The following is a 55968-nucleotide window of genomic DNA, read 5'->3' on the forward strand; positions in this document are numbered from 1 at the left end:
TGCGCAGCCCTGCCAACAGCTGAATACGCCTCGCAAGAAAGTCTGTGGCACGGCGACCAGTCTGCAAAACCAGCCGATTGCATTCGACTTGCGAGCGGCGAGCACCTGCGCGTTACAACAGACAGCGAGTTGATTGTTCACGGGCAGACGGCCGAGCTGCACATTGATGCGCAGCACATCCAGATTCTGGGTCGTTTAGATCAGCAGTCCTTGAAATCCGGCTGGCGCTTGTCGATAAAGGCGTTCATGCCCTCCTTCTGATCGTGACTGGCGAAGGCTGCGTGAAACACCCGGCGCTCGAACCGGATGCCTTCGGCCAGACTGACCTCGAACGCGCGGTTGACGCTCTCCTTGACCATCATCGCCACCGGCAGGGACTTGCCGGCGATTACCGCCGCTACCGCGAGGGCTTCCGGCAGCAACTGCTCAAGTGGCACTACCCGAGCAACCAGTCCGGCACGCTCGGCTTCGTGAGCATCGATCAGGCGACCGGTCAGGCACATTTCCATGGCTTTGGCCTTGCCGACGGCGCGAGTCAGACGCTGCGTCCCGCCCATGCCGGGCAACACACCGAGATTGATCTCCGGCTGCCCGAATCTGGCGTTTTCAGCCGCCAGAATGAAATCGCACATCAACGCTAGTTCACAGCCTCCACCCAAGGCAAAACCGGCCACTGCCGCCACGATGGGTTTGCGCCGCGCGGCCACCCGATCACTTTCACGAAACAGATCGTCCAGGTAGATTTGCGGGTAGGACAGGTCGACCATTTCCTTGATATCGGCACCGGCAGCAAAGGCTTTTTCCGAGCCGGTCAGCACGATGCAGCCGATGGCACTGTCTGCTTCGAACTGGTCGAGTGCATGGTTCAGCTCGTCAATCAATTGAGCATTCAATGCATTCAGTGCCTTGGGACGGCTCAGCGTGATAACGCCAACCATACCTATAATCTCACTTAGAATTGTCTCGTAAGGCATTGAAAAATATCCTTTTTTATTAATAACCGCGCATGGTCGTGAAATCTAGAATCTACATTCACAAAAAATCTTAAGCCTTTGAATAAATTATCTAATCAATGATTTCAATGGCGACAGCGGTGGCCTCTCCGCCACCGATACAAATCGCCGCCATCCCGCGCTTGAGCTGCCTGCGCTGCAAAGCCGCCAACAGCGTCACGATGATCCGCGCGCCCGAAGCGCCTATCGGGTGACCCAGCGCGCACGCCCCACCGTTGACGTTGACTTTCTCGTGCGCAAGGCCCAGTTCACTCATCGCTACCAGCGGCACGACTGCAAACGCTTCGTTGATCTCGAACAGATCGACGTCGTCCAGCGCCCAGCCTGTCTTGCTCTGCAGACGCTGAATGGCGCCTATCGGTGCGGTTGGAAACAGACCCGGCTGGTCGGCAAATGCCGCATGTGCGTAAAACACCGCCAAGGGCCGCAACCCTCGCCGCTGCGCCTCGGACTGACGCATCAACAGCAGTGCTGCGGCGCCATCGGAAATTGAGCTGGAGTTGGCTGCCGTGACCGTACCGCCCTCGCGAAAGGCGGGTTTGAGCGTCGGGATCTTGTCCAGACGCGCCTTGGGCGGTTGTTCATCGTGAATGATCTGCCTGGACTCTTTGCCCACGGTGACCTGCACCGGAACGATTTCGGCGTCGAAATGACCCTCGGTGATGGCCTCCTGCGCGCGGGCCAGTGACGCCAGAGCGAACGTATCCTGCGTCTCGCGACTGAAACCGTTCAACCCGGCGCAGTCTTCGGCGAAGGTGCCCATCAACCGACCCGGCTCATAGGCATCCTCAAGGCCGTCAAGAAACATATGGTCCAGCACCTTGCCATGCCCCATGCGGTAACCATTGCGCGCACGGTCCAGCAGGTAAGGTGCATTGGACATGCTCTCCATGCCCCCAGCCACTACCACCGCCGTGCTGTCTGCCATCAACAGGTCATGGGCCATAATTGCGGTCTGCATACCAGAACCGCACATCTTGTTGACCGTGCTGCACAGCGTCGCATTGCCTAGCCCGGCCCCCAGTGCAGCTTGTCGGGCGGGCGCTTGACCGAGGCCCGCCGGCAGCACACAACCAAACAGCACATGCTGCACGTCTGCACTTTCAATGCCTGCCCGCTCGACGGCTGCGCGGATGGCGATCGAACCCAGTTCTGTGGCACTGAGGCTCTGCAGATCACCCTGAAAACCGCCCATGGGCGTGCGTGCAGCGCTGACAATGACCACTGGGTCTTGATGAAGGGGTGTCCTTTCGGTGGACATGATTATCTCCAGTCTTGTTTTTATAGGAACGGTCGAATCATCAACCTGCTGTCTTGCGGACGCAATGGTTGAGACAGGCAGATTAGCGGGTATCCCGGCATTGCGCCCGACAGGACGAATCTCTCACGGCAGACGAGGTCTGAAGATGACTGAACCCGACGCTGGAGCACACGAATGTCGCTACGCCCGATCCGCGCCCTGCTCTCAGGCCTGCTTATCCTTGGCCTGAGCGCGTGTGCACTCATCCCCCATCGAGACCCGCTGACGATCAATGTCGTCGGTATCGAACCCGTCCCCGGGCAAGGACTTGAACTGCGCATGGCGGTCACATTGCGGGTGCAGAACCCGAACGAAACCGAGATCAACTACAACGGTGTGGCGCTGGATCTGGACGTGAACGGCAAGCTGCTGGCTTCGGGTGTGAGCAACCAGAAAGGCACCGTAGGACGCTTCTCCGAGGCGGTGCTGGTGGTGCCGGTCAGCGTGTCGGCGTTCGCCGCCTTGCGCCAGGCGCTGGGACTGTCCCAAAGCCAGCGCCTGGACAACCTGCCCTATACACTTCGCGGCAAGCTGGCTGGCGGCCTGTTCGGTACGATGCGCTTCAGTGACAGCGGCACGCTGGATTTGCGCCAGGCAGAGGGAGATCCTTGGTAACAAGTCATTACGGGTAGTCATGCCTGTCAGGGTTTGGCAGGGTAACGGGGCGATACAGGTGGCATGCTTTCTGCTGGCTGACTGCAGCGCATGCTCTGCGCCTCCCCACCCTCAAGGAAGATTTGCCAATGCCCCCGCAGAACCCGTCAGCACGTTTCTTTCCGAATTTTCTGGCCCTTGTGACGCTGATGCTCAGCCTGTGCATGGCACCGGCATGGGCTGCAGAAAAAAGCGCCAAGCGCGGCATTGCCTACGACGTCGCCCTGCCCGCCGACCTGAGTGCGTTATCGTCAGGCGTGAGCTGGTGGTACAACTGGAGCCCCAGACCCCATGACCGTCTGGCGTCATACGATTATGCGTCGATGTACGGTGTGGATTTCATTCCGATGGTGTGGAACGGCAACGTTGACGACGGTCAGTTGAAGCAATACCTGCTGGCTCACTCAGCCATTCGCTATTTGCTGGTGATCAATGAGCCGAATCTGCTCGACCAGGCCAACATGACGCCCGAAGCGGCGGCCAGCTTCTGGCCAAGGCTGGAACAGATCGCCGCCCAGACCGGCGTAAAACTGGTGGGGCCAGCGATGAACTGGGGAACCATGCCGGGCTACGGCGACCCGGTGGTATGGCTCGATGCCTTCTACACAGCCTATCGATCGATGAATCAGAATCGCGACCCGCGCATCGATTACCTGGCTTTTCACTGGTACGACTATGGTTTGCCGGGAATGCTCGATCGGCTGTCGAAGTACGGAAAACCCTTCTGGGTCACCGAGTTCGCCAATTGGCACGCCCTGGATGACGGAATGCAGATTGATACGGTCGAAAAGCAGAAGCAGCAGATGGCCGAGATGGTCGCCACGCTTGAGCAGCGCCCGGACGTGTTCAGGTACGCCTGGTTCACTGGCCGGATGAACCCGGACCCGCACTTTTCCAGCTTGCTGGACGCTGAGGGCAAGCTGACCGAACTGGGTCAGTACTACCTCTCGCTGCCGTATAGCGAGTGACACTGCACTGAGTGACCACAGGGTCTTCACAGCTGGCAAGCGAGGCTGCGCCGATCTCGGTCAGGCCGCTGATGATGTGCTGGGTATAAGGAAATGACTGATCGGGCTCCAGGACTCTTGCCGAGATCAGAAGCCCCTCCCTGACCAGCGTGTCGACCGCTCCCACACAAACGTGGATGGTCGGGGCACGAGCGTACGCGCGCACCAGCTCCCGGTAAATTTGACCAAACGTAAGCTTTTGGGGTTTGTTCGAGCACGATCGCTTGACGATGCTCAAGATCGCGAGGTCAACGCGTGGACATTCGTAACTCACCGCATTTGCCTTTAACGTAATGAAGCCTGACGCGCAAAACAGTCGACACCCGATACCGCTCTTCCCGACCTGCACAACACACGCTTAACCTTAAATAAAGCTGTTCACAAAGCGTCATTTTTTTGCGCACTTCGCAGACCACTATATTTATTGAAGCGCATTAAAAAAATAACCATTGAGCCCATCAATAGTTTATAGGAACGACCTGAATAGACTATAAGTCGCTTATGTTTAACGCACGTAAAAGCGTTAGATTGCAAAGCTTATCAGATCGCTAAACCTAACTACAGTTAGGTTTATTAAAAAGCAATTAAAACCTAAAAATCAGCATTTTTATAACAATTAAAACCAATTTAAACGACGAAATGGCCATTTATAACTATAAAAATCCTCAACCCAATTGCTTTTCTTCAAGAAAACCCTCATGAAGGCCAACTGATATCATTTAATAAAAACAAGGTTAGTAATACTTTATCCACCGGTGAACTTTTTACTGTCTCGCTGGACTTATTGTTCAGCCAAGCGATGTGTCATTGCGACAGCCGTCTGTTTTTCTCCTGCAAACCATTAATCGAGATGCAATCGATGACTAGAACCATGCTGTCTGTTTTCAGTGCAGTACTTTTGTGCGCGCACAGTGTCTGCGCACTGTCAGCGGACTCAACTTCCAACGCAAATACCGCTGTGTCCGATCAACAGATCCGGACGCAGGTGGAAGCCAAGCGCGACCAGTTATCAGGCGCCGACAAGATCAACCCGGCTCAACAACAGAGTTCGTCGTCCCTGCTCGAAGCGCCGGTGGACACCGACGACGCCCCTGCCCAGGCACAACGACCATGAATAACCTCAATCAACCGATCACATCGACCGGAAGGACACTTGCCTTGTCAGCCTTCAAACAGACGCTGGGCCTGAGCCTGCTGACGTTCAGCGTCATGCAGGCCAACCTTGCGCTCGCCGCCGTGACCCCGGCGACCGGTAATGCAGTCGAAGCGCGCGTCAGCTCGATTCTCGACAACATGAGCCAGTCGGAAAAGATCAACTTTACCCGCGTCGATGACGGCCACATGGTCCCTTCCCTGCTCAAGTGGGGCATCAAGGGCACAGTGGCGTATGACTCGTCCATGGGCGTGCACGTCAACAATGCCACGTTCGGCGCTCAGTACCCTTCGCAGTCCGCGTTGGCAGCGACCTGGAGCATCAACCGGGCCAAGGAATTCGGCCTGGCCATCGCTTATGAGACACGCATTTCCGGCGGCCAGCAGATGCTGTCGCCAGGCGTCAACCTGTACCGCACGCCCTACAACGGTCGTTCGGCAGAATATGTCAGCGGTGAGGACCCGTTCCTCGGCGCGGTACTGGCACCGGCCATTGTCAACGGCATTCAGGCCCAAGGTATTCAGGCCAGCGGCAAGCACTACCTGGCCAACGAGCAGGAAGCCAATCGTCAGGCGGTCGACATCAAGGTCGATGAGCGCACCCTGCGTGAACTGTACCTGCCGGGCTTCGAATCGATGGTGAAGAACGCCAATGTCGCCTCGATCATGTGCGGCTTCAACAAGGTCAATGGCGACTATGCCTGTGAAAACCATCACTTGATCACTGAAGTGCTCAAAGGTGAATGGGGCTATCAGGGCATGGTCATCAGTGACTTCAACGCCATTCACGATGCGTTCAAGGGCGCATGGGCCGGTACTGACATCGACATGCCATCCGGCCTGCAGTTTACCGAAGCCAAACTGCTGCCTTACCTGTGGAGCGGGCAACTGACCCAGAACGTGATCGACGACAAGGTCAAACGTAACCTGCGCGCCATCGTCAGCTACGACCTCCAGGAAAACCTCAACACCGCCAAGACCCTGGAGCATCCCGAGTACGGCATGCGTGCTGCGCTGAATACCGCGCGCGAATCCATCGTACTGCTGCGCAACGAAAACACCGCTGCGGGCAAACCGCTGCTGCCGCTGGCGCGCTCGGCGAAAATCGCCGTGATCGGCAACTGGGCGCACGATGTCCCGGCATCCCCTTTCGGCACCGCTAACTCGCCGCCCAACAGCTATGTAACCGAGCTGAGCGGCCTGCAGCAACTGGCGTCCAGCAGCTCCGATGTCACCTACCTCTCGGAAATGAGCCTGAATCCGGCCAGTTCCGTGTGGTATCAGCCGGCAACCGGCGACAACGGAATCAGCAACGCCGGGGTAAAAGCCGAGTACTTCTCCAATACCAGTTTTTCCGGCGACCCGGTGCTGACGCGCGTGGAACCAGGCTTGAACCTGAACTGGACCACCGGCAGCAACGTCACCAACGCTGGCAGTACTGCGGTGTCTGGCTTCAGCCCGTCACCCGGCGCATTCTCGGCGCGGTTCACCACCACCATCAAACCAACCGTCTCGGGCGCTCAGGTGTTCAAGGTGCGGGCAGACGGCCCGTACAAGCTGTGGGTCAACGATGAACTCGTGTTGCGGAGCGACGGCGTGCCTTACTCCGGTGACGTAGTGAACGCGCTGACAACGTCGGGGAAAACCGCAGCATTGTCGGCTGGCAAGACCTACAGTGTGAAGCTGGAATACCAGCGCGTACAAGGCAACTTCATCCCTGTACTGGGTAGCCTGACAGGCGTGCAGATGAGCTGGGCGTCGTTGCGTCCGCCAAAAGACCTGTCGAAATACGATGCAGTCGTGGTCGCTACAGGGAACACGTCCGAGAACGAAGGCGAAGGCTCTGACCACGGCTTCGATCTGCCCGATCAACAGGCTGAACTGATCAGCTTCGTCGCCAAGGCCAACCCCAACACCATCGTCGTCATGCATGGCGGCGGCGTGGCCAACATGCAGCCATGGGCGAACAAGGTCGGCGCCACGCTGCAAGCCTGGTTCCCGGGCCAGCAAGGCGGTCAGGCGCTGGCCGAGATCCTCTATGGCAAGGTCAACCCGTCGGGCAAACTGCCGGTGACGATCGACAAGAAAATCGAGGATAACCCAAGCTATGCCTCCTATCCGGACCCAACTGCCTATCGCGGCAGCAATCCGCTGACCGAAATGACCTACAGCGAAGGCCTGTACATGGGTTATCGCGGCTATGACAAGAAACACGCCAAGCCGCTCTACCCGTTCGGTTATGGCCTGTCCTACACCACGTTCAGCTACAGCGACCTGAAACTGTCGACCAACGTGCTGATGCCGGGCTCGACAATCGACGTTAAATTCACCGTAACCAATACGGGTGACAAGGCAGGCTTCGAAGTGGCACAGCTGTACGTACAGCCGGTCAAACCTGCGGTGGACCGTCCGGAGAAAGAGCTCAAGGGCTTCACCAAGGTGTACCTGCAACCCGGCGAGAGCAAGACTGTCAGCGTACCGATAGACTCCCGCTCCCTGGCCTATTACGTCGACAAGACGGCAAGCTGGGACGTGGACGCCGGGAAGTTCAAGATTCTCGTCGGTGCAGACTCGGAGAACCTGACCCTCAACAGGACGCTGATCACCCTGTACCCGGAAAAACTGACCACGCGTGACAGCAACCCGCTGCCACTGCCACTGCGCAAGGCAGTCCAGGTCAGCGCGGCACAGACCTACTGATGCACCCCGTCAAGGCTCATGGATGAGCCTTGATGTCCCTTCCCAATCGCTGCACGTAGATATCGAAAACCGCCATGACATCCACGTCCTGAGGGCTTCGCAGCCACTGAATCTGCAAGCCGTCCATGACCGAGAAGATCTCCTGGGCCAGGGCTTTGACATTGATGTCGCCGCGCACTTCCCCCGCCTCTATCAATGCCTGCAAATGGCCGCGTGCATGCTCATGAGTCAGCTGGAATCGCTCGCGGTGCCATGTCCATGCGGGATGCGACTTCGACAGGCTCTCTGTATTCATCAGCAGTGCTGCCTGACACTCGTCAGCATTCTCGATACTGAAGCTCATGCTCAACTTAAGAAATTTCAGAAACCCTTCAAGCGTCGGTTCGGTCACCAGATCCTGAAAGCGTGACGTAACCCGCTGATCCCTGCGCTCCAGCAACGCAGCGAGCAAGGCTTCCTTGTTGGGGAAATGGTGCAGCAAGCCGACGGTGGTGATGCCGGCAAGCAATGCCACCTCGCGCATTGATGCACTCGAATAGCCGTCCCTGGCGAAAACAACCGTGGCGGCATCCAGCAAGGCCTTTCTGCGCATGTCACCCTTGGGCGCACGACGGCGCTTGGGCGCAGCTGTTTCTTCGGATTCATTCCCTGATTCTTCGATAACCATAAAAACCTGATAACGCCTTGATTCAATGTACCCCGATGCTGGAAACCGGGGCCCTGCTGGTAAAAAACCGCTTCGCTGTCAGTGAAGCTGTGGCGATGGAGATCAGCGCAATGATCGCATTACCGGTAAACATGCCAGGCAACGCACCACTGCTGCCAAACCAGTGAATACCGGCGAATACGAAGGGCACTGTACCCGCTGTTGCCCTGAGCCAGGCAAACACCGCCACCCACCATGACTTGTTCATGGTCATGAATACGGCGATGGCGACGAAATCCAGACCAATCAAAACCCAGAGACCGCCGCCCCACAAGCAAAAGGCCATGAACACAGCGCGGGCCTCTGCTCCCAACTGGTAGAGATCGGCAATCATGCCGCTACACAGCACCAGCATCAACCAGACTGCCAGCCCGTAACAGACCACCAGCCGCCGGGTAAAGATGACCGCAGAACGCACGCGATCATCGCGGTTCGCACCAATATTCTGGCCAAGCACCGGGGCCAGCGCGCCGGGCAAGGCGAAAAAAGCGCAATACGAAAATTGCAGGACACGATCCAGCACTGCCATGGCGGCCAGGGCGGAGGTGCCGAATGCCGAAAGCGAGGCGACAAGATAAGCCAAACCGACCGGTGTCGCCAGATTCGCCGCCATGGCAGGAAGCGCAAGCCTGAAGGTACGCACGGCATGCAGGTGCAGCAATTTCAGATTGCGCGTGAAGACCATCCCTATGCGGCTGCGCACCCAATACAGCCCAATGGAAGCGGACACCGCTGCCGATATGGCAAAGGCGATGCCTGCGCCGTTCAGCCCCAGGTCCAGCACAAAGATGAACAGCGGGTCCGCGACCGCCAGCGTGGCAGCCGCTGAGAGCACCACTGCCAGCGCCCGGCGGTTATCACCGGTGGTTCTGAGCATCTGCGCCGACATCTGCATCACGGCCTGTAGTACGGTAAAAGGCAGTGTCACCCAGATGAAACTGCGCGCCGCCTCGTAAGTGGCCGCCTCGGCCCCCAGCCAGTGGATAATCGGCACCACCAGCGCCAACTGCGTGACAGACGCCAGAGCGGCGACCGTGACCACCATCAGCATGAGGCTGCCGGTCAGGCGAGGGATGGACTTCACCGCGCGATGGCCGATGCGCTCCGACAATACCGAAGTCGCAGCGATGATCACGCCGGTCACCAGCGCGCTGTTGAAAAAAATCAGCACCTTGGCGATGCCGACCGCAGCCAGAAGCACAGGGTCATGCAGCATCGAGACATAGACCAGCGTCAGTATGTCGACGAGAAAAATCGCAAACATGCTCAAGGCGCTGGTACTGGCGGTGACGACGATGTGGCGCGCTACGCTGCCCTGGGTGAATCTTGCGCTGGCTTGGGCCATCAATGTTCTCAAAAAGCCTGGTCAGCCCGGCATGCAAGGCATTCCCATGCAGGTGCATGAGGAACGGAAGTTTGTAACCGTCATGCCAACGCTGGCACGAGCAACGATCAGCGCCAAATGCGAGGGTCGCTGTCGCGGACTACTTGCTCGCCGCCACCAGACGATTCACTTCACTGCGAACCATGTTGGCGTATTCCGGCGGGCTCATCGTGTCCAGTTCGGAACGTACCCATTCGGACCACTTGCCCTTGCGCTTGGCGCGCTCGCCCATCAAGCGTGCAGCTTCACTCTTGGCCTTGCCCAGATTGCTCTGCCAGAGGTCGAACAAACGGGATTTCTCGTCTTCAAGAGCGGTACGTTCGGGGAGCGGCCGATTGGCCAGATTGAAACTCATTACAGTCACCTACGGCTAAAAACGGCTGCATCTTACACCCGTAAGGGGCATTGCCTGCAGAGTCTTGCGTCGGGTCATTCAAGCAATTGCAACTTTTCAGGATGCGCGAGACTCCATTGATCACTGTTGCCATCACTTGAAAGGAAGATACCCATGGCTCGTAAGACCCCTGCTCAACAAGCTGCCGATCAAATCAAGGATCAGGCATTCAGTGACCTGCAGGCACTGATTGAAGAATCCGACAAACTGCTCAAGGAAAGCGCTGCGCTGGTTGGCGAAGAAGCAGAAACGCTGCGTGCACAACTGAGCCTCAAGCTGAAGCAGGCACTGGACTCGATGGCCAGCGTGCGCGACCGCACCAAACCAGTCGTTGAAGCGACCGAAACCTACATTGGTGGTCACCCGTGGCAAACCGTGGCTATTTCTGCAGGCTTCGGCCTGGTAGTCGGCCTGCTGCTGGGTCGTCGTTGATCGACAGCCGCTGATAAGAAGCATCGCGGGCCTGGATATGGGCCCGCAATGCCCGATGCTGTTGTAACGATGGTGTAGGTCTGATGAATTACCTTAAGCGGGCGTGCTGTACCACCGACGGCTCGGCAAACCGGTGGGATTTGCTCACCTTGGCCTGCAGCAACACGCGCTGTTCCTCGGCCTGGGCCTGGCTTTCATACGGTCCGATCAATAATTGCTGTTTACCGTCGATATCCACGATGACCGGGGCGTAGCTGCGTTCCAGCAGCCAGGCACTGGTATCGCTCACCGCTTCGCGCGAATTCATCTGAATGAACCACTGTGGCGTGGAGACCGGAGCAGTAACCGCCGCATCCTGGGCTTTTTCCCTGGCGGGCGCACGCGAGCTGCCTGCATCGCATCCGGCCAGAGCCAGTACCAATATCATCATTACCGTCTTGCGCACGTAGTTCTGCTCCTCGTCTGAAGTGGCGCGAGTCTAACATTCCCGCAACGTCCGTTGATGGACTGTGTCGAGGTGTCGCACGCCTGGGCAAAGTGCTTTGGGCACTGGCCATCCGCTGCTCTCGCAACAATCAGTTATATTTTTTGCGATCATTGGTCATGTAATCAGATATTTCTTTGCATATAAACGCAACATGAAGTGTCAAATGCCTGCGACCATGTTGACCGATGGCTTGCCGCCGTTGGTGCATTAGAACAGGAGTTCATCATGTGCGACGACCGTAACCCCCTGCATTGCTTCATTCCGCCTTATATGCTCGAGCGTATGGCGCAGTCCCCCAAGACTCTGGTCAGCGCCCGGGCCATTGCCAACCTGACGAGCAGCTCGGCGTTCCTGGCATCACGACTTTCAGCCCGAACCATGCCCTCCATGCACGCGATCAAATCGCCTGACGGTCGAAAGCACCGCGTGATTCACGATGCCAAGGGAACCGACGATCTTCCCGGCGCTGTGGCTCGCGAGGAAGGCCAGGCCCCGACTGGCGACAAGGCAACCGATGAAGCCTACGACGGCTCCGGCGATGTCTACGATTTCTACGCGGAACTGTTCGAGCGCAATTCGCTGGACGACAGTGGCATGTCACTGGTATCTACGGTGCACGTCGCCGAGGTGGACTTTAATGGCGACCATGTACCGCTGAGCAACGCCTACTGGAATGGCAGCCAGATGGCCTATGGCGACGGTGATGATCTGGTCTTCAAGCGCTTCACCGGCAGCCTGGAAGTAATAGGCCATGAACTGACACACGGGGTGCAGAGTTTCACCTCGAACCTGGACTACCGCGGACAGTCCGGAGCCCTCAACGAGCATTTCGCCGATGTCTTCGGCATGCTGGTGCGCCAATGGAAACAGGGCACCAGCGCCGCCGAGTCGGACTGGGTAGTCGGCAAGGAATTGCTGGTGCCCGCGCCTACACGGCGGGGCATTCGCGACATGGAAAAACCGGGCACCGCCTATTCCAACGATCCAGACCTGGGCGATGACCCGCAACCGGCAACGATGGCCGACCTGTACACTGGCGCCAAGGATCGCGGCGGCGTACACATCAATTCGGGCATCCCCAATCGGGCGTTCGTGCTGGTTGCCAAGGCGCTGGGCGGAAATGCCTGGGAAGTGGCGGGCAGAATCTGGTATGAAACGATGCTGGAGCTGGCGTCTGACAGTCAGTTTGTGGACTGCGCCAGAGCCAGCATAAAAATTGCCTCGGACTCACGCTTCGGCCCAAAAGCCAAAAAAGCCGTACAAGCGGCCTGGAAGGAAGTCGGGGTCAAGGTTTAGCCGAAGTGCAACCACCATAAAGGTGCTTGAAATGAAGGTCTGTCTAGTGCAATCCGGCGGCTTTGCGGGTGCCGTCAAACGCTGTGAAGTCGATACGTCCACCCTTGAGCAGCCAGAAGCCGAGCAACTGCAGCGGCTGGTAAGTGACAGCGGGCTGAATCAGTCCAGCAGCGCGTTCAATGATCAGGCGCGGGATCTGAATCAGTACGAGATCACCATTGAGGATGAGGCCAGAGAAATCTGCCTCACGTTCGACGAACACAACGTGCCAGCGTCCGCCCGCCAGTTGCTCGGGTTCCTCAAGCAACGCATGACGCCCGGCAAGCTCTAGGACAGGCCTGCCCGAAAAAAAAATCCGGCGGCCGATGCCTTGCAGATGACTGTCAAAGGCATCGGTTGCCGACATATTCGCCAGCCTTATTCCTGCATGTGCTCCCGCATGGAATAATGGCGCAATGACATGTGAACCACCCACCGCCGCTGCGGTCAATGACGTGTACCGATTCGTTGGCGTGGACTGTACAAAAAAAAACGCTTCACACTGCCATTAACGAGGTATCTTTTCGTGCTTCGCGTTCTCACCCCTTACCTCTGCAGCAATGGCGTCGATGAGCACTGTGCATCCTACTGAACACTCTTCTGGCCTGATCATTTGCGAGCATTGCGACTCGCTATACGAAGCGCAACCGCTGAAGCCCGGTGAAGCAGCATTCTGCCTGCGTTGCGAGGCACTGCTCGGTCGCGGCCACCGCATGAACATCGAGCAGTTACTGGCACTGACCGTCGCTGCGGCCATGCTTTTTGTGTTCGCCAACCTGTTTCCCGTGATCAGCATCAGCATGAAGGGCCTGACCAACGAGGTCACGCTCTGGCAATCGGTTGAAGCCCTTGCTCAAGGGCGGATCACAATCATTGCGCTGGTCGCCGGCCTTTCGATTATCTTTGCGCCGCTTTTACAGATCGCCCTGCTGTTCTGGGTGCTGGTACACGCGCATAAAGGCGTCATCGCCCCCGGTTTCAAGGCCTGCATGCGCGCCCTGGAACACCTGCGGCCGTGGAGCATGCTCGAAGTGTGCATGCTCGGTATTCTGGTGGCGATAATCAAGCTGTCCGGCATGCTCGACGTGCATCCCGGCGTCGGGCTGTGGGCCATGGCAATGCTGATGGTGCTGATCCTGCTGATCGCCAACAAGGACATCCGCAGGTTATGGGATGAACTGGGAGTGCCGCCGCAATGAACGGTATTCCCTTCGCCCATGAACACAAGCTCTGCCTGTGCCATACCTGCGGCTACGCCTGCCAGGAGGACGCTACGCGCTGCCCGCGCTGCGACTCACCGGTACACAGACGCAAGCCCAACAGTATCAGCCGCACCTGGGCCTATCTGATTGCCGCACTGATCTTCTATATACCGGCCAATGTGCTGCCGGTGATGTACACCAATCTGCTGGGCAACCGCAGTGAAAGCACCATCATGAGCGGCGTACTGGAGTTCTTTGAAAGCGGCTCCTGGGACATTGCCATCCTGATCTTTGTCGCCAGCGTTCTGGTGCCCTGTATCAAATTTCTGGTGCTGGGCATGCTGCTGATCACGTGTCAGCGCCGCAGCACCTGGGCGATGCGCGAGCGCGCACGTCTTTACCGTTTCATCGAGCTGATCGGCTACTGGTCGATGCTCGATGTGCTGGTTGTGGCCCTTGTGGCGTCTCTGGTTCAGTTTCGCGAGCTCAGCACCATCGAGCCGCGGATCGGTATTCTGTTTTTTGGCTTGGTAGTGGTGATGACGATGTTCGCCGCCATGAGTTTCGATCCCCGGCTTATCTGGGACGCAGAGGTTGAAGATGTCTGACAATACCCTCCCCCCGTCTGCTTCAGTGCCACGCCCTGAAGTCAAACGTCGTCGCCTGCGCGTCTCGCTGATCTGGCTGGTGCCGATCATTGCCGCGATCATTGGTGTATCCATGGCCTTGCATGACTGGATGAACATCGGCCCTAAGATCACCGTGAGCTTCATGACCGCAGAGGGCCTTGAGGCCAACAAGACCCAGGTCAAATACAAAAACGTGATCATCGGCATGGTCACCGATATCACCCTCAGTGAAGACCGTACTCATGTACTGGCCAGCATCGACCTGAACACCAGCGCGGCGCCGTTCACGAGAATCGACAGCCAGTTCTGGGTGGTGCGACCACGCATCGGCGCGCATGGCGTCTCGGGCGTCGACACGTTGCTGTCAGGCGCTTTCATTGGTGCCGACGCGGGCAGCTCCGAAGAGACCAAAACCAGCTTTACCGGCCTGGAAACACCGCCACCGGTCACTTTTGGTGAAAAAGGCAAGCGTTTCAAACTGCATACCGATGACCTGGGCTCTCTGGACATTGGCTCACCGATCTACTATCGACGCATTCAGGTCGGTCAGGTGGTTGGCTACGAGCTGTCCAAGGATGGTCGCGGGGTCGACATTCAGATCTTCATCAACGCACCGAATGATCAGTACATCACCACCGACACACGCTTCTGGAACGCCAGCGGGGTCGACATCACGGTTGGCGCGTCGGGAGTGAAGGTCAATACCCAGTCGCTGACCTCGATCATCTCCGGCGGCATTGCCTTCCGCGAGCCCAACTGGAGCCCGGACTCGAAACTCGCCGACGAGAACGCCGAGTTCAAGATATTCGATGATCAGGCCACCGCACTGGCTCCGCCCGATGGCGAACCGCGTTACATCCGCATGCGCTTCAATCAGTCGCTTCGCGGGTTGACGGTCAACGCCGCGGTTGACTTCCTGGGCGTCAATATCGGCAAGGTGGTGTCGGTCGATCTGGATTACGACCCGGCGACCAAGACCTTCCCCGGTATCGTGGGTGCAGTGATTTATCCCAAGCGCCTGGGTGCGGCCGAGTCGAAACTGCAGGAACTCGGCGGCAAGGGTGATGAAGAAGAACAATCCGCCAGAGTGCTGGGAGCGTTCGTCGCCAACGGCCTTCGCGCTCAGGTGCGCAACGGCAACCTGTTGACTGGCCAGTTGTACATTGCCATGGAGTTCGATCCAAAGGCACCGAAAGTGGCATTCAATGCCAAGGCCCGTCCGCTGGAAATTCCGACCGTACCGGGCAGCTTCGACAAGTTGCAGGAGCAATTGCAGGCGTTCGTCGAGAAGCTCAGCAAACTGCCGATCGACGACCTGGCGAAGAACCTGAATGGCAGCCTCAGCGAACTGCAGAAAACCCTCAAACAGGTGAACAGCAGCGTGCTGCCGCAGATGCGTGGCACCTTGCAGCAGGCTGAAAAAACGCTGGGCACCGCCAACGATTCATTCGCTGAAGACTCGCCTGCGCGTCAACAGCTGGGCCAGGCGCTGGATGAAGTGCAGCGCACCGCTCGTTCGGTACGGGTGCTGACCGACTTCCTCAGCCGCCATCCAGAATCGCTGATTCGCGGTCGCACGGGCGATGCAGCCCCACGCTCGTTCAACGCCCCGTCCTCTTCCCGAGCCATTGATCTGGAGCCAAAACAATGACCTTGCGCCTGAAACTGGCGGTACTTGCCGCGGCCCTGGGCCTGGGTGCCTGCACATCGACGCAGACCCACTATTACACCCTGATTGCGCCCATGGGCGCGGCCAGCAGCGTAGCGGCCAGACCCATGCCGTTCCAGTTCGAGATGCTGCCGGTATTGATGCCGGTTCAGGTTGACCAGCCACCGCTGGTGGTTCGCCAGGGCAACGGCAGCCTCGCGATTCTGGACACCGAACGCTGGGGCTCGCCGCTGGGCGACGAGTTTCATGATGCGCTGACCCCGCAACTTGAACGTCATTTCGGCAGTCGAGACATGGCTGGCCTGCCGAAAAACAGCGATCAACCGGTGCTTTCGATCCGTACAGATGTACGCCGCTTCGAGTCGATGCCTGGCAATTATGCGTTGATCGATGTTGTCTGGACGCTCGGGCTTCGCGATGCAGGCGCCACCGCTGGCAGCAAGCGGCAGAGTCTGACCTGCAGCAGCGTGATTCGCGAACAGGCCGGAGAAGGCATGGAAAATCTCATCATCGCCCACCAGAAAGCCGTGTCCCGGTTAGCTGACAAGATCGCTGCCACTGCCGCGGGCTGGACCGCACAGCCCGCCTCTCGCTGCCTGTAAGCCTATCGGGAGGTCCATTAAAGACCTCCCGGTTTCAGGCAACATCGCTGCAGAAAGCCTTGCAAAACCGCCGCTTAAAAGCGTTCAAGTCCGTACAAAAATGTATCACCCTGTTTAATTCCTACGTACACTCCGAAGTCTGTCTGGCACGTTAGTACCTGATCGGCCCGAATGCTCGGTTTCCGGGTCTGTTGGAATGCCTTATCGGTCAATGCCAGTAACGCTTGTTAACCCTGATGTGTGGCAACAAGCCTTTGGCTTGCAGCGGACAGTCTATCGAGGACAAACGGATGACAGGGATCGGACCACGGCTGAAAAAGGAACGCCTGCGCCTCAAACTTTCGCAAAGCGCACTGGGTGCGATAGGCGGCGTGGAGACCAACGCTCAGGGCAACTACGAAAACGGTATTCGCTCTCCCCGGGCAGACTACCTTTCAAGCATCTCGAATGCGGGCGTGGATGTAGCCTACGTAGTGACCGGCCTTAGTTCACCCGCCGTCACGGCTCCGAACAGCCTGGCCTGCGCGCCGCTCAACCGTGTTGTTGCGCGTTTGCACGGCAACCTGCACGAAGTGACTCAGAACCTGTACCACGTGACCCGTTTGATTGAATCAAACGCAGGCGACAGCAACGTGGACAGCGATCAGCTGGAAAATATCAAGAACGACGCGGAAGCCATTACCGTCGCGACCGTTCGGCTGATCTACATGACGTCGAAATTGAAATGAAATAGAACATGTAGTGTGCCGCCACGGCGGCTCATTGCCCCGGAAACGCCTTGACCCTGAGCTTTTCCATCACCAACGCTATGAATGCCGACACCGCAGGCGGCAGATATTGCCGACTGGGATAAAGCACGTGCAGACCATGACTGGTACGCTGGTACTGGGTCAGTACCGGGACCAATCGCCCATCACGCAGATCCGAGCGGATGAGCGTCGCGGGCAACAGCGCAATGCCGAGCCCCGCCAGGGTCGCTTTACGCAATGCCTGCGCGGTGTTGGCATTGAATCGGCTGGCAATCTGCACCTCATGCATCTTCGCGTCCGGCCCGAGCAAGCGCCAGACAGTGCTCCCGCCGGGATGCGCCGTGCTGACGCAGTAATGTCCGTGCAGGCTCCGCAGGGAATCAGGCATGCCGTGAGCAGCGATATAAGCCGGGCTGGCGACCATAGTGTCATGCCCCTCTTCGATCAATTGACGCCCTACGTAGCCCGAATCCTGCAAGGGGCCGCCGCGAAACGCGATGTCCAGCCGGTCAGCGATCAGGTCGGCGCGCTCATCGCTGAGCACGAACTCCACCTGAACCCGTGGGTATTCGGCAAGAAAATCAGCCACCCACTCCATTGAAAAGAAATCGAAGAAATCCGCCATCGCGGCGATGCGCAGCCGGCCGCCAGGCTCTTCACGGCCTGAAACAAGTTGCTCTGCGGCATCCATCAAACCATCGACAGCGCCCACACAGCGTTCGTGGAAGTCCTCCCCTGCCTGGGTGAGGACCAGCTTGCGTGTCGACCGCTGCAATAATCGAGTGCCCAGTTGTATTTCCAACTGCTGAACCCTGCGGCTGACTGTATTGGAAGGCATGCCCAGGTGCCTTGCCGCCTGCGCAAAGCTGCCGCTGCGCACGACCTGCACAAACAGGGCAACATCGTTGAGGTCAAGCGCCACGGGGTAGATTCCTTCTATTTATGGATGAGTTCAAACCAACTATACCGGCTAATCAAGCAATCCACAGAGGCTTATTCTTTGCGCTCAGGCATCAAGGCCCAGAGGACAACGCTATGAACACCATCGTCACCATTCAGCCACGCGCCATTACCCATCGCACCAGCGGCAAAAGCCGAGGGCCTATCACTCGCCTGATGAGCCCGGGCGATTTGGGTCAGTTATTGAAGCCTTTCGTATTTCTTGATCAATTCGGCTTCAAACCCGAGCCGGGGAAAAAAGGTTTCGGCATGCACCCACACTCAGGAATTGCAACGCTGACCTATATGATCGAAGGCGAACTGGCCTACGAAGACACCACCGGTAAATCAGGCATATTGCCCAATGGCGGTGTGGAATGGATGAGCGCAGGCAATGGCGTGTGGCATGACGCCCAGCCGGTAAGCGATGCGCCGATTACAGGCTTTCAGCTATGGATAGCCCTGCCTGCAGCGCAAGAGAATGGCCATGCAAACAGCGTTTATCTGGCGGCGTCCCAGGTTGCGCAGCAAGGCCCGGCACAGGTGCTGCTGGGGCGTTACGGTGCCGCACAAAGCAGCATACCTGCACCACAGGGCATGAATTATCTGGCCGTAAAGCTGAAAGACGGCGAGCACTGGCGCTACACACCGCCCGCAGGTCATAGCGTCGCCTGGCTGGCGATCAACGCCGGACACCTTGATGCAGGTGGCCCGATCAGCGCTGGCGAACTGGCGATTTTCGAGGAATCGGATCGCCCTATCGACTTCGTTGCAAAAGGCGATACCCATTTCGTGCTGGGGTCGGCAGTCAAGCACCCGCATGATCTGGTCACCGGCTACTATTCGGTGCACACCAGTAAAGCCGCGCTCATTCAGGGTGAGCTGGAGATAGAGCGAATCGGCGCATTGCTGCGCGAACAAGACAGGCTCTGACAGCACGGCATTGCGCTACGCCACGCTATCAAGCTCGGCAAGCAGCTCAGGCGCGATGACCAGTTCACTGGCATTAAGGTTTTCGCGCAAATGAGCCAGCGAGGACGTACCGGGAATCAGCAGAATATTCGCTGCGCGCTGCAGCAACCACGCCAGGGCGACACACAGTGGCGAAGCATTCAGGCGACCAGCCACTCGGGTCAGGGTTTGCGATTGCAGGGGTGAAAATCCGCCCATCGGGAAGAACGGTACATAGGCAATGCCCTGCTCGCCCAGCTCTGCAATCAGCGCTTCGTCAGTACGGTGGGAAAGGTTGTAATGATTCTGTACACAAACAATGTCAGCGATTTCCTGCGCCTGCCTGACTTGTTTTGCAGTGACGTTACTCACCCCAAGGTGACGGATCAAACCCTGGCGCTGCAAGTCGGCCAGCACGGTCAAGGGTTCTTCGATGGATCCTTCTGCCGGCGAGTGCTGGTCTCCCCATGCCCGAAAGTTGACGACATCAAGCACATCGAGGCCGAGGTTGTTCAGATTGTCATGCACCGCCCCGGTCAATTGCGCCGGGCTGAACGCAGGATTCCATGAAGCATCCGGGCCACGTACCGCGCCAACCTTGGTGACGATCAGCAGGTCCTGTGCATAAGGATGCAGTGCCTCACGAATCAGCGTGTTGGTGACATGCGGGCCGTAGAAGTCTGCCGTATCGATATGGTTAACCCCTAGCGCGAGGGCTTCACGCAATACCGCAACGGCTGCCTGGGGATCTTTCGCAGGGCCGAACACGCCAGGACCTGCCAGTTGCATCGCCCCATAGCCCATGCGATTGACGCGATGGCTGCCCAACAGAAATGTACCCGCCTTGCTTGCATGGCTCATTGTGTGCCCCTTGATCCCGATATGTGTACCTCACTATAGGCATTGAGCACTGCGCTGATAATCAGGTGTAATCGGCACAACCTGTACGGCTCACAGAACACTGAAGAGGATGTAATGGGGAAGGAAGAATGACTACCGATATTCAGGACCTGCTGGCATTCGTCGCAGTGGTCAATGCCGGAGGGTTTCGCGAGGCAGCGCGGACCAGCGGCAAATCCGCCTCGAGTCTGAGCGACGCCATACGCCGCATGGAGGCGCGGCTTGGGGTAAGGCTACTCAACCGCACCACCCGTAGCGTGGCCCCGACCGAGGCTGGCGCCAAACTGATGGAGCGCATCGTGCCCGCGCTTGGCGCGGTGGAGTCGGCCCTGGATGTGGTCAACGATTTTCGTGATCGCCCGTCAGGAACGCTGAGATTGAACGTCCCCGTCAGCGCCGCCAGGCTGGTGCTGCCGTCGATCATCACGCCATTCCTGCAAACCTACCCTGACATTCGCCTGGAGGTGGTCACCGAAGAAAGCTTTGTCGATATGCTCGCCGCCGGCTGTGATGCGGGCATCCGCTACGATGAACGTCTGGAGCAGGACATGATTGCCGTCCCCATCGGCCCCAGGTTCCAGCGCTTTGCCACGGCCGCGTCACCCGCGTACCTGAACGCCAGAGGACGTCCTGTGCACCCGAAAGACTTGCTGGAACACGCCTGCCTGCGAGGCAAATTCCCCAGCGGGGTAATACCCCTGTGGGAATACGAGCGCGGTGATGAAACCGTCAAGGTCGACCCGGCAGGCCCGTTGACCGTCAGAATAGGCGGAGCCTTTGATCTGACGGTGCAGGCCGCCATCGACGGGCTGGGTGTTGTCCACCTGTTCGAGGACTGGTTACGGCCTCATCTGGACAGCGGCGCACTGGAACCGATACTTGAGCCCTGGTGGCAGCGCTTCACCGGGCCGTATCTGTACTATCCAGGACGCCGCTACCTACCCTCGCCACTCAGGGCCTTCATCGACTTTATCAATGCCCGCGACATCAGCCCATAGCCGCAATCGGGCCCACGCCATGACGCGCCGGTGCTGCCATTGCGAACAACTCATCAACGCGTCTGGCCTCCTCCGCACTCGGCTTGATCGCAATGGCGCACGCGACAAAAATGCCCGCATTGAAGATCAGGCCGATGATGCCGCTGGTCAACGACCCCAGTGCCGGAATGTCATCGGGGTAGATGGTGGTCAGCACAATCGCGATCACAATACCCACCAGCATGCCGGCAATCGCGCCTTGCTTGTTGCCACGACGACTGAAGACCCCGAAGAACAGCGGCACGGCCAGCTGGATGATGCCTTGATAGGAAATCTGCGCCAGCAGTTGCAGGCGCGCGTAATCGAAGGTCAGGTACGCCAGCAGCGACGCCGCCGCGATGAAAACCACCATGCCCACTTTGGCGAGAATAGTCTTCTCGCGATCACTGCGCGGCTTGCTCCAGGTCGCCAGGTCGTTGGCAAACTGTGTACCGCACACCTGAACGCAGCCGTCGACATGGCCGATGCTGGCCGCCAGGACAATCATGATTGCCAGCCCCAGCAACCACGGCCCGCCGATATCGAACATTGACAGGAACCAGCCATGCTGCGGATGCGCGGCCACGTTGGGGTCCTGACTGATTGCCGCGGCGAACAGCATCAGAATGCCGTAGAAGCCACCCACCAGCATGATGGTCAGGAGTGTGCCCTTCTTTACCGAACGCACACCGCTGGCGGTATAGATACGCTGAAAGCTCATGGGCCAGCACATCGAGCCGATCACCCCGGTAAAGATCAGGCTGAACATGTACATCGGGCCATACGTGCTGCCTGCGCCGCCCGGAATCACCAGCATGCTGGCGGGCAGTTGCGACAGGTTGGCGAACGACGCCTGAGCACCGAACAGCAGGAAAATGCACAGCGCGGCACACAGCACGTAGGCAATCAGCCCCTGATACATGTCGGTCATGATCAGGCCGCGCATGCCCATGCTCACCGTCCAGTACTGCCGAATCAGGATCACCACCACCCCGACCAGCAGGCAAGTGGTCACGCCCCAACGGCCAAAGCTGGCGAACTGAAAAAGCGTCGCGAGGGCCTGAATGCCCATCACCACCCAGGGGAATACCGAGATGATGCCAATGATCGAAGCAATGCGTTTGACCACCGGGCTATTGAAGCGCATGCCCAGCAGATCCGGCTGGGTGGTCAGGTTGAAACGCTTGCCCCAGGTCCAGGCACGATTGGCCATCAGGTACATGGCGGTCACGCCGAGCGTGGCGTAGACCATGCCGTAAAAGCCCAGCGCGCCACCGACAGACAGTGCAAAGAATGCGGTAAAGGTTGCACCCGGCCACCACGAGTTGGTGTAGCACATGGCGATGAACCAGGGTCCGTAGGAGCGACCGCCCACCGCGTAGTCGGAAAAGCTCTCGCTCTTGCGATTGGTCGCGTACAACACGGCAATCATGCCCGCCAGGAACACGCCGATCAGGCCGAAGGTGATGTAAAGGTCCGAAACCTTAGTCGTGCTGATCATTGTCCGTCCCCCTCTTGTGGAATTTCACCCAGCAGAGACTCGACCACGTACAGCATCCACAGGCCCAGTCCCATGAGCACGGCGATCAGAATCCAGTAGAAGATCGGCAGTGGCACACCGAGCACCAGCGCGGTGCTGCCACTGACCTTGAGGTAGAACGGTGGAAACAGCGCCATCATCAACAGCGCGAAGAAGTACAGGGCAAACACCAGCTTTTTCAGGCGGCCGGGATTTTCAGAAGACGGAACGTTACTCATGGTAGTGCTCCTTGAATTTCAGGATCTGGCTATGGATAAGTGATCGGATAAAACTCAAGCAGGAAAAGGAACACGCGGTCACCCGCTACTTTTTTATTATTGGAGTGCTTGTTACAGGTATGCCCGGAGAGGACGGGTCATGCCTGTCGCAACCAGGTTTCCCATTGCGAATCATTGATGATGCTGCGCGCGCGCATGTGCTTCCAGGTGCCGTACTTGTAGAAGTCGAAGTCCAGTTGCGACACGGCGTGCTGGACCATTGCCCAGGTTGACCATTTGATATCTGCCAACGCCTTGTTCAGCTTGATCCGCGCTACGGTTTGCGCGCTGACCTGACCGAAGTAGTCCTCGATCAGCGCCAGCTCCATCTCGTCACTGAAAAACATCTCGCCGAACCACAGCGCCAGTTCGTAATGGCGATCGTTATTGGAGGCGTACTCGAAATCCACCAGACGAATCTGACGCTCCGCGTTGAGCATGAAGTTGCCTGCCAGCGTGTCATTCATGCACGGTGCAAGATCAATTCCGGAAGCTTGCAGGGCAGCTTTCGCGCGCTGATATTGCAGGCACAACCAGTCGTCATCCTGAGGTTTGATGCCCTTGAGCTCGGACACCTGGTTCTGGTGCTCGGCAATCATGTCGAACACGGTCTTGGTCTGTTTCAGCAACGGCTGATCGTTGAACGCCTTGAGCCCGTGCAGAGCGCCGTGGCGTATGTCGCGCTGCAGGAAGTCATGATTGGACGATGCCCGCCAGCCCTCCATGAACTCGAATACTTCGACACCGAACGCTTCGAGGAACGCAAAAACCGGCGCACCGTAGCCGGTTTGCGCCGCTTTCACACTGGCCTCGTGGGCCGTGTGGCGGTCGATGAACATTTCTGTGCCGGCACCCGGCACCTTGAAGAAGTACGCGGTGTCGGCCCCCTCGACCTCGACCCGCCAATTGGTGTTGGAGATACCGCCGCTGACTGGCTCGTAGCCGACGCGCCGCCCCTGCCAACTGTCGATACTGCGCACCGCAGCTTCCAGTTGTCGTTCCTGGGTACTGACAGACTGCCCTAACGTTTTCATGCTCTACCCTCCTGAACCTGACGCATCCAGCCTTCCAGGCGCGGGTCCTGAACACACTGCCGACAACGCAGCAACGTCCATTGCCCGACCTTGGAAAACTCCAGTGGCCGCACGGACGTCGTACCCGCCCAAAGTCCCCACAATGTCCAGTACCAGTCGTTGATCAGCGCATACAAACGGCAGACGGCATAGTCGACTTCCAGACACTGCCCCGCCCATGCGCTGATCCCTTCGCGCCACTGGCTTTCAAACGAATAAAGCTCGTTGAGGGTAATCGCAACGTCGTACCAGGGGTCCATGCAGCCGCCGTAGTCGAAATCCACCAGGTGCAACCGGCCTTCGCTTGACACCATGACATTGCTGGCAACGCCGTCACCGTGCAGCGGCACCGCCTGCACAGAGCGGGTCTTCAATGCCTGCCAGACCATGTCAACGCAGCGGTCAATCCATTGGTGTTCTGCTGGCAGTGCAACGTGGTCACGTTCGCAGAGTGTGCGAAGGCGCTCGATATCCATCATCGGCGAGCGCACAACATCAGGCACAGGCCCGGCATGCACCAGCCGCTTGAGCGCCCACAGCGCCTGAAGGCGGCCCGGAGCGAGCAAATCATCGAGCCGGGCAGCACGCCAGTCCAGACCCAGGTCCTCGAAAATCAGCACACCGCAGACCGCGTCCGCGCCAAGCAAGCGCGGTGCCGCGCCGCTGCGGCCTGCGCATTCACTGGCCTGCGCCGCCTGTTCGAAATCAATCAGTTGCGCCATGTCGGCATGCAGCACCTTGGCGTAAACAGCGCCCTGTGCAGCGACCACTCGAAACCCCGTCCACTCGGTCGACAGCCTGGAAGGCGATGCCACGCCCTGCGTAACGACCTCAGTGGGCGCGTTCACATCGAGACCGCAGTTAGCCAATGCACCGAGCAGGCGTGTGGTCAGGTCGTCGGCATATGACATGGTCAGTCCTCAACGAAACGAAGCGGATGAGGTGCAAGCCCGATACAACAGCCCGGTCAGCATGCGCAAACCGTTGCGCATGTCCTGATCGCTGGTGTATTCGGCCTCGTTATGGGAAACGCCATTGCTGCTGGGGATGAACAGCAGGCACACCGGGTAATGGCGGTTCATGCTGATTGCGTCATGGCCAGCGACCGTCATGCTGTCGGCGGTCGACAGGCCCAGTTCGCCGCCTACTGCGTGCGCCAGCTCCGCAAAACCGTCATGCAGCCTGGCGGGCGGGCGCAGTACGCTGCTTTCCACCTCAAACTCCGTCATGGTCCGGTCGGCGATGGTGTGCAGCGTTGCGTCCAGACGCTCACCTGCCGCGCTCAGCAGACCGACATCGCGGGAGCGGTACTCGATCAGCAAGGAGACCCGGGAAGGCACGACATTGGGTGAATTGGGATACACCTCGATACGCCCTACCGAGCTGTGCATCTGCAAGCCATGTTGCCCGGCTTCGTCGCGCACTGCCGTGATGGTGTGTGCGGCAGCCAGCAATGCGTCACGGCGGGCGGCCATGGGCGTAGGACCGGTATGATTCTGCTCACCATCGAAACGCACCCGACGTTTGAGCGCGGCCCAGGTTTCCCGCACCACACCGATCGCCGTCTGGCTGCTTTCCAGGCCAGCGCCCTGCTCGACATGAATTTCGACATACCCGGCGATATTCAAATCGACGTGATCATTACTCAGATAGCCGATGGCCTGCAGCGCATCCTTCAAACGGATGCCATCGCCGTCACGGCTTTCCCAGGCAGTGTCCAGCGCCAGAGCGCCGGTGAATACGCCGCTGCCTATCAGGCTCGGCTGAAAGCGGGCGCCCTCCTCGTTGGTCCAGTTGACGACGGCCAGATTGCAGGCAGGTATTTCACCCCGTTCACGCAGTTGCCGCGCCAGACTGGACACCGCCACGGCAGCGGCAAGCACGCCGTATACACCGTCGAAACGACCCGCGCTCGGCTGGCTGTCCAGATGTGAACCGCACAGTAGATAAGGTGCCTGAGGATCAAACGTCATGAGGCCGAACAGGTTGCCGATCGCATCCACACGCACTTCAAAGCCATGCTCTTTCAGCCAGTCCCGAAACAGGTCGCGTACCCGGCCGTCTTCAGCCGATGCCGCCAGTCGGTGCAAGCCACCCGCAGGTGTTGCACCAATGGCAGAGCTTTGCTGAAACAGCGCTTCAAATGCCGCCAGATCAGTTGCACCTGGCTCGATCAGTTCAGGGATAGAGGGTGTCGACATGATCTTTCTCCAGGCGTGTCACAAACTCGTCGGATAACGCGCGATTGGTGACCAGGGTGTTGATCGCGGCGAACGGAAGAGTGTTGATAAAGGTGCGATGACCGAACTTGCCATCGTCAGCCAGCACAACACTGCGCGTGCAGTGCCTGACCAGCGTTCTGCGCAACATGGCTTCCGGCTCCTGGTAATCCATCAGCCCCAGGTCCAGATCAATGCCGCCGATACCCATGAAGGCGATGTCGTAATGGAACTGTCGGGCGAACTCCAGCGTGTGCGGCCCGATCAAGGCGTTGTCGGTACGCCGAACATCGCCGGGCGCAACCAGCACCTGATTGTCGCTCTGGTGCGATATCAACTGGGCGATGTCCAGCGAGTTGGTGATGATCTTCAGCTGGCTGAACCGCGTCAGTTGCTGGGCCAGCGTCAGCGTCGAAGTACCGGTGTCGAGGAAGATCGCCATGCCTTCGCTGACCAGTTGCGCAGCGCGGGCAGCAATACCCGCCTTGGCGCGAGGCTTGAGCCTGCTGCGTTCCTGCAAAGGCAGTTCTTCGCTGGATCTGGGCAGAATCGCGCCACCGTGAATTCGCCTTAATCGGCCCTCTTCTTCCAGATACTTGAAGTCACGGCGGATGGTCTCTTCGGACACGAACAGCAATTGTGCAAGGTCCGACGCCTTGACCCGCTGCTGTTGGGCGAGCAGGCGCATGATTTCGTCCAGGCGCGGCTGATTGAGCATGGGGGTGACATTCCGTTGCAAAGTAAGAACTCCAGTGTCCGGGCCTGTTGGCCGTTGATCCGCAAGCAAGAGAGACATGGCTACTGCCCCAACATCGGTGGCAAGTGTTGATCCCAGGGCGCGATGGCTTCCACAGCGGCACAGAACTGCAGCACGTCAGCATCGGCAAAGCGTGGTCCGACCACTTGCAGACCAATGGGCAGCCCGCCGGAACTCCACCCGCAGGGCAGATTGGCCGCCGGGTTGCCGGTGATGTTGAAAGGGTAAGTAAATGGCGTCCAGCGCGCCCACGGCACAGCGCCGTCCTGCCCGGCATAACCGGCCGGTGCCACGTCGTCGGCAGCAAACGGCAGAATCGGCAACGTGGGCATGATCAGCAGATCGTAATCTTCAAACAGCGCATGGACCTGATTGGCAAACGCCGCGCGCTGTTGAAGTGCCTGCAAGTAATCACTCAGGCTGTACTGGGCAGAACGCCTGATCAGATCGGCAAAGCCAGGGTCGAGCTGGTCCAGTTGCTGCGCAAGCGCTTTGCCATAGGCGATACCGCGTCCGGCAACCCACAGGGTTTCGAAAGTCGCCAGTGGGTCCAGCCAATTCGGCTCGAGCGTACTGACCGTGACGGGCAGCGACCTGGCAATATTACCCACAGCAGTTTCAACCGCTGCGGCAACTTGCGGGTCGACCGGTGTGCCAAACAGCGTCGGGCAGAAGCCGATTCGCAACGGGTTCAGCGGTTGATCACAACGTGCCAGAAAGGACTCGTCAGGGGCTGGCAGCGCCTGGTGATCCAGCGGATCCGGCCCCGACAGGATATCGAACAGTAACGCGCTATCACGCACGGTTCGGGTAATCGGCCCGGCATGACTGAGCATTTCGGTGGCCGACCAGGGCCAGGTCGGAATGCGTCCCAGGGTGCCTTTGAGGGCGAACGCGCCACAGAACGAGCCAGGTATGCGCACCGAGCCGCCACCATCGGAGCCCAATGCGGCCGGCACCATACGCGCCGCCACCGCAATCGCCGAGCCGGAGCTGGAGCCACCACTGGTCAGTGTCGGGTCCCAGGGGTTGCGTCCGTTGCCGAACACCCGCGACGTACTCGCGCCGGTCCAGCCGAACTCGGTCGTCGCTGTCTTGCCCAGAATGATCGCACCAGCATTCTTGAGGCGGCGAATGATCGGCGCATCCTGTACCGGCACCGAGTCCAGAGCAGTCAACGAGCCACGCGTGGTGCGCAGTCCCGCTGTCGAAAAGAGATCCTTGATGCCAAAGGGTATGCCGTGCAGCGGACCTCGTACCTGACCACGCTGCAGTTCGGCAGTCATCGTCCAGGCCTGTTCGAGCGCGACATCGGCGTACACGTCACCAAACGCATTGAGTGTGGAATTGTGGGTTTCAATCGCTGCCAGACATAACTCGGTCAAGCGTATCGGCGTCATGCAGCCTTTGCGGACAAGCGCGGCAGCTTCAATCACGGCAGGCATGGACGATGGCTGTGGCTCAATCAATGTAGATACCTCTTTCACCAGTGAGATACTTCTGCGCAATGCCCAGTGCCGACGACTGTCGGCGCATTACATTCAGCAGGGGCTGGCGCGTCAAGTGGGTTTTGTTGGATATATTGAATTTGTGGTTTTAAATTTTGTAACAGCACCGTCACGGTGCCAAAAAAAGCTCAAAACCCTGCGTCGCCCAATTGCGGTGCGCAGTTAAAACAGCGGGAAGAGGCAGGAGGAGTAAAGAAGGAGGCGATGGGCAAGCAGATAGAACGGCGCCTGTCCGTGGCGCAGTCCTGTCAGTGAAACCGGTGTTTCAAGTCAGCGATCAAACCGCCAGATCGTAAGCATGGAAATCGGTTACACCCACCAGCTGAATTTCAAAGTCTGCATGCAAATCACCATTGACGTTGCCGGACAGCACATGATCGGCGAAACGTAGCTGGCCAGCGCCGGTGAATTCGCCGCTGCCAATGAAGCTGAAAGCATCAAGGGCTTTGGTGTCCACGTTGGCATCCATCTTCAGGAAGCTCAGCTTGTCGCCCTGCTGGCTGTTGAAGTCGGTAATCACGTCGCTGGCTTGGCCTTTGCCCATTTCTGCCAGGTCATTGAACACAAAACGGTCAGCGCCGCTGCCGCCGGTCATGATGTCTGCGCCCAGACCGCCAACCAGCTTGTCATTGCCCGCGCCGCCAAACAGCACATTGTTCGCATCGTTACCGGTCAGGGTGTTGTTGCGATCATTGCCCAGCAAAGTGAACTCGCCCTGACCTTTGAGATGGACGTTTTCAAAGTTGGCCAGTGGGCCGGCATTCAGGTCGATCACTGTGGCAACCGGCGATGTGTTGTCGTAGGTGATCTTGAGTGTATCGATGCCCTCATTGGCCTTTTCTTGCACCAAGGCGAGCTCACCAGCCTGATCAATAACGTAGGTGTCGTTACCCAGACCGCCAATCATGGTGTCCAGACCGCCACGACCATCAAGCACGTTATCCAGGCTATTGCCGATCAACGTGTCATTGAAAGCAGAGCCAATGGCGTTTTCAATGTGCGCACCGTAGGCAATCGCCAACCCTGAGTTCATCAGCGTCGGGGCATCAGGGTTCTGGTTGTAATCGAGGAACGCCTTGCCGATGGTGCTGAACTCACCCTCGTTGAGGTTGATCTTCACAAATGAAGCCTGATTGCTGGCATCGATCGTATCCTTGCCACCGGCGTCCCAAATCGTCTCGAACACCGACTGATCGGGTGCCCATTTGTACACGTCATTACCGGTGTGATAGCTGGTGTTGGCGCCGTATATAAATTGCATGGCCGCCACATCGAGCAACATCGGCGTTGTGGGTTTGAAACTGTAGTTGTTGGTGTAGCTCATGATGGTGTAACGGGCATCTTCGAACTTGGCATCGAGCAGAACATCGTTGTATTGCGAGGCTTCAAACGAATGCTTCAAACCCAATGCATGACCCGTTTCATGCATGAACGTCAGGTAATCATCCGTGCCTTTGGCAGGATCAGCCGCGTTGACTTTCGGCCCGATCCAGACATCACCGGACCGGCCCAGTGTGCCTGGCGCGTAAGCCTGGCCATACTCAGTACTTTGCAGACTCTTGAAACCGCCAAAACGAATGTCTCCGACATTGTCCGGGGTGTCCTGGACCTCGGTAAATTTGATGTCTGCCACTGCACTCCATGCACCCAACGCACTTCTCGCCGCCGCGGCCTGGGCATCGGTCAATGAATACGCATCGCTGGGCTCCTGAGAGCGACTGTAGTCAGTGGCATAGACGGAGTTGGCAGTATGAAAGCTGTAAGTGAGGTGAGTACCGGTTGAATCGCCTAACCAGAACGGCCCCCACAACAGGCTGGTGACTCTGTCGTCGGGAGACCCTTCGGGCAAAAGTTCGGCAGGACTTGAATCATTTGGGCCGGGCATCAGCAATGCTCCTGAAGAATACACACGTTAGTGATTAACCAACGATCTCTGCCCACGCAAAAATCGCCAGGCAGTTTAGTACATAACAGGCACACTATGGGCACAATAAGTTACAAGCAAACTCCTTGCAGATGCCGGACACGCATTGCCAACACCCTCAGACTTCTTATTACGAGTGTACTTTTATAACTATTATACGCCTCCCAATAATAGTGCCACATGAAACCTTCTTTAAACGCACGATTCCGACTGTCCGAGGCTGTTGTCCGAGCGGCCAATGAACATACACGGCAAAACGCGAGAACCTGATCAAGACCGGCAACGAAGAGGGTACAGTTGAGCTATCGTGTAACGGCTGTCGACGCGCTGGACGGTTCAGCGTTCGCGACAGGTAGAGAACCGAAGCCTGACGCATCCGGCCGGATCACGTGCATTTATACGCTGAGTACCTTGCTGCCCCGTATAAATCATAGGCATCATAAGACTTTATCTCATCTGATCGCGGTGCGCCCCATGACCCACCACCCTGCGCCACTTCCTGCCAACGAAGAAGAACGAGTCCTGTCTCTTGAGCATCTCAGGATACTGGACAGCGCTCCCGAGCAGGACTTCGACGACATTGTGCTGCTCGCTACCACGCTGTGCGACGCGCCCATCGCTCTGGTCTCGCTGGTTGACCGGGAACGCCAGTGGTTCAAGGCCTGCGTCGGCCTGGACGTCAAAGAGACCCATCGCGATCTGGCCTTCTGCGCACACGCAATCCTGCAACCTTCCGATGTGCTGGTCGTAGAAGATGCCACCACCGACCCTCGCTTCAAAGAGAGCCCCCTGGTGCTGGGCCCACCTTATATCCGGTTTTATGCAGGCGCACCGATTCGCACCGATACGGGCCATGCGCTGGGCACTGTGTGTGTAATCGATATCTGGCCGCGTGTTCTGACCGAACAACAACGTCTGGCACTGCTGGCACTGGCCCGCCAGACCGCAGCCTTGATGCAATATCGCCTGCTTACACAGCAGCGCGACCACCATGCCGCAGAACTGGCCTTGGGGCTCGAAAGCGCGCAGAGTCAAAGCCTGGCCGTGGAACGTAACCTGCGCCAGTCACAGCGGGTGTCGTCACTGGGAATGCTCACAGCGAGTATCGCCCACGACTTCAACAACCTGCTCCAGGCGCTGAGCGCCAGCCTGCAACTTGTCCGCATGCGCTCGCGCCGCCCGACCGATGTCGAGACGCTCAGTGACACCGGCCTGCGGGCTGTGGATCATGGTCGACAACTGGTCACCCGTTTACTCGACAGCGTTCGTCAGGACGGCCCCGAACTGATCTGCATCGATGTCAGCGAAAGGATCGATGCCGCCCGTGATCTGCTATTGCGCTCGGCAGGCGACAATCTGGAACTGTCGTTCGACCTTTGCGCCCAGGGCTGGGGCGTCCTGTGCGCCGAAGCGCAGTTGCACGCCGCAGTATTGAACCTCCTGGCCAACGCCCGTGATGCAATGTCAGGGTCTGGCAAAGTACATATCGCCACCCGACTGGAGTCAGTCAAGGAAGATCCACGATTGCCGGAAGGCGATTACCTGGTACTCAGCATGGCTGACAACGGCCCTGGCATGGCCGCCGATCTCAAGGAACAGATATTCGAACCCTTCTTCACCACCAGACGCTCCGAACCGGGTGCCGGCCTGGGCCTTGTTCAGGTGCAGGAGTTTGCGGTGAACGCAGGTGGAGGCGCACGCGTCGAAACAGCACCTGAAAACGGGACAACCGTGCATCTCTATCTGAGAATACTGGGCCCGATCAATTTAACAAACTAAGCGCCCCACTACTTCACGAGCGCCCCACGCAGTCTTGTTATTCATTAGATGAATAACGGGCTGCGGCGGACGCATTCAGCGTATGAATTACACCACCATCACCGCAACGATAACGATGTACTTATTGCGCGTTAGATGCACTTAAAAAATAAACAGCATTGGTTCTCTTTTACAAAAGAATACACACGCAACACCGCCGCTTTCCGATTCAGGACTATAGTCAATCGACAGCAAACTTTTTGTTTGCGCTACTGCCTTGGCAACAGGATGTTTGCTGTGGGACACGCAATTGCAATGACTGCAAGTTGTACACACATTAATCAAGGAATAGATTATATGTTGAAGCCTCATGGTTTTACGCCACTCGCATTGACGGGCGGCATTCTTGTATCGCTATTGTCTGTCAGCCTGTCTGCCCACGCCGATATCGCCACCGATGTTGCCACTACCGGCTGGGCGACGCAGAACGGTGGCACCAAGGGTGGTTCAAGGGCAGCAGCGAATAACATTTATACGGTGAAAAACGCCGCCGAGCTGAAAGCAGCGCTGGCTGCGTCGGCAGGCAGCAATGGCCGGATCATCAAGGTGACGGGGCTTATTGATGTCAGCGAGGGCAAGCCTTACACCAAAACCTCTGATATGAAGCAGCGCGCCCGCCTGGACATCCCCGGCAAAACCACGATTGTCGGCACCTCCAGCAGTGCCGAGATAAGGGAAGGGTTTTTCTACGCCAAGGAAAACGACGTCATCATTCGCAACCTGACCATTGAAAACCCCTGGGACCCGGAACCGGTCTGGGACCCGGAAGATGGCAGCGCTGGCAACTGGAACTCGGAGTACGACGGTCTGACCGTCGAAGGTGCCAGTAATGTATGGATCGATCATGTGACGTTTACCGACGGCCGTCGTACCGATGATCAGAACGGCACGGCCAATGGTCGTCCAAAACAACACCATGATGGCGCACTGGACGTCAAGAACGGCGCCAACTACGTCACCATCTCGTACTCCGTGTTCCGAAATCACGAAAAGAATAACCTGATCGGTTCAAGTGACAGTAAAACAACCGATGACGGCAAACTGAAGGTGACCATTCATAACTCGTTGTTCGAGAATATTTCCTCTCGCGGGCCGCGAGTACGGTTTGGTCAGGTTCATCTTTACAACAACTATCACACTGGAAGTACCAGCCATAAGGTCTACCCGTTTGTGTATGCCCAGGGCGTCGGTAAAGGTTCGAAAATCTTCTCTGAGCGCAATGTGCTCGATATCAGCGGCATCAGTGGTTGCAGCAAGGTGGCGGCTGACTATGGCGGCAGTGTCTACCGTGATAGCGGGTCGCTGGTAAACGGCAGTGTCATCAGCTGCTCCTGGAGCACCAGTATTGGCTGGACGCCTCCGTACAGCTACACCCCTCTGGCGGCTGACAAGGTTGCGGCCGATGTCAAGGCCAAGGCCGGCGCTGGCAAAATCTGATACGCCGGTTGTACAGGACGATAAAAGACCCTCTCGATGAGGGTCTTTTATCGAGCAGGTTATCGCCGGACGAAGAGACAGCTTTCGTCAGGATCGAGACCCTCAATTGACCAGTTGATTGATCTCTATGATCGGCAGCATCACAGCCATCACGATCACCAGTACTACGCCGCCCATGATTACGATCATCAAAGGTTCGAGCAGCGCAGTCATGCCCAGCGCGCGGCGCTCGATATCGCGGGAAAGGGTCTGCGCGGCACGCTCAAGCATGGGCGGTAAAGCCCCGGTTTTTTCGCCGCTGGCAATCAGGTGAATCAGCAGCGGCGGAAAGACCTTTTCCATCCGCAGCGCCACCGCCAGGTTGACGCCTTCACGGACCCTGGACGTGGCTTCACTCACCGCCAGACTGAGGCGATCGTTGGACAAGGTCTGACGCGCTGCGTCCAGCGCCCGCAGCAAGGGCACACCGGCTGCACCGAGAATCGCCAGGGTCGATGCAAAGCGCGCGGTGTTCAGTCCTAGCACGAATCGACCGATCAAGGGCAAGCGCAGGATCTGGCTATGCCATCTCAGGCGTGTAGCCGGGTTGCGCAGGCAGATTCGCCAGCCCCACAACGCCGCCAGCAATACGCCCAGACAGACTAAGCCCCAGGCACGGATGAAATCACTGGCGGCCAGCATGGCCAGTGTCAGCCTGGGCAGGTCCTGACGCGCCTGAGAAAACGCACTGACTATCTGGGGCACTACGTAGCTCAGAAGAAAAATAACGATGGCAATCGAGACCAGCCCCACTACGCCGGGGTAGATGAACGCCGTGAGAATCTTGCCTCTCAGGCCGTTGCGCTCTTCTATGTAATCGGCCAGCCGCTCCATGACCCGGGCCAGATCGCCAGACTCCTCCCCAGCCCCGATCAAGGCCCGGTAAATGTCCGGAAAGTCTCTGGGGCGGGCGGCCAGCGCTTCGGCCAGACGCATGCCAGTGCGAACATCAGTGCGTATCGCGCTCAGGGTCTGAATAATGTGTTGGCGTTCGGCCTGCTCGACCGTGGCACCCAATGCTTCATCCAGCGGCAGCCCGGCACTCAGCAGGCTTGCCAGTTGCCGGGTCACCGAGGCAAAGTCAGCGTCCGATAGGCGCGCACTGAACAGCCCCACTGCCCCATGACTGCTGGCCTGGCTATCGATCTTTACCTGCAATGCAGTCAGCCCCCGCTGGCGCAGATCAGCTATGACCGCGTCCTGACTGTCAGCGTCCAGATGGCCGGATTCGATCCTGCCCTGCGCATCGGCAGCTTCATAGTGATAGCGGCTCATCAAGCGTCCCGTGTCACACGAATGATTTCTTCCGGAGCAGTGGTGCCATCGCAAACCCAGCGCTGGCCATCCTCGCGCATGCTGACCATGCCGGCATTGCGCGCCGCAGCCCTCAGTGCCTGCATGTCGGCCCCTCGATGGATCAGACTGCGCACCTCATCGTCAATGCAGAACAGCTCATGAATGCCGGTGCGGCCGCTGTAACCGATACCGCTACAGCGCTCACACCCCTGCGGGCGCCAGCAGCCTGACGCAGTCGGGTCGGGTTGTCTGCACTGCGGGCACAAACGGCGTACCAGGCGCTGCGCCAGGACGCCAAGCAAAGAAGACGCGAGGAGAAAGGGTTCGACGCCCATGTCGACAAGCCGGTTGATCGCCGATACCGAGTCATTGGTGTGCAGGGTGGCCAGCACCAAATGCCCGGTCAGTGACGCCTGCACCGCGATCTGGGCGGTTTCCAGGTCACGGATTTCGCCGATCATGATGATGTCCGGGTCTTGACGCAGAATGGCGCGCAATGCCAGAGCGAACGTCATGTCGATTTTACTGTTGACCTGAATCTGACTGATACCCGGCAGGTCGTATTCCACCGGGTCCTCCACGGTCAGGATATTGCTGGTGCTGGCATCCAGCCTTGCCAATGCGGCATAGAGACTGGTGGTCTTGCCACTGCCGGTGGGCCCTGTGACCAGCACAATGCCATGGGGCTGGCGTATCAGGTTGTCGAGTCTGGCCAGCACATCAGGGGCCATGCCCAGGGTTTCGAGGCGCAGACGACCGGCTTGCTTGTCGAGCAGGCGCATTACCACCCTTTCACCGTGGCCGGTAGGCACGGTCGAGACGCGAATGTCGATGGGCCGGCCGGCCACCCGCAAGGCGATTCGACCATCCTGAGGCAAGCGCTTTTCGGCAATATCCAGCTGGGCCATGATCTTGATCCGTGACACCAGCGAGCCATGTAACGCCTTGCGCGGCGATACCACATCACGCAGGCTGCCATCGACCCGATAGCGCACCACCGAATGGCTTTCGTAGGGTTCGATATGAATATCGCTGGCCTCGTCGCGAGCTGCCTGGGTCAGTAATGCATTGATCATACGGATTACCGGAGCACCGTCCTGAGCGTCCAGCAGGTCGGTGATTTCCGGAATATCCTGCATCAGCCGATTCAGGTCAGCTTCGTTTTCTGCTGCGCCCACTACCGCCGCCGCGCTGCCGGTGTCGGCGTAGGCTGCGGCCAGAAGCCGCTCCAGTTGATGCGTGCCGACCTGTTCCAGACGCGCCGGACCGAACTGCCGTCGGGCCTCATTGATTGCCCAGCCGGGAGTAGCGTCGCAAACGATCAGCAGCGCGCCCTCGTCAGTTTCACGCAAGAGAATGCGTTGCGCCCTGGCCCAGGCATAAGGCAACGCACTCATGGCACAGGCACTGCGCGAATGACCGCCCGCGGCATCTGACCGGCAGCAGGCTGCTGGTCAGGAATTGCCTTTGCCGCAGGGGGCAACTGCGGCGCCTGCATGTCCGGCAGCATCCAGTTACGCTCGGGGCGCAAATTACCCTGTGCGCGGCGCATGAAGTCGTAACGGTTCAACGTGATGTTGCGCCCTGTGCCACTGTCACGAATGATGTAGGGACGCAGGAATACCATCAGATTGGTTTTGCTGGTCGAACGCGCTTCGTTTCGAAACAGTACGCCGAGAAACGGAATCCTCGACAGCCAGGGCACCGCTTCATTGCTCTGGTTGTAACCGTCCTGAAGCAGGCCGCCCAACACCATGATCTGCCCATCGTCCAGCAGGATGCTGGTATCGATGGCGCGCTTGTTGGTGACGGTGCCCGACGCCAGTGAGGCGCGCTGATCGACGTTGCTGACTTCCTGATAGATGTCCAGCTTGACCGTACCGCCTTCGGAAATCTGCGGCCTGACATTCAGTTTCAAGCCGACTTCTTCGCGCTGAACCGTCTGGAACGGATTGTTGCTGGTGCCGCCACCGCCCGTTACATAACTGCCGGTGACAAACGGGATGGTCTGGCCGACGAAGATACTGGCCGCCTCGTTGTCCAGCGTCAGCAGGTTGGGCGTGGACAGCACATTACTGCCACCCTTGCTCTTCAGGGCGCGCGCGAGCACTTTCAGATCCAGCACTTCGCCGATGCCCGGAATGGTCACCGCACCCCTCACCACGCCGACATTCAAGCCAGGGGGAAGTACGTCGATGCTGGTGCTGCCACTGGTATTGAAACCGCTGCCGCCGAAGTTCACTCCGCCAAAGCCGCCGCTGCCAGTCAGGTTGCCGGTCTGCCACTGCACGCCGAACTGGTTCGCATCGTCCTCGCTGACCTCGACAATCAGGCTTTCGATCACCACTTGAGCACGGCGCTGATCCAGTTGATCGATGACTTCACGCAAGTTGCGATACAGCGGCTCCGGAGCGGAAATCAACAGGGTGTTGGTGGTCGCATCAGCCTGGATGGTCACCCCGGCTGCACTGAACGCGGTGTTCTGTTCGGCTTGCTGACTAGCCGCTGTGGCAACCGAAGGCGACGCGCTACTCTGGCCATAACCGCTGCCGGCCGCAGCACCGGAGGCCGTGCCTGCGCCGCTGCTGCCTTGCGCATCGTTCTTGTTACCGGTGCTGCCCATGCCGCTGAGCATCGCCCGGGTGGTATCACTGGCACCGCTGTCACTTTCACCGGTCAGCAAGCCCCGCAAGGCCTGGGCCAGCTTTCCCGCCTGGGCATTGCGCAGGTACACAACATGCAGATTGCTGGGGTTGCTCTGAGCGTTGTCCAGCTTGTAGATCAGGTTACGCGCCAGCTCGGTACGCTCCGGGCTGCCGGCGCGGATAATGATGGCGTTGGAGCGGGGGTCGCCAATCACGCTGATCTTCTGGGTCGCGTCGCCGCCCTGGGTATCCAGTAATTCGCTGACCATGCTGGCGATATCTACCGCGATACCGTTGTGCACAGTCACCACGTCGGTATCGATGGCACTGGGCGTGTCGATACCGTCGATGATCTGCGCCACTCGCGTCAGGTTATCGGCGTAGTCGGTGACGACAATGGTGTTATTGCCGGGGTAGGCGTTGATCGGGTTGTTCGGCGAAACGATAGGCCGCAGCACCGGAATCAGATTGACCGCATTTTCGTACTGCAAACGAAACGTACGGGTCAGCATGCCGTTCCCGGAAGGTTTGTCGGCACTATAGACAGGACCGCCAAGCAGTCTGGCATCGGCTTCAGGCACGACGTGAGCCACGCCGCCGACATCCACCACACTGAAACCCTGCATGCGCAATGCTGCCAGGAGCATTTCATAAGCCTGAAAGGCCGGCACCGGCCCTTCGCTGACCAGCGTCAGTGTGCCCGTGACTTTTGGGTCCAGCAAAAACTGCTGGCCTGTGGAACGTGAAAGCGCCCGCACGACCGATTGAATATCGGCCTCGACAAAATTCAGCTGTATGGGCTGATCACCCAGCGCACCGTGCGCAGCCCCTGTCCTGCGGGTTGGCGTATGGCCGCGAGCGGTGTTCCACAACGTGTGTTTCTGTCCCGACACGACGCTCGGTTGCGCACGCTGGCGATCATGTGCATCGCTGACGGGTAAGGTTCTGGCCAGCGGTTGACCCAGCTCGCTCTCTACCAGCTCAGGCGGCGCGGGCGATGTGGTGCTGCAAGCGCTCAGCGCCAGCAGGAAAAACGGCGCGACCCTGCGACAGGGCAACGTGTAGGTAAAGGGATACCACTTCATTAAGCTTCCTTTGCGCTCGGCGCCTGATCCATGCGAACAACCCCGGACAGATGACCTGTCAGGTCCTGAGCGTCTTCGCCTGCACGTTGCAGGCTGGCGTCCTTGATGTGTAACGAAAACAATTGCGGCTGCTCCAGCAGCCAGCCGATCACTGCGTCGGCTGGCGCGTGATCGAACGCCAGTTGCCAACTGCGCTCAGCCTCGTCACCGCCCTGCTTAAGCTGGCAATAAGCCCATAACCCGAAGGCTTCAAGGCTGCGCTGTAAGGCTGGCTGCAGATCCTGCGAGCCTGTTCGGCGCTGCGGCACGCTCACCTGCTTGAGCAGCGTTTCGAGCGTCTCGGCCTGGGCGCTCAACACAGGGTTTTGCACCTGCCAATACGTGATTTTCTTCAGTGCAGGCTGAACCATCAGTAGCCACGTCACCAGGCAGCACAACACCAGCGCGCCTATCAACAGTAGACGCGTCTCCCTGATCGACAGGCCGACCCTGACAACACGCACACGCCCGCTCAGTCGCCGCCAGCGGTCGGCGTATGGCTGCCAAACTCGGCTATTCAACGTCGCTCTCCGGCGTAGCGCCGGGCGCATCGGCCGCTGGATCAGGCATCTGGCTCAGGTTCCAGGTGAGATGATCGCGACTGGCTGCCAGTCCCACCTGCGCCAGCGAACGCTGCAACGTATCGTCAACAGCAGGCTGGGCGTTATCGGGCAACAGTTGCAGTTGCAGGCGGCCATCCGAGTAGGTCAGGCGCTGCACGCTGCCAGCCAGGAACGGCAGCGCTTCAGCGGCGTTTTTTACCAGGTGTTCGAATCCGCTGTCGGTGCCGGTGGCTGAACCGCTGTCGAGTGCCGCCACCTGCTGCCGGACCTGCTGCAGAGGATTGAGAATGACCGGCAACTGAGGAAAGGCCTGACTGACCCGCTGCACCATACCGGCCTTGAGTTGCTGTCCTCGGGCAGCTTCGCGAGCGGCGTACAGATTCAAGCCCAGCGCCCACACCCCGACAGCCAACCCGCAACAGACCCATGCGGCGGTCCAGCCCGATGTTTTGACTTTCGCCGCCCCCATTCCAGCATGCAGGCTCCAGCCGGGTGACGGCCCGCCCAAGAGCAGGCCAGCCGATGTTTCCGGGCTTGCTGTGCCCTCGTCGTCCAGCCGGTGCAACTCGCTGCCGTTGGCCAGGTGCGCATCAGGGGTCTCGGTCAGATGCGGGTGCACGCTGCCTTGACCGGCACTGTGACGCAGCAGCCAGTGCTCATCACGCAGCAAGACACTGACTTGACCCGGTGCAGGCACAGGCAGGCCATAGGGCGCAGGGTAAAGGCCGCGCAACGACAGACGCGACTGACTCAGCAATCGGCTCAGATGTTCCAGCGCAGTTACGGGTAACCAGCCCAGATAAACGGCCCCGTCGGCATAGCGCGGGCTACTTGCGATGTGCATCAGCTCACTGCCGCCCAGTATCAGTCCCTGGGCGGCTAACAGTGCAGCGCTTCTGACCCGCGACGCAGACAGCGGCGGCGTCTCGATCCGGGCCAGCAGACTGTCCAGCGGATGCAGAAACGCTTCCACCGGCTGCAGTGCGCCGCCCTGCTTCAAGTCCAGCAAACTGCTCAGGCCGCTTTCAACAACCTTCCCTTGGCTGTCCAGCCGGGCGAATAGCAGTGACGTCTCCGGGTTCAGTTGTTCCAGAGCAGGCAGGGCGATCCGCAACCGGCTCATACGCCGATCCGCGACCAGACAACATGAGGCACGCTGTGATCGCGCCGATACAGCAATGCCTCCATGCTGACCTGACGTCCGTCTCTACGTGCTTTGCCACGGAACACAAACCACTCGCTTACTACATCGATTTCAAGCGCGTCAGCCGCCTGGGTCGGCACCTGCATGCGAGCGATGATTTCCAGACGGTAGGCAAACCACTGTCCCCTGTCGCGCTCGGCCACCACCATTTGCGCACTGGGCAATGACAAACCGGGCACCACCGCTGCCAGTACCTCCGCACTCGCCGTATTGCTGTTGACCCAGGTATTGACTGGCAGAATGCACACGTGGCGTTTCAGCCGCTCCAGTACCTGATCGCTCAAACCATGCATCCCTTGCAGATCATCCAGACTGCGCAGTGTCACCAATGATGCAGGGATGGGCTTGTGCATCGCCGAAGAACTATCCCGCCCACTCGCGAACGTGCCGCTGACCGCGCCTGTTACCGAAGTCGAAAAACGTGTGTATGAACCAAGCACCCGCTGGCTGATGCTCTGGCAGAGAACATCACTGATGGAAATCATCTGACACAAGCGTTCGAAACTGCGCAGTTGACCGATTTCCAGTTGGCCATTGCGCAGCAGGTTGCGCAGGTTGAATTTGCCCTGCTGGTCTTCCAGCCGTGCGTAAAAATCTTCTTCAGGTTGATCGGATGGACTCTGGCCGATGGGCTGCGCCCACGCCTGACCGGGATGAGTCGCCCGGCTCTTGCGAAGTGAATCCCACAACAGCATGCGGCTTGCCTCCAGCCCGGCCATCAGCGCCGCGCTGTTCTGGATACGCGACTGCTCGGCTTCTACCGTGCGAATCATGACGCTCTGACGGGTCAGCATACCGGCAGCGATGACCGCGACAAGCGCGACGGTCAGCAGGGCACCGATAATTGCCGAGCCGCCTTGCCTGATTGCGCTTGACGGGTAAGTGCTCAGCGGCATGTTCAAAGCTGCCAAGAGCCAATATCGGCATTGACACCCTCGCCATCGGGCTGACCGTCGGCCCCCAGAGAAAAAAGATCCACCTCCCCATTAACGCCGGGGTTCAGATAATGATAGGGGTGCCCCCAAGGGTCGTTGGGTAGCCGCTCGATATAGGCGCGCCAGTTGTTTTTGTTGACGTTGGCCGGCCGCTCGACCAGAGCTTTCAGGCTCTGAGCCTGATTGGGGTAAGTGCCGTGGTCGAGGCGATAGAGCTTGAGCGCCTGCATCAGCCCGGCGATATCCTGCCGGGCAGCAGCAGCCCGCGCCTGGTCCGGACGGTCAAGAACCCTGGGCACCACAACGGCGGCCAGAATGCCGAGAATAACCACTACCACCATGATTTCGATCAGGGTAAAGCCGTCCTGGCCGCGACGGCCTCCAGACCGAGGCTTGACGCGTGCGACATCCATATCCATATCCTTGATGATCCTCATCTGCCTCGCAGTGTAGACGCCGCAGCAGCGTGGCACGATAAATCTGCTCAACCCTTATGGTGAGCCATTCATGAACGATCAGATGCTGGGCCGATGCTATCGTTATTGCCTGTATCGAGCAGGAGGATTTGCCAGGAGGCGCCCATGCTGCAACCGCACCAGGAGAACGGCTTCACCCTGATCGAAGTGTTGGTCGCGTTGTTGATCATCGCTGTGGCAATGGCGGCGGCCGCACGTCTGAGCGGGGTAATGACCTTCAACAACGGCGTGTTGCGCGACCGCGCCATTGCGCTGCTGGAGGCGCAGAACCAACTGGCCGAATTACGCATGATGGCAAGGCTCAGGCCTGGTTTCACAGCCCGCAACTGCGATCAGGGCAGGCTCTCGCTGACCTGTGAACAGACGCTCAAAGCCAGTGCAGACGGAATGTTGATGCGGGTCAATCTGCGAGTATTACAGCGGGACAATAAAGCGCCGCCACTGGCCCGCCTCGATACCGTTATCGCCATCCCACGCCCGCCGAAAGAGTCTCCATGAGCGTTTCAACGACGCAGCAGGCTGGGCAACTCCGGCAGGCCCGCCAGGCTGGTGACCTTGAATCGTGTGCGCTCGGTGCCCTGCTCGATCACGACTCCATCACTCTCGATAGCCACCAGCCGTACATCCCTGGCGAGCAACTCGCCCGCCAGATAGCTACGCGGAGTTCTATCGTTGACAGTGAGAATCGCCACTGCGCCTTTGCTCCCGGCCATGACCCCGGTGACCTTTATCCGGACCTGAAGCGGCTGGTTGGCGAACCACTGTCGGGCAGGACTACCGACATCGGCAGCGGGAGCAGCGCTTTCCGGCAAGGGTACACGTACAGGCTCGGGAGCAAGCAGCAACGACGACCAGAGCGCGATACCCGCCAGTGCTGCAATCAAGGCCGTCGATTGCACCAGGCGCGGCGCTGATAATGGATGAAACGAAAATGCCATGACTGAACCTCCTGTTCGTCTGCCGGGGCAGTCTACATCACTGCATCAGAATGCCTGGCACCCGCGTTGATCCGTATGCAAGCGTCATCAGGGAGCCACCGATCATGAGTATGGACACACAACGGGGTTTTACCCTGATCGAGTTGATGGTGGTTCTGGTCATCATTGGCATCGTCAGCGTAACGGTGAGCATGAGCATCAAACCCGATCCTGCCGCTTTGCTGCGCAAGGACGCTGAACGCCTCGCACATATGCTTCACATTGCACAGATCGAGGCCAGGGTCGACGGTCGGCCAATCACCTTGCTGGTCGATGGCAAAGGCTTTGGTTTCGCACGACGTGCCGAGCACGGCGTGGGCTACGACCGCTTCATGAACGACCCGCAGCTGCGTTTCAGAGCCTGGGAAACACCCTCCATACGCATCATTGTAGACCCGGCGCAGCGAGTGGTGTCAGGTCCCGAATGGATCGTCGCACCGCTGCGCATTCAGCTCTCTGACGGTGAACGATCCTTGAGCCTGCAGCGTAGCGCGCTGGGTCAACTGCAGGTGGTCAGCCCTCCATGAAGGCAAGGCAAAGCGGCTTCACATTACTGGAAGTAATGGTGGCTATCCTGCTGATGACCATCGTCAGCCTCATTGCCTGGCGTGGGCTGGAGAGCATGACTCGCACCGATATCCAGTTACGCGAAAGCACCGGGCACACCGAGTCCGTACTGCGAGCGCTGAACCAACTGGAGCGCGACGTGGCCATGCGTGCTGGGGTCGAGCTGCAAAAACCGCTGCCTGGCGAAGAACCGGATCAGCAGGCAAAAACGTTGATGCCCATCAGTATTCGCAGTGCGGAAAGGAACGGTATGCGCCTTGACGTCATTCGCAGTGCGGCCACGGCTGGGGAAGGACTGCAGCGAATCCGCTGGTGGCTAAAAGACAACACTCTGTATCGCGCAGCCGCAGACAGCAGCAACCGCTACCCCCTACCCGCTCCCGACGAAGGAATAGCGGTGCTCGATCAGGTCGTCGAGGCAAAAATAAGGGTCTGGAGAAATGTCGGAGGCTGGCAACCGCTCGACAGTCACAAGGAAGACAATCCCGACGGGCTGGAAATCGTGTTCACGCTACAAACCCGTAATGGCGACGAGCGCTATCGAAAGGTGCTGGGGCCGCTGAATTAGCGGGTATTTCTTACAGCCGACTAAGAGACGATGGTTGAGTCCATTCTGGCGTCACGTCTTCAATTTAATCACGCCTCCAGACCTCTCAAGCCCCAATGACGCCTTATCACCGCGCTGACCACCGGCTGAGCGTCGACCTGCAACAGCAGCGCATGAAAGTCAGGCCGGGTGGTATGCAGATGCTCGCGCGCACCGCCCCATCTGGTCACGATACTGGCCAGAATCTCCACTGCACCGGGATCATCACAACGCCAGAAGCCTGCGTTAGCGAACAGATCCGCGAATGTCTCCCAGTTTTCATGCAACCGCACGCGGGTGCCGGTTTCGAGTAGCGCATCCAGCGTTTCGTCGGACCCCGACAGCCAGCGCTGCGGGTAATCGATAATCCCGATCGGGGCGTAGCAGTTGGCGGCGATGTAGACCAGCGCGCGAAGGGCTTGAGCGCGCAGGGCAGGCTTGCTGGGCAGCAGCCCGGATTCGGGATGCTCAAGTCCGAGATGAATCAGAATTGCAGCGCTTTCGGTGAGCACCGTGCCATCGGCCAGGACCAGTGTGGGCACCTGCAGCAATGGGTTGACCCGCCGCAATGCTTCCTTGCCTGGCCCCTCCTCCCACGCGCAGGCCCTGAACAAGGTAAAAGGAACCGAGCAGCGCCAGAGCGCTATCTCGATGGCTGCGGACCCCGAACCCTCTGTGCCAAAAAGCGTGTACATGCCAATGCTCCTCGTCAGGTGCTACATGCTCGGTCCGCGCAGTTACACAGACGCAGGAGCAAACAAATGGGCGTGCATAAAGTCGATGAATACCCGCAGGCGCAGGGAAAGATGCTTGCTCGATGGCCAGAGCAACCTGAAACTTCCGGTGTGCAACGTGTAGTCGGTCAGTATTGGCACCAACTCGCCACTGCGAATGGCCGATGAAATCATGAAGTCCGGCAGGCAGGCAATTCCCAACCCCGCCCGCGCAACATCAACAAGAATTTCCGTCGTGTTACACACCATCACCTGGGGCAAATCGAGATCATCGGCACCGGCCTCGCGACGTAGCGGCCAGTGCTCAAATTTGCCCGAAGAGGGAAACTTGTGCAACAGACAGGCGTGCCGACTCAAGTCTGCTGGATGTTGAGGTGTCCCGCGCCGGGCAAAATAGTCCGGCGCGCCGACGATTTTCAATTGAAAGCCACCCATCCGCCTCGACATAAGGCCCGAGTCGCCAGGGTCTCCCGTGCGCAGGACGATATCAAAGCCTTCCTCGATGATATCGACCATGCGGTCGGAAAAATCGATGTCCAGTTCGATATCGGGATAGGTGCGCATGAACTCGATAATGACCGGCATGACCAGGCCGCTGACCAATGGCAGACTGATGCGCAACCGGCCTCTGGGCAGGTCCCTGGCATTGCTCAACTCCATTTCCGCCGTTTCAAGCTCCGACAGAATACGGCGACAGCGCTCCAGAAATATCGAGCCCTCCAGAGTCATGGCAATACTGCGCGTACTGCGATGAAAAAGCCTGACACCCAGGCCCTCTTCCAGACGGCCGATACTCTTGCCTACCCCCGACGATGAAATACCCAGCCGCTTTCCAGCCTGGGTAAAACTCCGTGTTTCCGCGACCAGAACAAACACCGCAATGCTACCGAGCGATTCCAATACCCACTCCTATTAAGGACAGCCGTGTCCTATACCTTCGGAACATAAGCCTGTTTTTGTTTACAGACGCAACCCCTAATCTCCCGACAGGGCAACTGCCCTTGGATAAATGCGTGCAATGCACCGAAAACTGCGCACGCTTCACAGGGAAATTGCACATGACTTCAGCAAGCCAGATTCACGCATCGTCTGCTACCAGACGCTGGGGACAATTGTTTGCCGCCTGCCTGACAGGCATCCTGATTCCGTTGTGCTTCACTGGCCCTGCCGTGGTTCTGCCCTCGATAAACAAGGCGCTGGGCGGATCAGCCGTCGAGCTGACATGGGTTATCAACGCTTACATCCTGACTTACGGCAGCGCCATGATGGCCGCTGGCAGCCTGACGGATATCTACGGCAGGAAACGCGTATGGCTGATCGGACTGGCGATATTCGTGCTGTCCACCTTTGCCATTCCGATGGCCTCATCCGTCGTGCAGATTGATGTACTTCGCCTGATTCAGGGGCTGGGCGGTGCAGCAGCGTTCGCTGGCGCAATGTCATCGCTTGCCCAGACCTTCCATGGCGCTGACCGCACCCGAGTGTTCAGCCTGCTCGGTACGACGTTCGGGATAGGCCTGGCTTTCGGCCCTCTCGCGGCGGGCTCTCTGGTGGACTCGGCTGGCTGGAAATGGTCGTTTCACGCAACGGCTCTTATTGGGGTGGCGGGATTCTTTCTGGTGCTTTCCAGCGCTACAGAATCCAGAGACCCCAATGCCACCGGCATGGATTGGCCGGGCGCTATCAGCTTTACCGCGGCACTGACGCTGTTCACCTACGCAATCCTGCTCGCCCCTGAAGACGGCTGGACCCATCCACTGGTCATGGGCGGCATTTTCGGTTCACTGTTGCTGTTCTGGATATTCATTGCAGTGGAACGGCGCGTGGCCAGACCCATGCTCGATCTGTCGTTATTCAAGAGCGCGCGCTTTGTTGGCGTGCAGATTCTTGCCGCCAGTCCGGCATTTTTCTTTGTCGTGCTGATCATCATGTTGCCAGCACGCTTCATTGGCATCGACGGACTCAGCGCGCTGGAAACCGGGCAGATGATGACCGCACTGGCCGCGCCCCTGCTGATCGTACCGATGCTTGCCGCGCAACTGGCACGTCGTTTTACCTCAGGGCTGCTGTCCGGTATCGGTCTGCTGCTGGTGGCTGTCGGCCTGCTGTGGCTCGCGCTGGCGCTGGACAGCGGAGCAATCAAAACCGCCTTGCTGCCGATGGCCTTGATCGGCATCGGCATCGGTCTGCCCTGGGGGCTGATGGATGGCATGGCGATCAGTGTGGTTGAAAAGGAACGCGCCGGTATGGCTACCGGCATCTTCAATGCCGTGCGCGTTTCTGCCGACGGCATAGCCATTGCGTTCGCAGGCGCACTGCTCGCCACGTTCATTCAGTGGGGCCTGTTCGACGCCCTGACGGGTGTCGCGCCTGATGTTGTGACAGAAGCTGCCAACCGCGCCGCATTGGGCGACCTGCAGAATGCGATCGGTCTTCTGCCCGGCCAGGCAGAGCTGCTGCACCAACAGTACGCCACCGCGTTCCGCAATCTGCTATTCATTCTCAGCGCCGCTACCGTGCTGACGGCAGTGGCAGTCTTTGTCCTGCTCGGTCGCGTGCGCGCTCATGACGAACCGCCACTCGAACCATCCGACACGCTTGATCTGGCGGGAGAGGCCAAGTGAGTCCACATGAAATGACCAGCACACAGCGGCATCCTGCCTTTGCAAAGGTGTTCGCACCGGGCCATCTCACCTTCGGCCTGATTGCGCCGCTGGAAGGCTATCCCGACGCGGCAGCGCCGACCATGAAAAATCACATTGCCCTCGCAAAACAGGCCGACAAAGCCGGTTTTGCAGCACTCTGGCTGAGAGACGTACCGCTTCTCGACCCGGGTTTTGGCGACGCTGGGCAGATATTCGACCCTTTTGTGTATGCAGCACTGCTTGCTGCGGTGACCACGCAAATCTGCATCGGTACAGCCGGCATCGTAATGACGCTGCGCAATCCGCTGATGGTCGCCAAACAGGCTTGCAGCGTGGATGTGTTGCTGGAGGGACGCTTCCTGCTGGGGTTGTCGACGGGCGACCGGCCCAGCGAATACCCTGCATTCGGCGAGAATTTCGACACACGCGCAGAGCGCTTCAGAGAGGGTGTCGAGATGCTGCACGCGGTGACCGAGCACTCTTTTCCGGCTTTCACATCGCGCCACTACGGGAAACTCAATGGCACGCTGGACCTACTGCCAAAACCTTTTTTCGGGCAACTGCCTATGATCGCCATCGGTCGCTGTCAGCAGGACATCAAATGGCTGGCCAACCATATGGACGGCTGGATATGGCATCAGAGTGGCTTCAATACCTTGCCCGACGTGATCAATCATTGGCGCGATGCCAATGAGCAGAAACGGTTCAAGCCCTACGGTTATGCGACGTTCTTTGATCTGGAGGACAACAAGGACGCGCCCATGAAAGTCGGCCGTGGCATCAGTACCGGGCGCAACGCCCTCATCGAGCTGTGGCAGCGTCAACGGGAACAGGGTGTTTCGCATGTTGCGCTGAACCTGAAACCACTGAGACGTCCGGCCACGGAAGTGTTACAGGAGCTGGAAGAGTATGTGCTGCCGTATTTCCCGACCCGACGCAGTGAGCATGCCTGAGCGAGTATTTCGCCTGCACGGCCACTGTCGGCAAAGGATCTAGCAGGGAAGAACGACATAAAACCGACCTGGGAGGTCATCATGCGCACTGAAAAAGCTTATCCGATAAAACCTAACCCTATGCGCAGCAGCCGCAACAAGATACAGCTGGGTGTTTTCTCCACCAATACCGAGGGCGGCTGCACCGTCACCAATGCGCCGGAACGCCTTCGCGGAGACGATTGGGCAGGTAATCTGGAGATCGCCCGGGTGGCCGACGATGCGGGGTTTGAAGCCTTCATACCGGTAGGCCGCTGGAAAGGTTTTGGCGGCACCAACAACACCGGCGGTGTCTGTTTCGAAACCTACACCTGGGCTGCCGGTATTGCCGCCCTGACCAACCAGATTGCCGTGTTCACCACATCGCACCTGCCCACGGTTCACCCGCTGTTCGCAGCCAAGCAGGCGGTGACCATCGATCACATCAGCAGCGGGCGCTTCGGGCTGAACATTCTGTGCGGCTGGTACGGCGCGGAAATGCGCATGTTCAACGGCGAGATGATGGAACACGACAAACGCTACGATTACGCGGAAGAGTGGCTGCACATTGCAAAAAATGCCTGGGAGCAGAAAAATCCGTTCGACTTCAAAGGTGAGTATTTCAACATCTGCGCTGCTATCTCGCAGCCCCAACCCCTCAACAACCCTTATCTGATCAATGCCGGCGGGTCGCCGCGCGGTAAACGGTTTTGTGCCGAGCACTGTGATGCGGCCTTCCTGATCGTCAAACACCTGGACGGTGAAGATGCCGTGCGTCAGCAGATTGCATCCTACAAGGACCTGGCGAGGCAAGAGTTCGGCCGCGATATAAAAATATGGTGTTACGGCTATGTGGTGCAGAAGGACACGCAAGAAAAAGCGGACGAATACCTGGACCATTACGCCAACAAGCTGGGTGACGATGAGGGCTGCGATATCATCACCCGCGAACTGGGCATTCAGACCGGTATTTTCACTCCGGAAGACGCGGTCCGTTTTCGCTTTCATTTCAAGGCAGGATTTGCAGGCGTGCCGCTGGTAGGCACTCCGGAGCAGATCGTGGAACTGTTCAAGAAATACTCTGACTGGGGGATCGATGGCATCGCACTGACATGGCTGGATTACCACGAAGGCATAAAGGATTTCGTCAGAGAAACACTGCCATTGATGGAACAGGCGGGCCTGCGCGAAGCAATCACTGTCGAGACAACCACTCCGAGAGTAGCCGCCGAAGTAGCCTGATGATGAGGACTCCCTGGCGTAGTTAGCCAGGGAGTCCTATCCGAACGGTTTAAATGGCCAACATGCGTTGTGGATTCAAAAGAGTCATCTCGGCGCGGCGCTCGCAACTCAAACCGAACGCGTCGAACCACTGCCCGCTCATCGACAGCCACTCGTGCACGTCGATCTGACTGGTCTGCCCAAGGTCCGAGCTGTAGACCACATTGGGAACATGACTCAACACCTTGGTGAAATCCTGCCGGTCCTGATAGCCCAACAAGTAGGTCAGCGCCGTCTGTTCGATGTAGACCGAGGGTTCACTGCCAATCACCGCAAGCTCGGCTGCTTTCAGACCGGTCAACGGGTTGGCAGGCTGATTGAGCATCAGCCTTGGCACACCGATGCGCAGTGACTCCTCGATCAGCATCCTGACTTCATCGGCGTCGGCATGCCCTGTCGAGATGACCAGCGGATAATCACGGGCCATTTTGAGAATATCCAGCGTCTGCGGCGTAAGGCGTCCGTTCTGCGCTGTCACTCTGGAAGGCTTGATGGGCTTTTCGCGCAACAGCGGATGGCTCAGGTTACGGGCCAGCGTGCTGGTATGCGTTCTGCCGGTGACGGTTGGCAAGTGGACAATGAAACGTCCAGGTTCATCGCCGCGCAAACAGAGACTGCGCTCGACCACGCGGTAGTCGATGCCGCCAGCGATCTCGTTCAGAACCACTGAACCGCTGACCGGAAAACCCTGATTGCGTGCTTCCCATGCCTGGGCCGCCGTGCACCCCAGGTGATTTTTCAATACGACCCGGCCCTGCACCGCGGCGTAGCGCCTGCCCGCCTCTATCGCGCCATGACGGCGAATAAACGCATCAGGATTGGCATGGTAATGCACATCAATGAAGCCTGGTGCCTCGATCTGACTCATAGCGCACACTCCGCACTGGCGATCAGAAATGTGTCAATGCTCTCCAGCACCCGGTCCAGATCATCCGCCAGCGGACGCATCCCGCCATCAGGCACACACAGTGAGCGTTGTTTGTGGCCTTTGATACGCAGCACATGACCCGCCCCCACCAATTGGGACTTCCCGCCAAACACGCTCAGTACACGCCCTTTGTAATCGAGCAGGTACTCGCTGACATCCAGACCGCTCAATAGCCGGAACCCCAGGGTCAGACGCTGTCCCTGGGTTGAAAGCGTTGCGTCATTCTCGCTGACAGGCGAGTGCTCGTGCTTCTTGCCTTCAGGCAATACCAGATCGTCCAGCAGGCGTTTGGCTTGCTCGACATGCCCTTGTTCTGCCAGATCCGCCATACCTCCCAGCCTGGAATCCAGCAGCGCATCGGCTTTGGCGGGGGAAGAAAGCAGCAACAACGCAGGTGTCGAACGCAGTAATGAAGTGCCTGCCAACGCCTGTACCAACGCACCACCCAAGGCCACGCCGACGAGTACATCCGGCACACCCCAAGGCTCTAGCGCGCTGACCCAGCGCTGGGTAAACCCGTCAAAGTCTTCACCCGCCTTGACCGGCAGGGACAGGGAATCAAAAACCGTAACCTGATAACCCGCCGCAGTGAAATGCTCGATCAGCGGCTTGGCGAAGCCACCCGCGTCCCAGACCGGCATCACCGGTGAAAGAATGAATACGCTTGATTGCCCGACACCGAAGGTCTGGCAGGTGATGCAATGACTCATGGCTTTTGCTCCTGCAAAAATGACAAGACCCGCTGTTTCGAGCGGGTCCGGTCGTTGATCCATCCTGACGGGTCAGCGGGTCGTGCGCAGACGTTCAACACTGGCGGCATAGCCGCGCAGGGTTGACTCGATAATGAGCTGTGCGGGCAGCACCTCCTTGATCAGGTCCGCCACCTCGCCAGCCCAGATGGCCCTGATACTCACATCATCGGCCTCCAGCGCAGCTTCATAGTCCAGGCGCAGTTGACCGGCCGACGCAGCGAAAGCATGCTCTTCACCCACCCAGCTATCGGAAAAGTCATTGCCGATCACTCGTCCGCTGTAGCCCTGCGGCCAGTCGATGCCGCGTACCTCATCGAAGATCCGGGTTCGCACCGTATCGCTCGCGACAGCCTGCAACAGGCGCTGTTTTACCCGTTCGGAAGGCAGTGCCTCCTGTGAAGCCAGAAAGCGCGTTCCCATCATCACGCCATCCATGCCGAGCGCAAGCGCAGCGGCCATTCCACGCCCATCGGCAATCCCGCCAGCACCGATAAGCACAACATCCTCACCCACCGCGTCGCGAACTGCCGGAAACAGCGGCAATGACGAGCGTCGCAAACTGTGACCACCCGCCTCGGCGCCTTGCACGATCAACGCATCGGCACCGGCGTCCAGTGCATAAAGCGCCTGGTCGACGTCATGCACCTGAACGATGACTTTGGCATTGGCCTGTTGAATGGGCCGGACGAAAGGACGTACATCACCAAACGACAACGCAACCACTGCCGGACGGTACTCGAGAGCCAACTCAAGCAATTCGAACTGTTTCGCCACGGTAAACATCACCAGGCCCACACCCCATGGTTGCTGCACGTCCTGCATCATCTCCAGTTCACGCGCCATCCATTGCGGGTCGCCGTAACTGGCACCCACCAGACCAAGGCCACCGGCCCGGGAAACCGCAGCTGCCAGACGCCCTCCGGACGCCCCGCCCATCGGTGCCAGAATCAGAGGATGTTCAATTCCAAGAAGAGAAGTCAGTGCTGTATTGATCGTGACCATAGCTGATACCTGTGAAAAGCCGGGTGAATGTCAAACGAAGGCGACGTATACGCCGCCCTCCTCTGCAGTTAGTGGATCAACCCGCTTTTTGTAGTGCAATTTCAGGGGTGATGTACTCGGCCACGTTATAGAGGTGGTATTCCCAGGTACCGGTTTCCTTTAGCCGGGAGTATCGCGACAGAAACTCTTTGTCGGTAAAAAGCGACTCGAACTGACTGCGATCACTCCATTGCGCCTGATTGATGACGGTCTTGCCATCCGTGCTCTTCATCAACCGGCTCCATTTGAACGCACTGTAAGTCCGTGCGACATAACTGACCGTTTCTTCAAGAATCTCGATAGCCAGATCCTGGGCACCTTCATTGACCTGCACAACATTGATCAGATACACCGCCTTGTCATCGGTGACGGATTGAGCGTCGAACAATTCCATTTTCATAATCAGTTCCATTTATAAAAAGAAGTATAAGAACAAGTAGTCAAACCAGAAGCGGCGTTGAAGCCGCCGGTTTACCGTCTTGCCAGAGCAGCGGTGAAATCACCTCGGCCACTGCTGTTTTCTCGACCAGCCCGATAATGATCTCGTGAGTGCCGCAGGTCATTCGTTGGGCCACCGAGCAGAAAAGCGTCGCCTGGGCGGTGCGCAGATACGGCACTCCCTGGTCCTGCTGCCAATCTCCGCTTTCAAACCGCGCAGGCCCGTTGACCGCTCCGCCAAACACACTGACCAGTTGCGCCTGCCCGGTCTGCAAAAGGTTGACCGAGAACTTTCCCCGCTCAAGCAAAGGCAGGTAAACGCTGGCGCTGTGATTGATGCACACCAGAATGGACGGCGGGTCACTGCATACCGAACTGACGGCAGTGGCTGCCATACCGTAAGGCGTGCCCTCATGTTCGGTTGCCACAAGGGTGACGGTCGACGTCAGGCGGCGCATGGCTTTCTTGAAGGCAGCGACATCAATGTCGGGAGACTCGAATGCGCTGTGTCGAGTGTGAGGTTCTGGCACATTTGCGTGTGCAGCCAATCGGGAAGTCTGATTCATGGCCGCTCTCCCACGCTGACTTTTTCAGTGTCAGTCAGCCAGGGTTGGTCGTAACGATAGGTGCTGCGGGCATTCTCCAGTGTCGAGCCCGCAGATATGGCTTCGATAATCCTGCGCTCAGTCTGCTCGACCGCCTGGGCACGGCGTACAACCTCGGCGGCCAGTTGCTGTGGAATCACCACGCAGCCGCTGCCATCACAGACCAGAAGGTCACCGGGCCGGACAGTAACGCCATCAATGACCACAGGCACTTGTACCGCCTTGAGTTGCGCGCGGTTCTTGGCTGACTGCATGAAACGGCCACGACTGAACAATGGATAGTTGCACCTGATAACGGTATCGATATCACGTGCCACGCCATCGATAACAGTGCCTTTGATGCCGTTGGCCAAGGCGAAGTGAGTCATGATATCGCCCCATACCGTGCAGTCGTGACGCCCGGCGTTGGAAGAAACAATCACCGCGCCGCAAGGCACCTGATCGATGTAGTTGGCAGCCCCCTTGAATGCCGTTGGCGTATCGACAGCTTCGTACTGCACGGTGAACGCAACACCGACACAACGAGTGCCCGGCACTTGCGAAACAATACCCGGCAGCCCTCCGTTGATCCCGAGACTGTCCAGTGCGTCAGACAGTGAAGCGGTATCCAGATGTTCACATGCGTCCAGCACAGTTTGCGTAATTGCCACCGTTTCAAAGTGCGCTGACATAACGTTCTCCCTGAACTGAGGCCTGCCCGGTGCGGTACTCGACAAAGCTGGCCCGCAACTCGATGCACTGCTGGACAATCGCATCGCCCACCTGGCCTGTGGTGTGGGAACCGCCAAGGTCGTAACTGCGTACGCCAGATTGTGAAACCAGGCTGACGGCGCGGGTAATACATGCCGCCTGGGTCGGGTATCCCAGATGTTCCAGCATCAGTGCAATGGCCATGAACATTGCGCTGGGGTTGGCCTTGTTCAACCCTGCATGAGCAGGCGCACTGCCATGTACAGGTTCGAAGTAAGCACCTGAATTACCAAAGTTGCCGCTGGGCGCAAAACCAAGGCCACCCATTACGCCAGCGCCCAGATCGGAAAGGATGTCGCCGAACATGTTCTCGGCAACAATCACCCCAAAGCGTTCGGGCCGTTGCACCATCCACAAGGCAACCGCATCGACATTTTCGATGACACCGGTTATGTCCGGATAACGCTGTGCGATCTCTTCGAAAATATCCCGTGCAAACGCACTGCTGTGCCGCAGCACCATCGGCTTGTCGACAAACGTGACCCGGGTGAAGGTGTTCTTGCGCGCGTAATCGAATGCGTATTCAAAAATACGAGTCAAACCACTTCGCGTCTGCAGGCGCAACGTGACGGTCGCATCCTCCTGCCCTGCTCGCTGCCACGGCGCGCCAAGTGCTTCGCGCTCTTCAAGCAAGGGCACCAGCGCATCCGGGACATGCCCGAAGTCCAGCCCGGCATAAAGACCTTCGGTGTTTTCTCTGATCACGACAAAGCGAAATCTGTCTTCACCGGTCATGTCGGTAACCGGGCGTACATTGGCGTAAAGGTCCAGGTTCTGCCTGAGCTGAATGACCGGGCTGACATAGCGGCGGTTCCGGCCCTGAAGTGCCAAGGGCAGCTCTGCTTCCGCCTCTGCCAGCGGCTTGCTGGTTATTGCCCCCAGCAACGTTGCGTCACAGCTGGCCATGACTTCCCAGGTCTGAGCAGGAACCGTTTCACCCTCGCGCTTCCAGCATTCCCAGCCGATATCCGCCGGTATCAGATCAAACGGCAGGTTCAATGCTGCAATCACCGGAAGCGCCGCCTCCATGACCTCAATGCCGATACCGTCGCTGGGCAGAATGCATATACGCTTGCGGGATATGTGAGCGGTCATAGCGCAAATCCTTTTACGCTTTTCGACAGGTCGCTGAAGATATTCGACAACACCGCTCGCGGAGCAAGACGCGCCACTTTGTCCTGTTGATGCATGACCTCGATCGCTCGGTACTCGGAGGTCAACTGAAACCGTTCAAGCGTATCTCGCACCCGCTGACTGACATCGTAGGGGAAGTTGTAAGTGCCCAGAATGATATCCATCAGCGGACTGGGCATATTGTTATGCGGTATCGAGCTGGCCGTGACACCGGACAATTCGATCACCTTGACCAGGTCAAAACCGTGACTGACGCCAATACGCTCCAGATAAGCCACCAGCATGCTCAAGTGAAGATTCCCGGCGCCTTTACCCATGCCACAGATGGACGTGTCGATGTATTCAGCACCGGCCTCGATAGCCGCCGATGCATTCGCCAGCGCCAGCGACAGATTGTTATGGGCGTGAAACCCCAGCGGCACCAGCAACCGGCTTGCGAGACGACTGAACAGTCGGTGCACATCGGCCGGCAGCATATGACCGTTGGAATCCGCACAACAGATGATGTCCGCACCGGCACCCT

General features: G+C 58.5%; 57 protein-coding genes and 1 pseudogene (2 of these 58 cut by a window edge). 23 read left to right on the forward strand and 35 right to left on the reverse strand.

Annotated features, from left to right (window positions below):
* On the forward strand, positions 1-261 hold the 3' portion of the coding sequence (gene tssI / locus RGM3321_RS17835; protein ID WP_244394161.1) for a type VI secretion system tip protein TssI/VgrG. It extends 1380 nt beyond the left edge of the window; 261 of the gene's 1641 nt are visible here — the last part of the coding sequence; its start codon lies off the left edge, out of view; its stop codon occupies positions 259-261.
* Here tssI and RGM3321_RS17840 read toward each other — a convergent pair.
* Together RGM3321_RS17840 and RGM3321_RS17845 are read right to left on the reverse strand one after the other, a co-directional pair.
* Positions 201-974: an enoyl-CoA hydratase gene (locus RGM3321_RS17840; RefSeq protein WP_244394162.1), complete on the reverse strand. Its 774-nt coding sequence runs from the start codon at positions 972-974 to the stop codon at positions 201-203. The genes tssI and RGM3321_RS17840 overlap by 61 nt on opposite strands.
* Positions 975-1065: 91 nt before the next feature.
* Positions 1066-2274, reverse strand: coding sequence for an acetyl-CoA C-acyltransferase (locus tag RGM3321_RS17845; RefSeq protein ID WP_244394163.1), 1209 nt, complete (start codon positions 2272-2274; stop codon positions 1066-1068).
* Between the two features lie 174 nt (positions 2275-2448).
* On the opposite strand from RGM3321_RS17845, the gene RGM3321_RS17850 reads away from it, so the two are divergent.
* Both RGM3321_RS17850 and RGM3321_RS17855 read left to right on the forward strand, forming a co-directional pair.
* Entirely contained in the window at positions 2449-2928 is a 480-nt protein-coding gene (locus RGM3321_RS17850; protein ID WP_244394164.1) for an LEA type 2 family protein, read from the forward strand.
* A gap of 128 nt (positions 2929-3056) precedes the next feature.
* Positions 3057-3935, forward strand: a complete 879-nt coding sequence (locus RGM3321_RS17855; protein WP_244394165.1) for a glycoside hydrolase family protein — start codon at positions 3057-3059, stop codon at positions 3933-3935.
* Positions 3936-3972: 37 nt separating this feature from the next.
* On the opposite strand, the pseudogene RGM3321_RS28505 reads toward RGM3321_RS17855, so the two are convergent.
* Positions 3973-4290, reverse strand: a pseudogene (locus RGM3321_RS28505) (hypothetical protein); the annotation flags it as partial.
* A gap of 555 nt (positions 4291-4845) precedes the next feature.
* Here RGM3321_RS28505 and RGM3321_RS17860 point away from each other — a divergent pair.
* Entirely contained in the window at positions 4846-5088 is a 243-nt protein-coding gene (locus tag RGM3321_RS17860) for a hypothetical protein (protein WP_244394252.1), read from the forward strand.
* Entirely contained in the window at positions 5085-7826 is a 2742-nt protein-coding gene (locus tag RGM3321_RS17865) for a glycoside hydrolase family 3 C-terminal domain-containing protein (RefSeq protein ID WP_244394166.1), read from the forward strand. The genes RGM3321_RS17860 and RGM3321_RS17865 overlap by 4 nt, the downstream gene beginning before the upstream one ends.
* Positions 7827-7842: 16 nt before the next feature.
* On the opposite strand, the gene RGM3321_RS17870 is transcribed toward RGM3321_RS17865, so the two are convergent.
* From RGM3321_RS17870 to RGM3321_RS17880, 3 genes are all read right to left on the reverse strand, one after another.
* Positions 7843-8493: a TetR/AcrR family transcriptional regulator gene (locus RGM3321_RS17870; protein WP_244394167.1), complete on the reverse strand. Its 651-nt coding sequence runs from the start codon at positions 8491-8493 to the stop codon at positions 7843-7845.
* 22 nt (positions 8494-8515) lie between these two features.
* The gene (locus RGM3321_RS17875; RefSeq protein WP_244394168.1) at positions 8516-9877 is read right to left on the reverse strand and encodes an MATE family efflux transporter; all 1362 of its coding nucleotides are present in this window, start codon (positions 9875-9877) and stop codon (positions 8516-8518) included.
* Positions 9878-10016: 139 nt separating this feature from the next.
* A complete protein-coding gene (locus RGM3321_RS17880; RefSeq protein ID WP_002553235.1) occupies positions 10017-10271 on the reverse strand; it encodes a hypothetical protein in 255 nt (84 codons plus the stop codon).
* Positions 10272-10424: 153 nt separating this feature from the next.
* On the opposite strand from RGM3321_RS17880, the gene RGM3321_RS17885 reads away from it, so the two are divergent.
* Entirely contained in the window at positions 10425-10742 is a 318-nt protein-coding gene (locus RGM3321_RS17885; protein WP_002553234.1) for a DUF883 family protein, read from the forward strand.
* 88 nt (positions 10743-10830) lie between these two features.
* Here the strand turns inward: RGM3321_RS17885 and RGM3321_RS17890 are convergent, their stop codons facing one another.
* Positions 10831-11187: a hypothetical protein gene (locus RGM3321_RS17890; RefSeq protein ID WP_244394170.1), complete on the reverse strand. Its 357-nt coding sequence runs from the start codon at positions 11185-11187 to the stop codon at positions 10831-10833.
* A gap of 267 nt (positions 11188-11454) precedes the next feature.
* On the opposite strand from RGM3321_RS17890, the gene RGM3321_RS17895 reads away from it, so the two are divergent.
* From RGM3321_RS17895 to RGM3321_RS17925, 7 genes are all read left to right on the forward strand, one after another.
* The gene (locus RGM3321_RS17895) at positions 11455-12525 is read left to right on the forward strand and encodes a M4 family metallopeptidase (RefSeq protein WP_244394171.1); all 1071 of its coding nucleotides are present in this window, start codon (positions 11455-11457) and stop codon (positions 12523-12525) included.
* A gap of 31 nt (positions 12526-12556) precedes the next feature.
* Positions 12557-12856 carry a protealysin inhibitor emfourin gene (locus RGM3321_RS17900; RefSeq protein WP_244394172.1) on the forward strand — a complete coding sequence of 100 codons (300 nt, stop codon included), beginning with the start codon at positions 12557-12559 and terminating at the stop codon, positions 12854-12856.
* 277 nt (positions 12857-13133) lie between these two features.
* Positions 13134-13763, forward strand: a complete 630-nt coding sequence (locus RGM3321_RS17905) for a paraquat-inducible protein A (protein WP_244394173.1) — start codon at positions 13134-13136, stop codon at positions 13761-13763.
* Positions 13760-14374 (forward strand): paraquat-inducible protein A, encoded by a 615-nt coding sequence (locus RGM3321_RS17910; RefSeq protein WP_004664882.1) that lies wholly within the window; start codon positions 13760-13762, stop codon positions 14372-14374. Before RGM3321_RS17905 ends, RGM3321_RS17910 begins: the two co-directional genes overlap by 4 nt.
* Positions 14367-16046 (forward strand): MlaD family protein, encoded by a 1680-nt coding sequence (locus RGM3321_RS17915; protein ID WP_244394174.1) that lies wholly within the window; start codon positions 14367-14369, stop codon positions 16044-16046. Before RGM3321_RS17910 ends, RGM3321_RS17915 begins: the two co-directional genes overlap by 8 nt.
* The gene (locus RGM3321_RS17920; protein ID WP_244394175.1) at positions 16043-16666 is read left to right on the forward strand and encodes a PqiC family protein; all 624 of its coding nucleotides are present in this window, start codon (positions 16043-16045) and stop codon (positions 16664-16666) included. Before RGM3321_RS17915 ends, RGM3321_RS17920 begins: the two co-directional genes overlap by 4 nt.
* Before the next feature lie 290 nt (positions 16667-16956).
* A complete protein-coding gene (locus RGM3321_RS17925) occupies positions 16957-17394 on the forward strand; it encodes a helix-turn-helix transcriptional regulator (RefSeq protein WP_244394176.1) in 438 nt (145 codons plus the stop codon).
* Between the two features lie 31 nt (positions 17395-17425).
* Here the strand turns inward: RGM3321_RS17925 and RGM3321_RS17930 are convergent, their stop codons facing one another.
* Positions 17426-18337, reverse strand: a complete 912-nt coding sequence (locus RGM3321_RS17930; RefSeq protein ID WP_244394178.1) for a LysR family transcriptional regulator — start codon at positions 18335-18337, stop codon at positions 17426-17428.
* A gap of 113 nt (positions 18338-18450) precedes the next feature.
* On the opposite strand from RGM3321_RS17930, the gene RGM3321_RS17935 reads away from it, so the two are divergent.
* Positions 18451-19287 (forward strand): pirin family protein, encoded by an 837-nt coding sequence (locus RGM3321_RS17935; protein WP_244394179.1) that lies wholly within the window; start codon positions 18451-18453, stop codon positions 19285-19287.
* 15 nt (positions 19288-19302) lie between these two features.
* Here the strand turns inward: RGM3321_RS17935 and RGM3321_RS17940 are convergent, their stop codons facing one another.
* Positions 19303-20166, reverse strand: a complete 864-nt coding sequence (locus RGM3321_RS17940; RefSeq protein WP_244394180.1) for an aldo/keto reductase family oxidoreductase — start codon at positions 20164-20166, stop codon at positions 19303-19305.
* A 128-nt stretch (positions 20167-20294) separates the two neighbouring features.
* Between RGM3321_RS17940 and RGM3321_RS17945 the strand changes: the two genes are divergently transcribed.
* On the forward strand, positions 20295-21203 hold the full coding sequence (locus tag RGM3321_RS17945; protein ID WP_244394181.1) for a LysR family transcriptional regulator: 909 nt from the start codon (positions 20295-20297) through the stop codon (positions 21201-21203).
* On the opposite strand, the gene RGM3321_RS17950 is transcribed toward RGM3321_RS17945, so the two are convergent.
* From RGM3321_RS17950 to RGM3321_RS17985, 8 genes are all read right to left on the reverse strand, one after another.
* The gene (locus RGM3321_RS17950; RefSeq protein WP_244394182.1) at positions 21193-22722 is read right to left on the reverse strand and encodes a sodium:solute symporter family protein; all 1530 of its coding nucleotides are present in this window, start codon (positions 22720-22722) and stop codon (positions 21193-21195) included. The genes RGM3321_RS17945 and RGM3321_RS17950 overlap by 11 nt on opposite strands.
* Positions 22719-22979, reverse strand: a complete 261-nt coding sequence (locus RGM3321_RS17955; RefSeq protein WP_244394183.1) for a hypothetical protein — start codon at positions 22977-22979, stop codon at positions 22719-22721. Before RGM3321_RS17955 ends, RGM3321_RS17950 begins: the two co-directional genes overlap by 4 nt.
* Before the next feature lie 137 nt (positions 22980-23116).
* On the reverse strand, positions 23117-24052 hold the full coding sequence (locus tag RGM3321_RS17960; protein ID WP_244394185.1) for a choline kinase family protein: 936 nt from the start codon (positions 24050-24052) through the stop codon (positions 23117-23119).
* Complete coding sequence (locus RGM3321_RS17965) at positions 24049-25002, reverse strand: aminoglycoside phosphotransferase family protein (RefSeq protein WP_244394186.1); 954 nt, start codon at positions 25000-25002, stop codon at positions 24049-24051. Before RGM3321_RS17965 ends, RGM3321_RS17960 begins: the two co-directional genes overlap by 4 nt.
* Before the next feature lie 9 nt (positions 25003-25011).
* Positions 25012-26292, reverse strand: a complete 1281-nt coding sequence (locus tag RGM3321_RS17970) for a M20 family metallo-hydrolase (protein ID WP_244394187.1) — start codon at positions 26290-26292, stop codon at positions 25012-25014.
* Positions 26270-27028 carry a DeoR/GlpR family DNA-binding transcription regulator gene (locus RGM3321_RS17975; protein ID WP_244394189.1) on the reverse strand — a complete coding sequence of 253 codons (759 nt, stop codon included), beginning with the start codon at positions 27026-27028 and terminating at the stop codon, positions 26270-26272. Before RGM3321_RS17975 ends, RGM3321_RS17970 begins: the two co-directional genes overlap by 23 nt.
* An 80-nt stretch (positions 27029-27108) precedes the next feature.
* A complete protein-coding gene (locus RGM3321_RS17980) occupies positions 27109-28512 on the reverse strand; it encodes an amidase family protein (protein WP_244394253.1) in 1404 nt (467 codons plus the stop codon).
* A 340-nt stretch (positions 28513-28852) separates the two neighbouring features.
* The gene (locus RGM3321_RS17985; RefSeq protein WP_244394190.1) at positions 28853-30460 is read right to left on the reverse strand and encodes a M10 family metallopeptidase; all 1608 of its coding nucleotides are present in this window, start codon (positions 30458-30460) and stop codon (positions 28853-28855) included.
* Positions 30461-30973: 513 nt separating this feature from the next.
* On the opposite strand from RGM3321_RS17985, the gene RGM3321_RS17990 reads away from it, so the two are divergent.
* Positions 30974-32278, forward strand: coding sequence for an ATP-binding protein (locus RGM3321_RS17990; RefSeq protein WP_244394192.1), 1305 nt, complete (start codon positions 30974-30976; stop codon positions 32276-32278).
* 336 nt (positions 32279-32614) lie between these two features.
* A complete protein-coding gene (locus RGM3321_RS17995) occupies positions 32615-33754 on the forward strand; it encodes a pectate lyase (protein WP_244394193.1) in 1140 nt (379 codons plus the stop codon).
* A 102-nt stretch (positions 33755-33856) separates the two neighbouring features.
* Here the strand turns inward: RGM3321_RS17995 and gspF are convergent, their stop codons facing one another.
* From gspF to gspG, 7 genes are read right to left on the reverse strand one after another with little or no spacing between them, the layout of a single operon-like run.
* Positions 33857-35068 carry a type II secretion system inner membrane protein GspF gene (gene gspF / locus RGM3321_RS18000; protein ID WP_244394194.1) on the reverse strand — a complete coding sequence of 404 codons (1212 nt, stop codon included), beginning with the start codon at positions 35066-35068 and terminating at the stop codon, positions 33857-33859.
* Positions 35068-36486, reverse strand: a complete 1419-nt coding sequence (gspE, locus tag RGM3321_RS18005) for a type II secretion system ATPase GspE (protein WP_244394195.1) — start codon at positions 36484-36486, stop codon at positions 35068-35070. The genes gspF and gspE overlap by 1 nt, the downstream gene beginning before the upstream one ends.
* Positions 36483-38819 (reverse strand): type II secretion system secretin GspD, encoded by a 2337-nt coding sequence (gene gspD, locus RGM3321_RS18010; RefSeq protein ID WP_244394197.1) that lies wholly within the window; start codon positions 38817-38819, stop codon positions 36483-36485. The genes gspE and gspD overlap by 4 nt, the downstream gene beginning before the upstream one ends.
* Complete coding sequence (gene gspM, locus RGM3321_RS18015) at positions 38819-39379, reverse strand: type II secretion system protein GspM (protein ID WP_244394199.1); 561 nt, start codon at positions 39377-39379, stop codon at positions 38819-38821. Before gspM ends, gspD begins: the two co-directional genes overlap by 1 nt.
* Positions 39372-40544, reverse strand: a complete 1173-nt coding sequence (gene gspL, locus RGM3321_RS18020; RefSeq protein ID WP_244394201.1) for a type II secretion system protein GspL — start codon at positions 40542-40544, stop codon at positions 39372-39374. Before gspL ends, gspM begins: the two co-directional genes overlap by 8 nt.
* Positions 40541-41536 carry a type II secretion system minor pseudopilin GspK gene (gspK, locus tag RGM3321_RS18025; protein ID WP_244394202.1) on the reverse strand — a complete coding sequence of 332 codons (996 nt, stop codon included), beginning with the start codon at positions 41534-41536 and terminating at the stop codon, positions 40541-40543. The genes gspL and gspK overlap by 4 nt, the downstream gene beginning before the upstream one ends.
* Positions 41524-41973, reverse strand: coding sequence for a type II secretion system major pseudopilin GspG (gene gspG / locus RGM3321_RS18030; RefSeq protein ID WP_244394203.1), 450 nt, complete (start codon positions 41971-41973; stop codon positions 41524-41526). The genes gspK and gspG overlap by 13 nt, the downstream gene beginning before the upstream one ends.
* Before the next feature lie 168 nt (positions 41974-42141).
* Here gspG and gspI point away from each other — a divergent pair, with 168 nt between their 5' ends.
* Positions 42142-42534 carry a type II secretion system minor pseudopilin GspI gene (gene gspI / locus RGM3321_RS18035; RefSeq protein ID WP_244394204.1) on the forward strand — a complete coding sequence of 131 codons (393 nt, stop codon included), beginning with the start codon at positions 42142-42144 and terminating at the stop codon, positions 42532-42534.
* 5 nt (positions 42535-42539) lie between these two features.
* Here gspI and RGM3321_RS18040 read toward each other — a convergent pair whose 3' ends face one another.
* Positions 42540-42974 carry a general secretion pathway protein GspC gene (locus RGM3321_RS18040; protein WP_244394205.1) on the reverse strand — a complete coding sequence of 145 codons (435 nt, stop codon included), beginning with the start codon at positions 42972-42974 and terminating at the stop codon, positions 42540-42542.
* A gap of 104 nt (positions 42975-43078) precedes the next feature.
* Between RGM3321_RS18040 and RGM3321_RS18045 the strand changes: the two genes are divergently transcribed.
* Positions 43079-43540, forward strand: coding sequence for a prepilin-type N-terminal cleavage/methylation domain-containing protein (locus tag RGM3321_RS18045; protein WP_244394207.1), 462 nt, complete (start codon positions 43079-43081; stop codon positions 43538-43540).
* On the forward strand, positions 43537-44148 hold the full coding sequence (locus RGM3321_RS18050; RefSeq protein WP_244394214.1) for a prepilin-type N-terminal cleavage/methylation domain-containing protein: 612 nt from the start codon (positions 43537-43539) through the stop codon (positions 44146-44148). Before RGM3321_RS18045 ends, RGM3321_RS18050 begins: the two co-directional genes overlap by 4 nt.
* A gap of 68 nt (positions 44149-44216) precedes the next feature.
* Here the strand turns inward: RGM3321_RS18050 and RGM3321_RS18055 are convergent, their stop codons facing one another.
* Positions 44217-44861 carry a glutathione S-transferase gene (locus tag RGM3321_RS18055; RefSeq protein WP_244394215.1) on the reverse strand — a complete coding sequence of 215 codons (645 nt, stop codon included), beginning with the start codon at positions 44859-44861 and terminating at the stop codon, positions 44217-44219.
* A gap of 42 nt (positions 44862-44903) precedes the next feature.
* A complete protein-coding gene (locus tag RGM3321_RS18060; protein WP_244394217.1) occupies positions 44904-45800 on the reverse strand; it encodes a LysR family transcriptional regulator in 897 nt (298 codons plus the stop codon).
* A gap of 158 nt (positions 45801-45958) precedes the next feature.
* Here RGM3321_RS18060 and RGM3321_RS18065 point away from each other — a divergent pair, with 158 nt between their 5' ends.
* The 3 genes from RGM3321_RS18065 (at position 45959) to RGM3321_RS18075 (ending at position 49758) form a co-directional block, all read left to right on the forward strand.
* On the forward strand, positions 45959-47524 hold the full coding sequence (locus RGM3321_RS18065; protein ID WP_244394219.1) for an MFS transporter: 1566 nt from the start codon (positions 45959-45961) through the stop codon (positions 47522-47524).
* Positions 47525-47535: 11 nt separating this feature from the next.
* A complete protein-coding gene (locus RGM3321_RS18070; RefSeq protein WP_244394254.1) occupies positions 47536-48498 on the forward strand; it encodes an LLM class oxidoreductase in 963 nt (320 codons plus the stop codon).
* Positions 48499-48579: 81 nt separating this feature from the next.
* Positions 48580-49758, forward strand: a complete 1179-nt coding sequence (locus tag RGM3321_RS18075) for an LLM class flavin-dependent oxidoreductase (protein WP_244394220.1) — start codon at positions 48580-48582, stop codon at positions 49756-49758.
* Between the two features lie 49 nt (positions 49759-49807).
* On the opposite strand, the gene RGM3321_RS18080 is transcribed toward RGM3321_RS18075, so the two are convergent.
* The 8 genes from RGM3321_RS18080 to RGM3321_RS18115 all read right to left on the reverse strand — a co-directional run.
* Positions 49808-50665, reverse strand: a complete 858-nt coding sequence (locus tag RGM3321_RS18080; protein ID WP_244394221.1) for a DUF6282 family protein — start codon at positions 50663-50665, stop codon at positions 49808-49810.
* A complete protein-coding gene (locus RGM3321_RS18085; RefSeq protein WP_244394222.1) occupies positions 50662-51435 on the reverse strand; it encodes a hypothetical protein in 774 nt (257 codons plus the stop codon). Before RGM3321_RS18085 ends, RGM3321_RS18080 begins: the two co-directional genes overlap by 4 nt.
* 72 nt (positions 51436-51507) lie before the next feature.
* Positions 51508-52479, reverse strand: coding sequence for a nitronate monooxygenase (locus RGM3321_RS18090; RefSeq protein WP_244394223.1), 972 nt, complete (start codon positions 52477-52479; stop codon positions 51508-51510).
* 76 nt (positions 52480-52555) lie between these two features.
* Complete coding sequence (locus tag RGM3321_RS18095) at positions 52556-52918, reverse strand: antibiotic biosynthesis monooxygenase (RefSeq protein WP_054996303.1); 363 nt, start codon at positions 52916-52918, stop codon at positions 52556-52558.
* A gap of 40 nt (positions 52919-52958) precedes the next feature.
* Positions 52959-53441 carry a flavin reductase family protein gene (locus RGM3321_RS18100; RefSeq protein WP_244394255.1) on the reverse strand — a complete coding sequence of 161 codons (483 nt, stop codon included), beginning with the start codon at positions 53439-53441 and terminating at the stop codon, positions 52959-52961.
* A gap of 77 nt (positions 53442-53518) precedes the next feature.
* A complete protein-coding gene (locus RGM3321_RS18105; RefSeq protein WP_244394224.1) occupies positions 53519-54232 on the reverse strand; it encodes an RraA family protein in 714 nt (237 codons plus the stop codon).
* The gene (locus RGM3321_RS18110; protein WP_244394226.1) at positions 54216-55406 is read right to left on the reverse strand and encodes an isocitrate/isopropylmalate family dehydrogenase; all 1191 of its coding nucleotides are present in this window, start codon (positions 55404-55406) and stop codon (positions 54216-54218) included. The genes RGM3321_RS18105 and RGM3321_RS18110 overlap by 17 nt, the downstream gene beginning before the upstream one ends.
* Positions 55403-55968, reverse strand: the 3' portion of a protein-coding gene (locus RGM3321_RS18115) for a nucleoid-structuring protein H-NS (protein WP_244394227.1). Its footprint extends 463 nt past the window's final position; the window shows 566 of its 1029 coding nt (coding positions 464-1029); its start codon lies off the right edge, out of view; the stop codon is at positions 55403-55405. The genes RGM3321_RS18110 and RGM3321_RS18115 overlap by 4 nt, the downstream gene beginning before the upstream one ends.

The organism is Pseudomonas sp. RGM 3321, assembly GCF_022836805.1.
GTDB lineage: Bacteria > Pseudomonadota > Gammaproteobacteria > Pseudomonadales > Pseudomonadaceae > Aquipseudomonas.

What these genes read in the sequence shown, in the direction of transcription:
- RGM3321_RS17840 (WP_244394162.1), bottom strand. Translation starts at nt 974, where the DNA reads ATGCCTTACGAGACAATTCTAAGTGAGATTATAGGTATGGTTGGCGTT.
- RGM3321_RS17845 (WP_244394163.1), bottom strand. Translation starts at nt 2,274, where the DNA reads ATGTCCACCGAAAGGACACCCCTTCATCAAGACCCAGTGGTCATTGTC.
- RGM3321_RS17850 (WP_244394164.1), top strand. Translation starts at nt 2,449, where the DNA reads ATGTCGCTACGCCCGATCCGCGCCCTGCTCTCAGGCCTGCTTATCCTT.
- RGM3321_RS17855 (WP_244394165.1), top strand. Translation starts at nt 3,057, where the DNA reads ATGCCCCCGCAGAACCCGTCAGCACGTTTCTTTCCGAATTTTCTGGCC.
- RGM3321_RS17860 (WP_244394252.1), top strand. Translation starts at nt 4,846, where the DNA reads ATGCTGTCTGTTTTCAGTGCAGTACTTTTGTGCGCGCACAGTGTCTGC.
- RGM3321_RS17865 (WP_244394166.1), top strand. Translation starts at nt 5,085, where the DNA reads ATGAATAACCTCAATCAACCGATCACATCGACCGGAAGGACACTTGCC.
- RGM3321_RS17870 (WP_244394167.1), bottom strand. Translation starts at nt 8,493, where the DNA reads ATGGTTATCGAAGAATCAGGGAATGAATCCGAAGAAACAGCTGCGCCC.
- RGM3321_RS17875 (WP_244394168.1), bottom strand. Translation starts at nt 9,877, where the DNA reads ATGGCCCAAGCCAGCGCAAGATTCACCCAGGGCAGCGTAGCGCGCCAC.
- RGM3321_RS17880 (WP_002553235.1), bottom strand. Translation starts at nt 10,271, where the DNA reads ATGAGTTTCAATCTGGCCAATCGGCCGCTCCCCGAACGTACCGCTCTT.
- RGM3321_RS17885 (WP_002553234.1), top strand. Translation starts at nt 10,425, where the DNA reads ATGGCTCGTAAGACCCCTGCTCAACAAGCTGCCGATCAAATCAAGGAT.
- RGM3321_RS17895 (WP_244394171.1), top strand. Translation starts at nt 11,455, where the DNA reads ATGTGCGACGACCGTAACCCCCTGCATTGCTTCATTCCGCCTTATATG.
- RGM3321_RS17900 (WP_244394172.1), top strand. Translation starts at nt 12,557, where the DNA reads ATGAAGGTCTGTCTAGTGCAATCCGGCGGCTTTGCGGGTGCCGTCAAA.
- RGM3321_RS17905 (WP_244394173.1), top strand. Translation starts at nt 13,134, where the DNA reads ATGAGCACTGTGCATCCTACTGAACACTCTTCTGGCCTGATCATTTGC.
- RGM3321_RS17910 (WP_004664882.1), top strand. Translation starts at nt 13,760, where the DNA reads ATGAACGGTATTCCCTTCGCCCATGAACACAAGCTCTGCCTGTGCCAT.
- RGM3321_RS17915 (WP_244394174.1), top strand. Translation starts at nt 14,367, where the DNA reads ATGTCTGACAATACCCTCCCCCCGTCTGCTTCAGTGCCACGCCCTGAA.
- RGM3321_RS17920 (WP_244394175.1), top strand. Translation starts at nt 16,043, where the DNA reads ATGACCTTGCGCCTGAAACTGGCGGTACTTGCCGCGGCCCTGGGCCTG.
- RGM3321_RS17925 (WP_244394176.1), top strand. Translation starts at nt 16,957, where the DNA reads ATGACAGGGATCGGACCACGGCTGAAAAAGGAACGCCTGCGCCTCAAA.
- RGM3321_RS17935 (WP_244394179.1), top strand. Translation starts at nt 18,451, where the DNA reads ATGAACACCATCGTCACCATTCAGCCACGCGCCATTACCCATCGCACC.
- RGM3321_RS17940 (WP_244394180.1), bottom strand. Translation starts at nt 20,166, where the DNA reads ATGAGCCATGCAAGCAAGGCGGGTACATTTCTGTTGGGCAGCCATCGC.
- RGM3321_RS17945 (WP_244394181.1), top strand. Translation starts at nt 20,295, where the DNA reads ATGACTACCGATATTCAGGACCTGCTGGCATTCGTCGCAGTGGTCAAT.
- RGM3321_RS17950 (WP_244394182.1), bottom strand. Translation starts at nt 22,722, where the DNA reads ATGATCAGCACGACTAAGGTTTCGGACCTTTACATCACCTTCGGCCTG.
- RGM3321_RS17955 (WP_244394183.1), bottom strand. Translation starts at nt 22,979, where the DNA reads ATGAGTAACGTTCCGTCTTCTGAAAATCCCGGCCGCCTGAAAAAGCTG.
- RGM3321_RS17960 (WP_244394185.1), bottom strand. Translation starts at nt 24,052, where the DNA reads ATGAAAACGTTAGGGCAGTCTGTCAGTACCCAGGAACGACAACTGGAA.
- RGM3321_RS17965 (WP_244394186.1), bottom strand. Translation starts at nt 25,002, where the DNA reads ATGTCATATGCCGACGACCTGACCACACGCCTGCTCGGTGCATTGGCT.
- RGM3321_RS17970 (WP_244394187.1), bottom strand. Translation starts at nt 26,292, where the DNA reads ATGTCGACACCCTCTATCCCTGAACTGATCGAGCCAGGTGCAACTGAT.
- RGM3321_RS17975 (WP_244394189.1), bottom strand. Translation starts at nt 27,028, where the DNA reads ATGCTCAATCAGCCGCGCCTGGACGAAATCATGCGCCTGCTCGCCCAA.
- RGM3321_RS17980 (WP_244394253.1), bottom strand. Translation starts at nt 28,512, where the DNA reads ATGCCTGCCGTGATTGAAGCTGCCGCGCTTGTCCGCAAAGGCTGCATG.
- RGM3321_RS17985 (WP_244394190.1), bottom strand. Translation starts at nt 30,460, where the DNA reads ATGCCCGGCCCAAATGATTCAAGTCCTGCCGAACTTTTGCCCGAAGGG.
- RGM3321_RS17990 (WP_244394192.1), top strand. Translation starts at nt 30,974, where the DNA reads ATGACCCACCACCCTGCGCCACTTCCTGCCAACGAAGAAGAACGAGTC.
- RGM3321_RS17995 (WP_244394193.1), top strand. Translation starts at nt 32,615, where the DNA reads ATGTTGAAGCCTCATGGTTTTACGCCACTCGCATTGACGGGCGGCATT.
- gspF (WP_244394194.1), bottom strand. Translation starts at nt 35,068, where the DNA reads ATGAGCCGCTATCACTATGAAGCTGCCGATGCGCAGGGCAGGATCGAA.
- gspE (WP_244394195.1), bottom strand. Translation starts at nt 36,486, where the DNA reads ATGAGTGCGTTGCCTTATGCCTGGGCCAGGGCGCAACGCATTCTCTTG.
- gspD (WP_244394197.1), bottom strand. Translation starts at nt 38,819, where the DNA reads ATGAAGTGGTATCCCTTTACCTACACGTTGCCCTGTCGCAGGGTCGCG.
- gspL (WP_244394201.1), bottom strand. Translation starts at nt 40,544, where the DNA reads ATGAGCCGGTTGCGGATCGCCCTGCCTGCTCTGGAACAACTGAACCCG.
- gspG (WP_244394203.1), bottom strand. Translation starts at nt 41,973, where the DNA reads ATGGATGTCGCACGCGTCAAGCCTCGGTCTGGAGGCCGTCGCGGCCAG.
- gspI (WP_244394204.1), top strand. Translation starts at nt 42,142, where the DNA reads ATGCTGCAACCGCACCAGGAGAACGGCTTCACCCTGATCGAAGTGTTG.
- RGM3321_RS18040 (WP_244394205.1), bottom strand. Translation starts at nt 42,974, where the DNA reads ATGGCATTTTCGTTTCATCCATTATCAGCGCCGCGCCTGGTGCAATCG.
- RGM3321_RS18045 (WP_244394207.1), top strand. Translation starts at nt 43,079, where the DNA reads ATGAGTATGGACACACAACGGGGTTTTACCCTGATCGAGTTGATGGTG.
- RGM3321_RS18050 (WP_244394214.1), top strand. Translation starts at nt 43,537, where the DNA reads ATGAAGGCAAGGCAAAGCGGCTTCACATTACTGGAAGTAATGGTGGCT.
- RGM3321_RS18055 (WP_244394215.1), bottom strand. Translation starts at nt 44,861, where the DNA reads ATGTACACGCTTTTTGGCACAGAGGGTTCGGGGTCCGCAGCCATCGAG.
- RGM3321_RS18065 (WP_244394219.1), top strand. Translation starts at nt 45,959, where the DNA reads ATGACTTCAGCAAGCCAGATTCACGCATCGTCTGCTACCAGACGCTGG.
- RGM3321_RS18070 (WP_244394254.1), top strand. Translation starts at nt 47,536, where the DNA reads ATGACCAGCACACAGCGGCATCCTGCCTTTGCAAAGGTGTTCGCACCG.
- RGM3321_RS18075 (WP_244394220.1), top strand. Translation starts at nt 48,580, where the DNA reads ATGCGCACTGAAAAAGCTTATCCGATAAAACCTAACCCTATGCGCAGC.
- RGM3321_RS18080 (WP_244394221.1), bottom strand. Translation starts at nt 50,665, where the DNA reads ATGAGTCAGATCGAGGCACCAGGCTTCATTGATGTGCATTACCATGCC.
- RGM3321_RS18085 (WP_244394222.1), bottom strand. Translation starts at nt 51,435, where the DNA reads ATGAGTCATTGCATCACCTGCCAGACCTTCGGTGTCGGGCAATCAAGC.
- RGM3321_RS18090 (WP_244394223.1), bottom strand. Translation starts at nt 52,479, where the DNA reads ATGGTCACGATCAATACAGCACTGACTTCTCTTCTTGGAATTGAACAT.
- RGM3321_RS18095 (WP_054996303.1), bottom strand. Translation starts at nt 52,918, where the DNA reads ATGAAAATGGAATTGTTCGACGCTCAATCCGTCACCGATGACAAGGCG.
- RGM3321_RS18105 (WP_244394224.1), bottom strand. Translation starts at nt 54,232, where the DNA reads ATGTCAGCGCACTTTGAAACGGTGGCAATTACGCAAACTGTGCTGGAC.
- RGM3321_RS18110 (WP_244394226.1), bottom strand. Translation starts at nt 55,406, where the DNA reads ATGACCGCTCACATATCCCGCAAGCGTATATGCATTCTGCCCAGCGAC.